The sequence below is a fragment of the Nocardiopsis sp. CNZ308 genome (assembly GCF_004217075.1).
The window spans coordinates 5916906-5971589 of the sequence record NZ_SHKJ01000001.1; the positions used below are offsets into that span (position 1 = coordinate 5916906).

55 protein-coding genes (1 of these 55 cut by a window edge) are annotated in these 54684 nt (G+C 74.3%); 30 read left to right on the forward strand and 25 right to left on the reverse strand.

Going from position 1 to position 54684, the window contains the following annotated elements:
• Positions 1-816: the 5' portion of a GNAT family N-acetyltransferase gene (locus EV372_RS25490; RefSeq protein WP_130398116.1), read on the reverse strand. Its footprint begins 102 nt before the window's first position; 816 of the gene's 918 nt are visible here — the first part of the coding sequence; its start codon is at positions 814-816; its stop codon lies beyond the left edge, outside the window.
• 137 nt (positions 817-953) lie between these two features.
• Between EV372_RS25490 and EV372_RS25495 the strand changes: the two genes are divergently transcribed.
• Entirely contained in the window at positions 954-1529 is a 576-nt protein-coding gene (locus EV372_RS25495; RefSeq protein ID WP_130398117.1) for a Uma2 family endonuclease, read from the forward strand.
• Between the two features lie 10 nt (positions 1530-1539).
• On the opposite strand, the gene EV372_RS25500 is transcribed toward EV372_RS25495, so the two are convergent.
• The 3 genes from EV372_RS25500 to EV372_RS25510 form a co-directional block, all read right to left on the reverse strand.
• On the reverse strand, positions 1540-2496 hold the full coding sequence (locus EV372_RS25500) for a helix-turn-helix transcriptional regulator (protein WP_013153130.1): 957 nt from the start codon (positions 2494-2496) through the stop codon (positions 1540-1542).
• Between the two features lie 85 nt (positions 2497-2581).
• Positions 2582-2983, reverse strand: a complete 402-nt coding sequence (locus tag EV372_RS25505; protein WP_130398118.1) for a RidA family protein — start codon at positions 2981-2983, stop codon at positions 2582-2584.
• A 164-nt stretch (positions 2984-3147) separates the two neighbouring features.
• Complete coding sequence (locus EV372_RS25510; protein ID WP_130398119.1) at positions 3148-3921, reverse strand: arginine deiminase family protein; 774 nt, start codon at positions 3919-3921, stop codon at positions 3148-3150.
• A gap of 135 nt (positions 3922-4056) precedes the next feature.
• On the opposite strand from EV372_RS25510, the gene EV372_RS25515 reads away from it, so the two are divergent.
• A complete protein-coding gene (locus EV372_RS25515) occupies positions 4057-5175 on the forward strand; it encodes an NAD(P)/FAD-dependent oxidoreductase (RefSeq protein WP_130398120.1) in 1119 nt (372 codons plus the stop codon).
• 118 nt (positions 5176-5293) lie between these two features.
• Positions 5294-5581: a YiaA/YiaB family inner membrane protein gene (locus tag EV372_RS25520; protein ID WP_130398121.1), complete on the forward strand. Its 288-nt coding sequence runs from the start codon at positions 5294-5296 to the stop codon at positions 5579-5581.
• Positions 5582-5642: 61 nt separating this feature from the next.
• Here EV372_RS25520 and bioB read toward each other — a convergent pair whose 3' ends face one another.
• The 3 genes from bioB to EV372_RS25535 form a co-directional block, all read right to left on the reverse strand.
• Positions 5643-6704 carry a biotin synthase BioB gene (gene bioB, locus EV372_RS25525; RefSeq protein ID WP_130398122.1) on the reverse strand — a complete coding sequence of 354 codons (1062 nt, stop codon included), beginning with the start codon at positions 6702-6704 and terminating at the stop codon, positions 5643-5645.
• Between the two features lie 254 nt (positions 6705-6958).
• Positions 6959-7876: a phosphotransferase gene (locus tag EV372_RS25530; RefSeq protein ID WP_130398123.1), complete on the reverse strand. Its 918-nt coding sequence runs from the start codon at positions 7874-7876 to the stop codon at positions 6959-6961.
• Between the two features lie 43 nt (positions 7877-7919).
• The gene (locus tag EV372_RS25535; protein WP_130398124.1) at positions 7920-8537 is read right to left on the reverse strand and encodes a TetR/AcrR family transcriptional regulator; all 618 of its coding nucleotides are present in this window, start codon (positions 8535-8537) and stop codon (positions 7920-7922) included.
• Between the two features lie 56 nt (positions 8538-8593).
• Here EV372_RS25535 and EV372_RS25540 point away from each other — a divergent pair, with 56 nt between their 5' ends.
• Both EV372_RS25540 and EV372_RS25545 read left to right on the forward strand, forming a co-directional pair.
• Entirely contained in the window at positions 8594-9493 is a 900-nt protein-coding gene (locus tag EV372_RS25540) for an oxidoreductase (RefSeq protein WP_130398125.1), read from the forward strand.
• A 61-nt stretch (positions 9494-9554) separates the two neighbouring features.
• Positions 9555-10061, forward strand: coding sequence for a nuclear transport factor 2 family protein (locus EV372_RS25545; RefSeq protein WP_130398126.1), 507 nt, complete (start codon positions 9555-9557; stop codon positions 10059-10061).
• A gap of 47 nt (positions 10062-10108) precedes the next feature.
• Here EV372_RS25545 and EV372_RS25550 read toward each other — a convergent pair whose 3' ends face one another.
• On the reverse strand, positions 10109-10720 hold the full coding sequence (locus EV372_RS25550; protein ID WP_130398127.1) for an HAD family hydrolase: 612 nt from the start codon (positions 10718-10720) through the stop codon (positions 10109-10111).
• A 194-nt stretch (positions 10721-10914) separates the two neighbouring features.
• Here EV372_RS25550 and EV372_RS25555 point away from each other — a divergent pair, with 194 nt between their 5' ends.
• Positions 10915-12342, forward strand: coding sequence for a sugar porter family MFS transporter (locus tag EV372_RS25555; protein ID WP_130398128.1), 1428 nt, complete (start codon positions 10915-10917; stop codon positions 12340-12342).
• A 4-nt stretch (positions 12343-12346) separates the two neighbouring features.
• Here the strand turns inward: EV372_RS25555 and EV372_RS25560 are convergent, their stop codons facing one another.
• On the reverse strand, positions 12347-12595 hold the full coding sequence (locus EV372_RS25560; RefSeq protein WP_130398129.1) for an SHOCT domain-containing protein: 249 nt from the start codon (positions 12593-12595) through the stop codon (positions 12347-12349).
• A gap of 153 nt (positions 12596-12748) precedes the next feature.
• Between EV372_RS25560 and pabB the strand changes: the two genes are divergently transcribed.
• The 4 genes from pabB to EV372_RS25580 all read left to right on the forward strand — a co-directional run bounded on the left by pabB (position 12749) and on the right by EV372_RS25580 (position 17156).
• Positions 12749-14812 (forward strand): aminodeoxychorismate synthase component I, encoded by a 2064-nt coding sequence (pabB, locus tag EV372_RS25565; protein ID WP_130398130.1) that lies wholly within the window; start codon positions 12749-12751, stop codon positions 14810-14812.
• Positions 14813-14876: 64 nt separating this feature from the next.
• Positions 14877-15494: a DUF4291 domain-containing protein gene (locus tag EV372_RS25570; RefSeq protein ID WP_130398131.1), complete on the forward strand. Its 618-nt coding sequence runs from the start codon at positions 14877-14879 to the stop codon at positions 15492-15494.
• Between the two features lie 57 nt (positions 15495-15551).
• On the forward strand, positions 15552-15944 hold the full coding sequence (locus EV372_RS25575; protein WP_130398132.1) for a nuclear transport factor 2 family protein: 393 nt from the start codon (positions 15552-15554) through the stop codon (positions 15942-15944).
• Between the two features lie 372 nt (positions 15945-16316).
• The gene (locus EV372_RS25580; protein WP_130398133.1) at positions 16317-17156 is read left to right on the forward strand and encodes a class I SAM-dependent methyltransferase; all 840 of its coding nucleotides are present in this window, start codon (positions 16317-16319) and stop codon (positions 17154-17156) included.
• Between the two features lie 172 nt (positions 17157-17328).
• Here EV372_RS25580 and EV372_RS25585 read toward each other — a convergent pair whose 3' ends face one another.
• Positions 17329-18240 carry a LysR family transcriptional regulator gene (locus EV372_RS25585; protein WP_130398134.1) on the reverse strand — a complete coding sequence of 304 codons (912 nt, stop codon included), beginning with the start codon at positions 18238-18240 and terminating at the stop codon, positions 17329-17331.
• Between the two features lie 96 nt (positions 18241-18336).
• On the opposite strand from EV372_RS25585, the gene EV372_RS25590 reads away from it, so the two are divergent.
• Positions 18337-18543, forward strand: coding sequence for a hypothetical protein (locus EV372_RS25590; protein WP_094802994.1), 207 nt, complete (start codon positions 18337-18339; stop codon positions 18541-18543).
• A gap of 115 nt (positions 18544-18658) precedes the next feature.
• Here the strand turns inward: EV372_RS25590 and EV372_RS25595 are convergent, their stop codons facing one another.
• A complete protein-coding gene (locus EV372_RS25595) occupies positions 18659-19465 on the reverse strand; it encodes a potassium channel family protein (protein ID WP_197044317.1) in 807 nt (268 codons plus the stop codon).
• A 125-nt stretch (positions 19466-19590) separates the two neighbouring features.
• Between EV372_RS25595 and EV372_RS25600 the strand changes: the two genes are divergently transcribed.
• Together EV372_RS25600 and EV372_RS25605 are read left to right on the forward strand one after the other, a co-directional pair.
• On the forward strand, positions 19591-20292 hold the full coding sequence (locus EV372_RS25600; RefSeq protein WP_130398135.1) for a metal-dependent transcriptional regulator: 702 nt from the start codon (positions 19591-19593) through the stop codon (positions 20290-20292).
• Positions 20293-20375: 83 nt separating this feature from the next.
• The gene (locus tag EV372_RS25605) at positions 20376-20981 is read left to right on the forward strand and encodes a Uma2 family endonuclease (RefSeq protein WP_130398136.1); all 606 of its coding nucleotides are present in this window, start codon (positions 20376-20378) and stop codon (positions 20979-20981) included.
• A gap of 67 nt (positions 20982-21048) precedes the next feature.
• Here the strand turns inward: EV372_RS25605 and EV372_RS25610 are convergent, their stop codons facing one another.
• Positions 21049-22659, reverse strand: a complete 1611-nt coding sequence (locus EV372_RS25610; protein ID WP_130398137.1) for an alkaline phosphatase D family protein — start codon at positions 22657-22659, stop codon at positions 21049-21051.
• 322 nt (positions 22660-22981) lie between these two features.
• Between EV372_RS25610 and EV372_RS25615 the strand changes: the two genes are divergently transcribed.
• Together EV372_RS25615 and EV372_RS25620 are read left to right on the forward strand one after the other, a co-directional pair.
• Entirely contained in the window at positions 22982-23611 is a 630-nt protein-coding gene (locus EV372_RS25615; RefSeq protein ID WP_130398138.1) for an NAD(P)H-binding protein, read from the forward strand.
• Positions 23612-23651: 40 nt separating this feature from the next.
• On the forward strand, positions 23652-24149 hold the full coding sequence (locus EV372_RS25620; RefSeq protein ID WP_130398139.1) for a MarR family winged helix-turn-helix transcriptional regulator: 498 nt from the start codon (positions 23652-23654) through the stop codon (positions 24147-24149).
• A gap of 117 nt (positions 24150-24266) precedes the next feature.
• On the opposite strand, the gene EV372_RS25625 is transcribed toward EV372_RS25620, so the two are convergent.
• Complete coding sequence (locus tag EV372_RS25625) at positions 24267-24449, reverse strand: hypothetical protein (RefSeq protein WP_130398140.1); 183 nt, start codon at positions 24447-24449, stop codon at positions 24267-24269.
• 107 nt (positions 24450-24556) lie between these two features.
• Here EV372_RS25625 and EV372_RS25630 point away from each other — a divergent pair, with 107 nt between their 5' ends.
• From EV372_RS25630 to EV372_RS25640, 3 genes are all read left to right on the forward strand, one after another.
• On the forward strand, positions 24557-25144 hold the full coding sequence (locus EV372_RS25630) for a TetR/AcrR family transcriptional regulator (protein WP_130398141.1): 588 nt from the start codon (positions 24557-24559) through the stop codon (positions 25142-25144).
• 239 nt (positions 25145-25383) lie between these two features.
• Complete coding sequence (locus EV372_RS25635) at positions 25384-26661, forward strand: MFS transporter (RefSeq protein WP_130398142.1); 1278 nt, start codon at positions 25384-25386, stop codon at positions 26659-26661.
• A gap of 284 nt (positions 26662-26945) precedes the next feature.
• On the forward strand, positions 26946-27737 hold the full coding sequence (locus EV372_RS25640) for an alpha/beta fold hydrolase (protein WP_130399117.1): 792 nt from the start codon (positions 26946-26948) through the stop codon (positions 27735-27737).
• Positions 27738-27792: 55 nt separating this feature from the next.
• Here the strand turns inward: EV372_RS25640 and EV372_RS25645 are convergent, their stop codons facing one another.
• A complete protein-coding gene (locus tag EV372_RS25645) occupies positions 27793-28665 on the reverse strand; it encodes an AraC family transcriptional regulator (RefSeq protein WP_130398143.1) in 873 nt (290 codons plus the stop codon).
• A gap of 276 nt (positions 28666-28941) precedes the next feature.
• Here EV372_RS25645 and EV372_RS25650 point away from each other — a divergent pair, with 276 nt between their 5' ends.
• Positions 28942-30090, forward strand: a complete 1149-nt coding sequence (locus EV372_RS25650) for a baeRF2 domain-containing protein (protein WP_130398144.1) — start codon at positions 28942-28944, stop codon at positions 30088-30090.
• A gap of 222 nt (positions 30091-30312) precedes the next feature.
• On the opposite strand, the gene EV372_RS25655 is transcribed toward EV372_RS25650, so the two are convergent.
• Positions 30313-31320: an exonuclease domain-containing protein gene (locus EV372_RS25655; protein ID WP_130398145.1), complete on the reverse strand. Its 1008-nt coding sequence runs from the start codon at positions 31318-31320 to the stop codon at positions 30313-30315.
• Between the two features lie 237 nt (positions 31321-31557).
• Between EV372_RS25655 and EV372_RS25660 the strand changes: the two genes are divergently transcribed.
• Genes EV372_RS25660 through EV372_RS25675 form a run of 4 tightly spaced genes read left to right on the forward strand, consistent with a single transcriptional unit; the run spans position 31558 to position 35270 of the window.
• The gene (locus tag EV372_RS25660) at positions 31558-32475 is read left to right on the forward strand and encodes an ABC transporter ATP-binding protein (RefSeq protein ID WP_130398146.1); all 918 of its coding nucleotides are present in this window, start codon (positions 31558-31560) and stop codon (positions 32473-32475) included.
• Positions 32472-33335 carry an ABC transporter permease gene (locus tag EV372_RS25665; RefSeq protein WP_130398147.1) on the forward strand — a complete coding sequence of 288 codons (864 nt, stop codon included), beginning with the start codon at positions 32472-32474 and terminating at the stop codon, positions 33333-33335. The genes EV372_RS25660 and EV372_RS25665 overlap by 4 nt, the downstream gene beginning before the upstream one ends.
• 44 nt (positions 33336-33379) lie before the next feature.
• The gene (locus EV372_RS25670) at positions 33380-34645 is read left to right on the forward strand and encodes a sensor histidine kinase (RefSeq protein WP_130398148.1); all 1266 of its coding nucleotides are present in this window, start codon (positions 33380-33382) and stop codon (positions 34643-34645) included.
• Positions 34626-35270 (forward strand): response regulator, encoded by a 645-nt coding sequence (locus EV372_RS25675; RefSeq protein WP_130398149.1) that lies wholly within the window; start codon positions 34626-34628, stop codon positions 35268-35270. Before EV372_RS25670 ends, EV372_RS25675 begins: the two co-directional genes overlap by 20 nt.
• Before the next feature lie 101 nt (positions 35271-35371).
• Here EV372_RS25675 and EV372_RS25680 read toward each other — a convergent pair whose 3' ends face one another.
• The 4 genes from EV372_RS25680 to EV372_RS25695 all read right to left on the reverse strand — a co-directional run bounded on the left by EV372_RS25680 (position 35372) and on the right by EV372_RS25695 (position 39553).
• Positions 35372-37066: a serine/threonine-protein kinase gene (locus EV372_RS25680; RefSeq protein WP_130398150.1), complete on the reverse strand. Its 1695-nt coding sequence runs from the start codon at positions 37064-37066 to the stop codon at positions 35372-35374.
• A gap of 195 nt (positions 37067-37261) precedes the next feature.
• Positions 37262-38548 (reverse strand): DUF6596 domain-containing protein, encoded by a 1287-nt coding sequence (locus EV372_RS25685; protein ID WP_130398151.1) that lies wholly within the window; start codon positions 38546-38548, stop codon positions 37262-37264.
• A 15-nt stretch (positions 38549-38563) separates the two neighbouring features.
• The gene (locus EV372_RS25690) at positions 38564-38983 is read right to left on the reverse strand and encodes a YciI family protein (RefSeq protein ID WP_130398152.1); all 420 of its coding nucleotides are present in this window, start codon (positions 38981-38983) and stop codon (positions 38564-38566) included.
• Positions 38984-39169: 186 nt separating this feature from the next.
• A complete protein-coding gene (locus EV372_RS25695) occupies positions 39170-39553 on the reverse strand; it encodes an SbtR family transcriptional regulator (protein WP_197044318.1) in 384 nt (127 codons plus the stop codon).
• A 33-nt stretch (positions 39554-39586) separates the two neighbouring features.
• Between EV372_RS25695 and EV372_RS25700 the strand changes: the two genes are divergently transcribed.
• Positions 39587-40129, forward strand: a complete 543-nt coding sequence (locus EV372_RS25700; RefSeq protein ID WP_197044319.1) for a Rossmann-fold NAD(P)-binding domain-containing protein — start codon at positions 39587-39589, stop codon at positions 40127-40129.
• 34 nt (positions 40130-40163) lie between these two features.
• Here EV372_RS25700 and EV372_RS25705 read toward each other — a convergent pair whose 3' ends face one another.
• Entirely contained in the window at positions 40164-41042 is an 879-nt protein-coding gene (locus tag EV372_RS25705) for an alpha/beta fold hydrolase (RefSeq protein ID WP_130398153.1), read from the reverse strand.
• 160 nt (positions 41043-41202) lie between these two features.
• Here EV372_RS25705 and EV372_RS25710 point away from each other — a divergent pair, with 160 nt between their 5' ends.
• The 4 genes from EV372_RS25710 (at position 41203) to EV372_RS25725 (ending at position 47398) form a co-directional block, all read left to right on the forward strand.
• A complete protein-coding gene (locus tag EV372_RS25710) occupies positions 41203-44640 on the forward strand; it encodes a BTAD domain-containing putative transcriptional regulator (RefSeq protein ID WP_130398154.1) in 3438 nt (1145 codons plus the stop codon).
• Positions 44641-44805: 165 nt separating this feature from the next.
• Positions 44806-45753 (forward strand): metal ABC transporter substrate-binding protein, encoded by a 948-nt coding sequence (locus EV372_RS25715; protein WP_130398155.1) that lies wholly within the window; start codon positions 44806-44808, stop codon positions 45751-45753.
• Positions 45750-46496 carry a metal ABC transporter ATP-binding protein gene (locus tag EV372_RS25720; protein WP_130398156.1) on the forward strand — a complete coding sequence of 249 codons (747 nt, stop codon included), beginning with the start codon at positions 45750-45752 and terminating at the stop codon, positions 46494-46496. The genes EV372_RS25715 and EV372_RS25720 overlap by 4 nt, the downstream gene beginning before the upstream one ends.
• On the forward strand, positions 46484-47398 hold the full coding sequence (locus EV372_RS25725; protein WP_130398157.1) for a metal ABC transporter permease: 915 nt from the start codon (positions 46484-46486) through the stop codon (positions 47396-47398). The genes EV372_RS25720 and EV372_RS25725 overlap by 13 nt, the downstream gene beginning before the upstream one ends.
• Positions 47399-47437: 39 nt before the next feature.
• Here the strand turns inward: EV372_RS25725 and EV372_RS25730 are convergent, their stop codons facing one another.
• Positions 47438-48394, reverse strand: coding sequence for an NAD(P)-dependent alcohol dehydrogenase (locus tag EV372_RS25730; protein WP_130398158.1), 957 nt, complete (start codon positions 48392-48394; stop codon positions 47438-47440).
• A gap of 104 nt (positions 48395-48498) precedes the next feature.
• Between EV372_RS25730 and EV372_RS25735 the strand changes: the two genes are divergently transcribed.
• The gene (locus EV372_RS25735) at positions 48499-49107 is read left to right on the forward strand and encodes a TetR/AcrR family transcriptional regulator (protein ID WP_130398159.1); all 609 of its coding nucleotides are present in this window, start codon (positions 48499-48501) and stop codon (positions 49105-49107) included.
• 189 nt (positions 49108-49296) lie between these two features.
• On the opposite strand, the gene EV372_RS25740 is transcribed toward EV372_RS25735, so the two are convergent.
• From EV372_RS25740 to EV372_RS25750, 3 genes are read right to left on the reverse strand one after another with little or no spacing between them, the layout of a single operon-like run.
• Entirely contained in the window at positions 49297-50850 is a 1554-nt protein-coding gene (locus tag EV372_RS25740; RefSeq protein WP_130398160.1) for a tripartite tricarboxylate transporter permease, read from the reverse strand.
• Positions 50851-51447: a tripartite tricarboxylate transporter TctB family protein gene (locus EV372_RS25745; RefSeq protein WP_130398161.1), complete on the reverse strand. Its 597-nt coding sequence runs from the start codon at positions 51445-51447 to the stop codon at positions 50851-50853.
• The gene (locus EV372_RS25750; RefSeq protein WP_130398162.1) at positions 51444-52436 is read right to left on the reverse strand and encodes a Bug family tripartite tricarboxylate transporter substrate binding protein; all 993 of its coding nucleotides are present in this window, start codon (positions 52434-52436) and stop codon (positions 51444-51446) included. The genes EV372_RS25745 and EV372_RS25750 overlap by 4 nt, the downstream gene beginning before the upstream one ends.
• A 434-nt stretch (positions 52437-52870) precedes the next feature.
• Here EV372_RS25750 and EV372_RS25755 point away from each other — a divergent pair, with 434 nt between their 5' ends.
• The gene (locus tag EV372_RS25755; RefSeq protein ID WP_130398163.1) at positions 52871-53614 is read left to right on the forward strand and encodes a metallophosphoesterase; all 744 of its coding nucleotides are present in this window, start codon (positions 52871-52873) and stop codon (positions 53612-53614) included.
• Between the two features lie 195 nt (positions 53615-53809).
• Here the strand turns inward: EV372_RS25755 and EV372_RS25760 are convergent, their stop codons facing one another.
• Positions 53810-54622, reverse strand: coding sequence for a thioesterase family protein (locus EV372_RS25760; RefSeq protein WP_130398164.1), 813 nt, complete (start codon positions 54620-54622; stop codon positions 53810-53812).
• Positions 54623-54684: the final 62 nt, after the last annotated feature.

A 54684-nucleotide genomic window follows, 5' to 3' on the forward strand; every position in this document is an offset into this window, starting at 1 on the left:
CTCCCGAGGGCGCCGCCGCGCGTGCAGGAGGCGTGCGGCGGTGGCCCGTGCCAGGGCGGGCACGCTCATGCGGACCACCATCAGCAGGGCGTCGCGGGGGCCGACCTCGTGGGCGAAGTAGTCGTCGAGCGCGAGGTGGCCGCTGCGGGGCCGGGTGCCGTAGATCCGACCGTCGAACACGCGGTAGGCGTTGCGGATCAGCAGCGTGTCGGGGTCCAGGTGGGGCCCGTCGCCCAGCCACTCGGCGGCCTCGCCCGCGACGCGCCGGACCCGAGCGGGGAGGGGCCGGAGCTCGTTGGGGAAGACGCGCGCGTCGCCCAGGCTCCGGCGCCACGCGGCGTAGACGGCCGGGTGGCGGGTGCGCAGGACGACGTAGGTGGTCCGCAGCGGGTGGGCGAGGACCTCGCGGGTCAGGAAGTGGATCATCAGGGCGGCGGACAGGCCCGAGCGGCGGTGGGCGGGGACCACGCCCGCCGCGTCCAGGTACACGGCGCGCCGGGAGGCGAAGCGGCGGCGGTGGTAGCCGCCCCAGCCGACGGGGGAGCCGTCGGGGCCCAGGATCAGCGCCAGGGAGGCGACCTGGTCGAAGAACCCGGCGTCGATCCGGGCGCGCCAGTAGGACGAGTGGTCGGCGCCGAAGGCCCGCGCGGCCAGGTCGCGCAGGACGCGGTGCAGGCGTTCCCGGCAGGGCGGGGCCAGGGTCGCGGGGGAGTCCCAGCGGGCGAGGCGGTAGCCGGGGCACAGGTCCCGGACGGTGGGCGGCGCGCTCAGGTCGCGCAGTTCGGGTCCGTGGTCGTGGATGGTCACCTGCACCACTACTTTCACTACTCTCCGGAAAGAAACGACTCCCTAAAGTAGTGGTTTCGGCGTGCGTTCGGGCGAACTCCGCCCGAACGAGAGGGGGTCGGGCTACGCTTGCCACACAGGTGTTCTCCCACGAGGGGTAGGCGGGTATGTGCGCACAACCGGTACCGGACTGGCTCTTCCCCCCGGACAGAGGCTTCAGAGCCGAGGATCTGGACGCTCTGCCCAACCTGCCCCCCCACACAGAACTGATCGACGGGAGCCTTGTCCTTGTGAGTCCCCAGATGGGCTTCCACAGCGTTGTGATGGACCTGCTCACCATCGGTCTACGCCACACGATTCCAACCCGCTACCGTGTGCGCCGTGAGATGACCGTGACGCTCGGACCGCGCCAGCGCCCCGAGCCGGACATCATGGTTGTGGCCACCGAGGCGGTGGACAACCGGCAGAGCACCTTCCTCCCGAATGCGGTGGCGCTTGCGGTCGAGGTGGTGTCGCAGGAGTCCATGGAGCGGGATCGGCACCGTAAGCCCCAGCTCTATGCCCAGGCGGGCATCCCCCACTTCTGGCGGGTAGAGAACAACGACAGCTCGCCCGTGGTGTACGTGTACGAGCTGGACCCGGCCAAGGCCTGTTATGTGCCCACCGGTATCCACCACGACCGGCTCAAGGTCGAGTTCCCCTACCCCGTGGACATCGACCTGACCGAGGTCCACCAGCTCTGAACGCGCGGGCTCAGCCCGAGGCCGCCGCGCGGCCGAACCTCTCCGACAGGCGCGACATGTGCCCGCGCAGTTCGGCGGGCTCCTCCACCTCCATCTCCACGTCGAGCATGCCCAGGTAGCAGGCCATGTGGAGCAGCGAGTCCCCGGAGCACACCAGAACGCACGAGCGCTCGTCCACCGGCTCGATCCGCCCGAAGCCCGCCGCCGTGCGCTCGGCCTCCTCCGCCGGGACGAACAGCCTGATCCGCGCCTGCACGGGCCACATGTGCACGTCGATGCGCTCCCGCAGGTAGGCGGCGACCCCCTGCTCGGGCGGGTCGCGCGGGGGCACCCGCGGCCCGGTCGGCGTGAGCGGGCGCATCCGGTCCACCCGGAAGGTGCGCCAGTCGTCGCGTTCGGTGTCCCAGGCCACCAGGTACCAGCGCCGCCCGCGCGAGACCAGCCGGTGGGGCTCCACCACCCGGCGCGAGGCGCTGCCGTCGTGGCGCTCGTAGTCGAAGCGCAGCCGCTCGCTGTCCCGGCAGGTGGCGGCCACCAGCGCCAGAACGTCGGCGTCCACCGTGGGCCCGTCGGAGGGCATGGGGACGGTGAAGGCGCCCAGGGCGTCCACCCGGCGCCGCAGCCGCGAGGGCAGCACCTGCAAGAGCTTGGCCAGGGCGCGCACCGAGGTCTCCTCGATCCCCGACACCCCGCCCTGGGCGGCGGTGCGCAGCCCGACCGCGACCGCCACGGCCTCGTCGTCGTCCAGCAGCAGGGGCGGCAGAGCCGCGCCCGCGCCGAGCTGGTAGCCGCCCCCGGTACCCATGGTGGCCTGGATGGGGTAGCCCAACTCGCGGAGGCGGTCCACGTCGCGGCGGACGGTGCGCGGACTCACCTGGAGGCGGTCGGCGAGTTCGCCGCCCGGCCAGTCCTTGCGGGTCTGGAGCAGGGACAGCAGGCGCAGCAGGCGCGCGGAGGTCGCTCTCATGAGCGCAGTGTGCCAGGAGTGGAGGACGGTTCCGGTCCTGCACCCGCCCTTGGTCGGACGGCCGGGATGTCCGGGGGCGGGGGTCTCAGCCGGTCACGGCGACCGCCTCCACCTCGACCAGCTGGTCGTCGTAGCCGAGCACGGCCACTCCGAGCAGGGTGCTGGGCGCGTCGTGCTCACCCATGTGCGAGCGGACCACCTCCCAGGCCGCCACCAGGTCCTCCTGGCGGCTGGAGGCGACGTAGACCGTGGTCTTGACGACGCCGGCCAGGTCGGCTCCGGCGTCGTTCAGGGCGGTGCGCAGGTTGCGCATGACCTGCTCGGCCTGGCCCGCGTAGTCGCCGACCGCGACGGTGCGGCCGTCCCCGTCGAGCGGGCAGGCGCCCGCGGTCCACACCACGCGCGCGGGCGCCTGGACCGTGGCGGCGTAGGCGTAGTCCACGGCCTCGGTCAGGGTCTGGCTGCGGATCAGTCGGACGGCGCTCATCGTTCTCCCGGGGGTTTCTTTCGGTCTCCGGCCACCCCTACCAACGACCGCGCGGGGGCCGCGGGTTCCGGTTCTGCCCACGGCAGAGGGCCCGCCTTCCCCGGCCTGAGGGAGGCGGGCCCCGGGCGGCGTGCCCTCCCGCGCCGATCCGCGCCGCCGACCTCTCAGGACCGGTCGGGGATCAGGACGCTCAGGCAGGTCACGCACGCCTCCAGCTTCTCGAACTCGGAGATGTCCACCGGCAGCACCCGCCACCGGTCGGCGCTCAGCTGGTGGATCGTCTCGTGCGCCGCGGCGCTGACCAGCACGTCGCGCCCGCCCAGGGGCAGCACGTGCGCGCCCCGCTCCTCGGCCGCACGGCGCACCGGAGGCAGCGCCTCGGCCTCCACCAGCTCGGGCAGGCCCACCAGCGTGCCGTCGGGCAGCGCGGTCACCGCCGACTTCAGGTGCGGCGCCGCGCCCGTACCCACGCGCACGACCTCCCGGCCCAGCGGTTTGAGCAGCTGTTCGAGCTGGGCGGCGCCCTCGGCGTCGGTGCGCCCGCCCACGCCCACGTAGACCGTCGGGCCCACCTGGAGCACGTCACCGCCGTCCAGGGTCCCGGGCGCCTCGATCCGCGCCACCCGCAGGCCGAGCCTGCGCACCTGCGCCTCGACCCCCTCCACCTCGCCGCGGCGCTCCCGCGTGCCGGGGCGGGTCAGGACCGCCAGGTCCCCGCACACCACCACGGTGTCCTCCACGAACACCGCGTCGGGGTGCTCGGGCGCCGGTGCGACCTCGCACACCCGCCACCCGGCCGACGCGACGGCCTCCTGGTAGATCGTGTACTGGCGCGCGGCCAGGACCGGGTCCACCTCCGTGCGGGGGGCGACGCCCCGTGCCAGGCCGGGGCCGGGGCGGCGCATCAGGGCGACCCCGTAGTAGGTGTATCCGTCCACGTACGCGTCCTCCAGGGGTGCGGTGCCGGGGTCTGGGAAGAGCACAACCTATCGCGCACCCGTACCCGTTTCCCGGACGCGGCACGCGGGTCGTTCGGCTTGTTCGCCGGTGCGGGCGCGGGCAGGGTGGTGGCCATGGACGTGATCATTGTCGGCGGCGGGATCGTGGGGACGAGCGCGGCGTTCCACCTGGCCAGGAAGGGCGTGTCCACCGCGCTGGTGGACGCCTCGCACCCCGGGCAGGCCACGGCCGCCGGGCTGGGGGTGGTCTTCCCCTGGCCGCTGCCGTGGGACGAGCCGCCGGTGTGGGACTTCAAGGCCCGCGCGGCCGAGCACTACCCGCGGCTGATGGCCGAGTTGACCGAGGACGGTCAGGCCACCGGTTACGAGGTGGTCGGGGGCCTGTCCGTGGACCGGGAGGGCGACGACGCCGGGTTCGACCTGCTGCGCAACCTGTCCGAGCGCCCGGAGTTCGCGACGATGGGCGCGGTGGAGCGCCTGCCCCCGGGCGGGCCGCGCGAGCGGTTCCCGCTGCTGCCCGAAGCCTACGGCGGGGTGTTCGTGGAGGGCATGGCCCGGCTGAACGGAGCGGCGGCGCGGGCCGCTCTGTTCAATGCCGCCGAGGAGCGGGGGCTGCGCTACTTCAAGGGGGAGTGCCGCCTGCTGTGGGACGGCCGCCGGGTGGGCGGTGTGCGGGTGGGGAGCCAGGCCCTGGAGGCGCCCGTGGTCGTGGTGGCCGCGGGCGCGTGGTCGGCCGGTCTGCTGGCGACCGCCGGTGTGGACCTGCCCGTGCACCCGGTGTGCGGGCAGGTGACGCACTTCGCGCTGCCGGGGCGCGACACCCGCGCCTGGCCGGTGGTGCGGTTCGGCGAGCGCGGGTACTTCGTGTCGGCCTTCGGTCCCGACCGGGTGGTCACCGGCGGCACGTGGGAACCGGAGGCCGGGTTCGACCGGCGGGTGACGGCGTCGGGTCTGCTGCACAACCTCTCCACCGCGGTCGAGGTGCTGCCCGGACTGGCGGACGCCACGGTGGTGGAGACGCGGGTGGGGCTGCGGCCGTGCACGCACGACGGACGGCAGCTGCTGGGAACCGTGGAGCGGCTGCCCGGTGTGGTGGTGGCGACCGGGCTGGGCGGCGAGGGGCTGACCTTCGGGCCCTTCCAGGGGCTGGTCGCGGCCCGGCTGGCCATGGGGGAGGACCCCGGGGTGGACCTGTCCCCCTTCCGGCCCGACCGGCCCATGGCCCCCGCCTGACCCCGCCCGCGGCGGGAGCGGCCCGGACCGGTCGGGCCCGTCCGGTCCGGCGGGGCCAGGCGGGGAGTTGAGTAGCGGTACTCAGGCGCGCGGTCGGGGGAGCCGACAGCATGGACGCATGAACCCCTACACCCCCCAGCCCCGGTCCACCCCGCAGTTCTTCCTCCAGTCCGTCCTGTCCTTCGGCTCGGCGTCGGTCGGAGTGGGCGCGGGGATCATCTACCTCCCCGTCGACCTGTGGATCCGGGCCTTCCTCGGCCTGGGTCTGCTCTACGTGATCACGTCCACGTTCACCCTGGCCAAGTGCGTGCGCGACCGGCAGGAGGACGCGCTGGCCGCCGAGGCCGCCCAGAACTACCAGCAGTTCCCCGTCTGGAACGGAGAGCAGCCCGCCCCGCGCTCCTGAGCGGAACGGGTCGGCGCGGCGCGCGGGGACGGAGCGCGCCGCGCCCCGGGCCGCGCCGGTGTCAGGCGTTGGGCGGAAGAGCGGTTCCGGCGCCCCTCCGGCGCGGCCTGAGCAGGTCGTGGCGCTCCCTGGGCAGAGTGGGCTCGCCCGCGCCCTGCACGGTGAAACCGGCGTCCTCGATCATCTCCAGGTCGGCCCGGCCCGCCTGTCCCTCGCTGGTGAGGTAGTCGCCCAGGAACACCGAGTTGGCGATGTGCAGCGCCAGCGGCTGGAGGGAGCGCAGGTGGATCTCGCGGCCGCCCGCCAGGCGCACCTCCACGTCGGGGAAGACGAACCGGGCGGCGGCCAGGACGCGCAGGCACCGCTGCGGGGTCAGCTCCCAGGTGCCCTCCAGCGGGGTGCCCTCGAAGGGCATGAGGAAGTTGACCGGCACCGAGTCCGGTTCCAGCTCGCGCAGCGCGAACAGGGCGTCGACCAGGTCGTCGTCGCTCTCGCGCATCCCCGCGATCAGCCCGGAGCAGGGGGACAGGCCCGCCTGCCTGGCCCGGGTCACGGTACCCACCCGGTCGGCGAACTCGTGGGTGGTGCAGATGTCGGCGTAGCGCTCCTCCGAGGTGTTGAGGTTGTGGTTGTAGGCGTCGGCCCCGGCCCGGCGCAGCCGGTCGGCCTGACCCTCGGAGAGCAGGCCCAGGCAGGCGCACACCTCAACGCCGGGGTGCTCGCTCTTGATGCCCTCGATGGCGGGGGCCAGCCGCTCCACGTCGCGGTCGGTGGGGCCGCGCCCGCTGGCCACCAGGCAGACCCGGGTGGCGCCCGCCCTCACCCCGTGGGAGGCGGCCTCGCGGGTCTGGTCGGTCCTGAGCCAGGTGTACCTGACGATCCCGGCGTCGGAGCCCAGGCGCTGGGAGCAGTAGGAGCAGTCCTCCGGGCACAGTCCGCTCTTGACGTTCACGAGGTAGTTGAGCTTGACGCGGCGCTCGAAGTAACGCCGCCGGACGCGGAAGGCCGCGGCGACCAGGTCCATCAGGTCGTCGTCGGAACTGCTCAGGACCCCGAGGAGTTCGGCGCGGGTGGGCGTCTCGCGGCGAAGGGCCTTCTCGGCCAGGGGAAGGAATGTGGTCACGGGGACGATCCTGGGGCTCCGGACGCGGACGGCGCAGCCGCCCAACCAGCCAAAAACGCGGCGGAAGTCTTGTGCGGGGCGGCCGTTTGCCCCCGCCCCTCTCCCGCCGGGGACTCCGCAAGGGGCTCCGGGCCGCCCGGTGGCCGCTGGCGCCGGTCTTCGTCGCCCGGGGCCGCCGTACGCGGGCCGGGGGCGGCGGGAACCGCTGAGGGGGTGAAGCGCTGGTCAGCGGCTCCCGCCGGGGCGCCCCCTGGTCACCGGTCGAGCGACGCGGTGAGGCGTCGCAACGAGGCGTGGGCGGGCGGGCCCCAGGTGGCCTTGCCTCCGGGGCGGCCGTGGACCCCGGCGTCCCCGATGTGGATACCGCTGAGGGCGCGCAGCACCGCCCAGCCGCGGGCGCGGCGCAGGGTCGCGGCGTCCGGGTCCGGCCGGTAGGCCGCGTGGAAGAGGTCGGCGGCGCCGTCCGGCAGCAGGATCCACGCGGCGGCGAGGTCGCAGGCCGGGTCACCGGCGAAGAGGTCGCCGAAGTCGATCACACCCGAGAGGTCGCCGCCCGTGGTCAGGACGTTGGCCGGGTGCAGGTCGCCGTGGAGCCACACCCTCGGGCCCGCCCACTCGGGCGCGGCGGCGGCGTCCTCCCAGACCGCGCGGACGGCGTCCGGGTCGCGGACCAGACCCCGTTCGACGGCCGAGGCGAGTCCTCGGGCGAAGTCCTCGGCGGTCTCGGCCAGCGGGTTCCCGCGGTCCCGGCCCGTCGGCGCGTCGTCCGGGGCGGGGCGGTGCAGGGCCGTCAGGAAGGCGGCCAGGGTGGCGGCGGCCTCCGCGGCGCGCGTCGCGGGGGCGCGGTCGGCGGGTTCGCCGGGCACCCAGGTGGTGACGAGCCAGGGCCGCGGGTACCGCGCGGAGGGCTCGGCGAGGCGCTGCGGGACGGGGACCGGCAGGGGGAGGAGCGGGGCGAGGGCGGGCAGCCAGGTATGTTCCTTGCGCAGCAGCGCGTCCGCGGACCGCGTCGCCCAGGGCAACCGGACGGCGAGGTCGTCGCCGAGCCGCCACACCTGGTTGTCCCAGCCGCGCGCTCCGAGCCTGAGGGGCAGGTCCGCCAGGTCGGGGTGCTGCTCGCGCAGCAGGTCCCGGACCAGGTCCTCCGTGATGTCCGTTCCGTGGGCTGTCATGAACGGCAACGATAGAGGGGCGGCGGGCTCGGTCGGCGGACGGCTACCGACCGCGGGGGCGGGCGCCCCGCAGGAACTGCTCGACCGCGGTCTCGACCAGCCCGTCGAGCCTGTCCGCGTCGATCATGTCGCCGTTGACCATCGTGGCCAGACCCTGCACGGTCGCGTACAGGATGATCCCGATGCGCTCGGGGTCGCCGTGTTCGAGCGCACCGCGTTCCTGGCCCTCCTCGATCAGCTCGCGGACCTGACCGAAGGCGGCCTCGGCCGCCTCGGCGAGCCGTGTGGCTCCCGGCCGGTGTTTGCCGGAGTTCATCAGTTCGAGCAGCGCGGCGTTCTCGGTGGCGAAACGGGCGAAGGCCAGCACGGCCCTGTGCACCCGCACGTCGAACGCGTCCCCGGCCTCCGCCAGTGCGGTGCGCAGCGCCTCGCCCAACCGGACGAACCCCGCCTCGGCCAGGGCGTCGAGGAGCGCCTGCCGGTCGGCGAAGTGCCGTCGCGGCGCGGCGTGGCTCACACCGACCTCCCTGGCCAGGTCACGGAGGGAGAGCTGGTCCGCTCCGTGCTCGCGCAGCTGGCGCGCGGCGGCGTCGAGGATCGCGCTGCGGAGGTTGCCGTGGTGGTAGGGGCGCTGCCCGGCGGGTGGGGTCACGTCCGCCATCCTAACACGCGATGTTTGCATTGACATCATTGTTTGCACTGACTACATTCGAGGTCATGCCACCCTTCTCCGTCGAAGACGTCCCTGCCATGACCGGCCGCACCGCCGTCGTCACCGGCGCGAACAGCGGGATCGGACGCGTCACCGCCCGCGTCCTCGCCGAACGCGGCGCCCGGGTCCTGCTCGCCGTCCGCGACCTCGACAGGGGCCGCGCCGCCGCCGCGACGATGACCGGTGACGTCGAGGTCCGCCGGCTCGATCTCGCCGACCTGTCCTCGATCCGGGCGTTCGCGCGGCGACTCACCGGGCCCGTGGACCTGCTCGTCAACAACGCCGGCCTGTCGCTTCCGCCGTTGTCCCGCACCGCCGACGGTTTCGAGTCGCAGTTCGGGACCAACCACCTCGGCCACTTCGCGCTCACGAACCTGCTGCTGCCGCGGATCCGGGGGAGGGTCGTCACGGTGGCCTCGCTCGCGCACCTGATCGGCTCGATCGACTTCGCCGACCTCAACTGGGAGCGCAAGCCCTACCGGGCCTATTCCGCCTACGGCCAGTCCAAACTCGCCAACCTCCTGTTCGCCTCGGAACTCCAGCGGCGCCTCGACGAGGCCGGTTCCCCGGTGACGTCGACGGCCGCCCACCCCGGAATCTCGGCCACGAACCTGATGAGGACCGAGGGACGCGGCCCGGGGCTGCGGGCGACCCAGGCACTGATCGGTCTGGTCACGCAGAGCGCGGAACAGGGCGCCCTGCCCACGCTCTACGCCGCCACGGCGGACGTCCCCGGCGGCAGCTACGCCGGCCCCCGCCGCCTGATGGGGCTCCGGGGCGCACCGAAGCTGGTCCCACGCGCGGCGAAGGCGCGCGACGTCGACGCCGCGCGCCGGCTGTGGCAGGCCTCCGAAGAACTCACCGGAGTGGCCTTTGCGCTGAGGACACCCCGCGCAGCGCCATGAAACCGACCGTTCACGAACTCCGCCGCCGTCGGCACCGACGCGGCCCAGAAAGGAACCTCCCTTGACGCGGACACACCACACGCGGCCCCGCGACGCCGAACTCAGGCGTCTGCTGGACCGAGCCGAGATCAGCGAGGTCCAGACCCGCTACGCCACCGGAACCGACTCCCGTGACTGGGAGCTGTTCCGCTCCTGCTTCACCGACGAGGTCGAGGTCGACTTCGGCGAGGGCTTCGGCCAACCGGCCACGCGCATGACGGCCGACGCGTGGGTCGCGGGTACCGCGCCGCGGATGGAGTCCTTCAAGGCCACGCAGCACATGCTCACGAACCACGTGATCACCTTCGACGGGGACGACCACGCCACGTGTGTGGCCTACGTGCGGGCGAGCCACCACCTGCCCAACAGCCTGGGCGACAGCGACCAGACGGTCTACGGGTACTACACGAACCGGTTCACCCGGACCCCGAGCGGTTGGCGCATCGCCAGCGTGAAGCTGACGCCCCTGTGGATGACCGGGAACTTCGGCGTCTTCCAGTCCGCCCTCGCCGCGGAGGACGCCGCCTGAGGCGGCGCTACCCGGGCCGAGCCCCCGGACCTCGCGGCGGACGGGGCTCAGCCCCTCGGAGCGGACTCCCAGCGCGCGAGGCCCTCGCGGAACCCGGCGGCGGCGGTGAACACGTGGCCGCCCATGCCCAGCGCCTCGGCGGCCCGGACGTTCTCCTCGCGGTCGTCGACGAAGAGGATCCGCCCGGGCTCCACGCCCAGGGCCTCCTGGCACCACCGGTAGGCGTCCGGTTCGGGCTTGGCGCGGCGGATGCGGCAGGAGAAGGCGCGCACGTGGAAGCGGTCGAGCCAGGGGTGGTGCGCCTCGTAGTGGGCGGCCAGCTCCTCGGGGATGTTGGACAGCAGCCCGATCCGCCGGCCGGAGGCCGCGAGCTCCCCGACCAGGGCGACCATGGTCTCGTCCACGGCGCTCCAGCTGGCGACGTCGGCCTCGACGAGCGCGGCGACGCGCTCCCCGTCGAAGCGCGTGCCCAGGTCCTCGCCCACGCCGCGCCAGTACTCGGCGGCGCTCACGTCCGCGCGGTCGTAGGGCTGGCGCCGCGCCCAGTACGCCTCCCAGAAGGCAGGGGCGGGCGCGCCCGCGACCCGGACCAACCGGTCCTTGCCCTCCTCGGACTGGTGGCGGGCCAGGACGCCGAACAGGTCGAAGAGCACGGTCAACAGGACACACCTTCCTCACGGCACCGTCGGGAACCCGTCCAGATCGTACGCGGTCGGGCGCCGCGTGACCGATACACGTTGCGGGCCAAACGATGGACATCTTTTGGCCCGTGGGCGTTTTGTCCGTGACCCCCGGCTTCCCGGCGTGTCCACTCTGGGGACGAGCACTGTGCGACGTGGAAGGGACACCAGACGTGAGCGGAGCCAGACAGGCCGGGGACGAGTCGGTTCCGGCGGGGGAGGGCAACATCGTCCACGTGACGATGATCGCCGCGGCCGCGGCGATGGGCGGCTTCCTCTTCGGTTATGACAGCGCGGTCATCAACGGAGCGGTACCCGCCATCCAGGAGTACTTCGGAGTGGGACCCGCCACGCTGGGCTTCACGGTCGCCGCCGCGCTCCTGGGCTGTGTGGTGGGCGCCGCGGTCGCGGGCGCCCTGGCCGACCGCCTCGGCCGCATCCGCACCATGCAGGTCGCCGGTGTGCTGTTCGCGGTCAGCGCCATCGGTTCGGCGCTGCCGTTCAGCGTGTGGGACCTGACCGCCTGGCGGATCCTGGGCGGTGTCGCCATCGGCCTGGCCTCGGTGATCGCCCCGACCTACATCGCCGAGGTGTCGCCCGCGGCCTACCGCGGCCGCCTGGCGTCGTTGCAGCAGCTGGCCATCGTGCTGGGCATCGCCGCCTCGCAGCTGGTCAACTACGGCATCGCCCAGATCGCCGACGGCACCGCGAGCGGCATGCTGGGGCCGATCCAGGCCTGGCAGTGGATGCTGGGCGTCGAGGTCCTGCCCGCCCTGGTCTACCTGGGGCTGAGCGTGCTCATCCCCGAGTCGCCCCGCTACCTGGTACGCGTGGGGCAGACCGACCGCGCCCGTCGGATCCTGGCCGACGTCGAGGGCGGCGGAACCGAGCGGGTGGACAAGCGCATCGGGGAGATCCGCGAGGCGCTGGGCTCGGAGGTCCGGACCAGGCTGAGCGACCTGACCGGCCGCTACGGTCTGCTGCCCATCGTATGGATCGGCATGGCCGTCTCGGCGTTCCAGCAGCTGGTCGGGATCAACGTCATCTTCTACTACTCCAGTTCGCTGTGGCAGTCGGTGGGGGTGGAGGAGTCGGCCTCGCTGCTGCTGAGCCTGTTCACCTCCATCGTGAACATCGCGGGTACGTTCGTGGCGATCCTGCTGGTGGACAGGGTCGGCCGCAAGCCGCTGCTGCTGGTGGGCTCGGCCGGGATGACGGTGGCGCTGGCGCTGGCCGCCTACGCCTTCAACCACGCGGTGGTGCGGGGCGACGAGGTGACGCTGTCGTTCGGCTGGGGCGCGGTGGCGCTGACCGCGGCCAGCCTGTTCGTGCTCTTCTTCGCGCTGTCGTGGGGCGTGGTCGTGTGGGTGCTGCTGGGGGAGATGTTCCCGCTGCGCATCCGCGCCGCGGCGATGGGCGTGGCCACCGCGACCCAGTGGCTCACCAACTGGCTCATCACCGTGAGCTTCCCGAGCCTGCGCGACTGGAGCCTGAGCGGCACGTACCTGATGTACGCGTTCTTCGCGCTGGTGTCGTTCTTCTTCGTCCTGAGGTTCGTGAAGGAGACCCGCGGCAAGACCCTGGAGGAGATGCGGGGCTGAGGGTTCAGCGCTCCAGGTCGATCTTGCGCTGGAGGAACTCCTCCCGGTCGATCTGGCCGCGCGCGTATCTGAGCCGCAGCTCCTCCTCCGCCGCGTCCACGGCCTGTGGCGCGGGCGCGGCGGAGGCCCGGCGACGCCCCGGCCGGTCGAGGTCGGCGCGGGCCGCGCCCGCCACGGACGCCACCGTGACGACGAAGAAGACGCCCAGCGCCACCATGATCATCATGACGACCGCGGCCATGACGTAGGTCATCGTCTGCTCCCCACTCCTTGGAAGAACCGCTCCCCTCCTTCCTGTGTACCCGCGTCGGGGGTGCTTCTCCAAGGGTTCCTCGCACCTGTGGACAACCGCTCCGCCCGGATCGCCGTAACCTGGACTGTCGCGATCCGGACGAAAAGGGTGGTTATGCGCGTCCTCCTCGTGGACAACCACGACTCCTACACGTACAACCTCTTCCAGCTCCTGGCGCGCGTCCTCGGCCGGACCCCGGAGGTGCTCACCCACGACGACCCCCGCTGGGACCGGCTCGACCCGGCGGACCTGGACGCCGTGGTCGTCTCACCGGGCCCGGGCCGCCCCCAGAACCCCCGCGACCTGGGCCGCGTCCCCGAGCTCCTGGCCCGCACCCGGCTGCCCGTCCTGGGGGTGTGCCTGGGCCACCAGGCCATCGCCCACCTGGCCGGGGCGGACGTGGTCTCGGCCCCCCAGCCCCGCCACGGCCACCTGTCCCGGGTCCGGCACACCGGCGCGGGCCTGTTCGCGGGCCTGCCCCAGGGCCTCACCGCCGTGCGCTACCACTCCCTGGCCGTTCCCGAGCCCCTGCCCGAGGCGCTGACGGCCACCGCATGGGCCGAGGACGGCGTGGTCATGGGCCTGGAGCACCGCACGCTGCCCCGCTGGGGCGTGCAGTTCCACCCCGAGTCGGTGGCCAGCGAGCACGGCGCGGAGCTGGTCGCGAACTTCCTTGACCTGGCCCGCCCGCACACCGCCCTGGCGGCCGCGCCCCCGGGTCCGCTCCCGGAACGGGACGCGGCCGCCCGGGGCGGGAAGGCCCCGACGGCGGTGCACGGAGAGCGCCCCGACGCCCCCGCGGCCACGGGGGCTCCGACCGTCCGCGTGCGCGAACTCCCCCTGGCCGTGGACACCGAGGCCGCCTTCGCCCGCCTGCACGGCGACGCCGAGTACGCGTTCTGGCTGGACAGCTCCCGCCCGGAGGGCCCCGCGCGCTTCTCCTTCCTCGGCGCCGCCACCGGCGAGGTGCTCACCTACCGCGTCGGCGGCCCCGTCACCGTGCGCGCCGCGGACGGCACCGAGCACCGCGAGCCCGGCAGCGTCTTCGACGCCCTCGACCGCCGCCTCCCTCCGCCCTCGCCCTCCGGCCTGCCCTTCGACTTCACCGGAGGGTACGTCGGCTACCTCGGCTACGAGCTCAAGGCCGACTGCGGCGGCGACAGCGCCCACACCTCGTCCGAACCCGACGCCGTGTGGCTGCGCTGCGACCGGTTCGTGGCCGTCGACCACCACCGCGACCGCACCTACGCGGTGTGCGCCGACGACCTCCCCGACGGCGACGCCTGGCTCGACGCGACCCTGGCCGCCCTCGCCGACCTGCCGCCGTTGCCCGCGCCCGCCCCCGCCGCCCCGGCCGCCGACCTGGCCCGCCTGCTGGAGCGCCCGCGCGAGGACTACGTCGCCGACGTCAAGGAGTGCCTGGCCGAGCTCACCGCCGGGGAGAGCTACGAGATCTGCCTGACCAACCGGGTCCGCCTGCCCCACGACGGGGGAGACCTGGACTCCTACCGCCGCCTGCGCGCCGCCAGCCCCGCGCCCTACGCCGCCCTGCTGCGCCTGGGGCCCATGAGCGTGCTCAGCGCCTCGCCCGAGCGCTTCCTGCGCGTGGACGGCGACCGCGCGGCCGAGAGCCGCCCCATCAAGGGCACCGCGCCGCGCCGCGCCGACCCGGCCGCCGACGCGCGCGCGGCCCGGGAGCTGCGCACCGGCGCCAAGACCCGCGCCGAGAACCTCATGATCGTCGACCTGCTCCGCAACGACCTGGGGCGGGTGTGCGAGGTCGGCAGCGTCGAGGTGCCCGCGTTCATGTACACCGAGTCCTACGCCACCGTGCACCAGCTGGTCTCCACCGTGCGGGGCGTGCTGCGTCCGCGGGTGTCGGCCGTGGAGGCGGTCCGCGCCTGCTTCCCCGGCGGGTCGATGACGGGCGCTCCCAAGGAACGCACCATGCGCGTCCTCGACCGCCTGGAGACCTCCGCGCGCGGGGTCTACTCCGGCGCGCTGGGCTACGTGTCCTCCTCCGGCGCGGCCGACCTCAGCATCGTCATCCGCACCGCCGTGCTCAGCGGCGGAGAGCTGACCATCGGCGCGGGCGGAGCGGTCGTGCTGGACTCCGATCCCGAGGAGGAGTACGAGGAGATGCTGCTCAAGGCCGACGTGCCCGCCCGCGCGCGCTGACCGCTCCCCGGCGGGGGCGGAAAACCGCTTGCCGCGCCCGGTTCCCGGGCACCACGCTGGGCCCATGGACGTCCCCAGGCACCAGATCCGCGCGCTCCACACCGACACCACGGTCACCGTCTACCAGGCCTACGCCCCCTCGCTCGGGCTGGCCGCCGCGCGTGGGGGACGCTTCCCCTCCGCCTGGAAGCGCGACCGCATGACCTGGATTAAGCCTTCCTTCTTGTGGGTGATGCATCGCTCTGGATGGGGGCTGAAGAGGGACCAGGAGACCGTGCTGGCGGTGGAGATCACCCGCGCGGGCTTCGCCTGGGCGCTGCGCAACGCGTGCCTGTCGCACCACGCGCCCGCCGTCCACCCCGACCGGGAGGCCTGGCGCGCGCGGCTGCGCGAGGCGCCGACCCGGGTGCAGTGGGACCCCGAGCGCGACCTGTACCTGACCCCGCTGGAACACCGCTCCCTGCAACTGGGGCTGGCGGGCGAGGCCGCGCGGCGCTACGCCGACGAGTGGATCGTCTCGATCACCGACGTCACCCCGCTCGCGCACCGGGTGCACACCCTGGTCCAGGAGGGGGACACCGCCGCGGCGACCCGGCTGCTGCCCGCAGAGCGCCCCTACCCGGTCGCGCCGGGGGAGCTGGACCACCTGCGCCCCGCCCGCGAACACGACGCCGCGGTGTGACCGCGCACCGCTTGGTCGGTGTCGCCGTGGTCGGACAGCCCAGAAGGGGGATCGGATATGTACGGAGCCGCAGACGGGGCGGGCGAGGCGGTCCAGCGGGTGATCGAGGGGGAGCTGCGGCTGCTGGAGCCCCACGTGCGCGCCTCGCGCAGGCTCGCCGGGGAGCTGCTGGACCCCGAGTTCACCGAGGTGGGCAGGTCGGGCAGGCGCTGGGACCGGGAGACGGTGCTGGCCGGGCTCTCCGCCGTGGACGGCCCGGACGCGATGGGGCCGCGACGGCGCCGGGTGAGGGTCACCGACATGGTGGGGCGGCTGCTCGCCCCGGACCTGGTGCACCTGACCTACGCCACCGAGGCCGACGGGGCGCGGGCCCTGCGCAGCTCCCTGTGGCGCCGGAACGCGGACGGCGCGTGGCGGCTGTACTACCACCAGGGCACGCCCGCACCCTGAACGCCGAGCGCGCGGCGCGGGACGCGCGCCCGGCCGCGTCGGCGGTCGGGGACCGTAGCCCTCAGCGGTGGGAGTCGACCAGCCGGGCCATACGCGCCGCGCGTCGACGCGGGCGAGCACGGGGGCGGCGTGGGCCGCCCGACGAGCCTGACCGAGGTGCTGAGGAGCTGACCTCCCGGGGCCGGAGCGCGCCTCCCGGAGGCGCTCGCCTCCGGGCCGGCGGGCGCCCGGAAAACCCCTGCGGGGCGGTCGCGCGGAGCTGTACCATCGGGCGGCGCGTCCGACGGCCGGGGGAACCCCGTCCCCGGCGGGCAGGACACCGGTGCGGGCGGGCGCACCACTTCCCGCGTACACGGAGCGAGGCGGCCAGGCATGAGCGAGTACGACAGGGCGATCGCCCAGAACCGCGCGAACTGGGACCAGCGCGCCGACGTCCACGCGCGGTCCGCGATGTACGACGTCGACGGGCTGATCGCGGATCCCTCCCGCCCCTCCCCGGTCGTGCGCAACGACCTCGCGGTGCTCGCGCCCCACCTGGAGAACGGCACGGTGGCGGGGAAGTCGCTGCTGCACCTGCAGTGCCACATCGGCACCGACACCGTCTGCTGGGCCCGGTTGGGCGCCGTGGACGTCCACGGCCTGGACCTGTCGCCGAACTCGCTGGCCCACGCCCGGCGCATCGCCGACGCCGTCGGCGCCGACGTCACCTGGGTCGAGGGCGACGCGCGCACCGCCTCCCAGGTCATCGACCGCACGTTCGAGGTGGTCGTGACCAGCGCCGGGACGATCGTGTGGCTGCCCGAGCTGCGCTCGTGGGCCCGGTCGATCCACGACCTGCTGGAACCGGGCGGGGTGTTCGCGATCCGCGACGACCACCCGATCCTGGGCGCCATGGACTTCGAACCGTGGCAGGTGAGCGGCGACTACCTCAGCGGCGGGGGCGCCAACGTCTACGAGGACGCGGCCACCTACACCGACGGACCCACGGACTCCATCACGCAGACCGTCAACCACGAGTGGCGCCACGACCTGGCGGAGGTGACGGGCGCGCTGCTGGGGGCCGGGCTGGTCGTCGAGGCGCTCGGGGAGCACCCGTTCATGGACTGGCCCGCCTTCTCCGGCCTGGTGGAGTGCCCGCAGGGGTGGCGGCTGCCCGAGGGCGCCCCCAGGATCCCGCTGAACTTCTCGGTGGTCGCGCGCCGCCCGGGGTGACTCCCCGCACGAGCCGCCCCGCCAACAGTAGGGACACGGGTCAGGAGGAGAGGACTCCTCAGACACTCAAGGTCGACTTCGCGTCAAGGCCTCCCTTGGACTGCGACCGGGGAGCCGCCCTGTGTCCTGAGAACGGGAATCTCCACCCCCGGGAGTCCGCTGGCTCCGGGGCTCAGGCGGTGGCCTCGGGTGCGATCCTCTCCAGGGCCCGCACGGCCGCCTTCACCGACGGGTGCCCGCGCGAACCCCTGCGGGTGCAGGTCACCAGCTTGCGCACCGGGGCGCGGGGCCCGTCCACGCGCACCCGGGTGACCGGCAGGGCGGGGGAGACGTGCACCAGTCGGGGCACCAGAGCCACCCCCAGGCCGTGCGCGACCAGGGTGGTCACCGAACTCCACGACCGCGCCTGGTGCGGTCCGTGGGGCGTGAAGCCCGCCGCGCCGCACGCCATCACGGCGTGCGCGCGACAGGTCGTGTCCGGCGGCGACAGCACCCAGGACTCGGTGGCCACCTCCTCCAGCGGCACGCTCGCGCGCCCGGCGAGGCGGTGACCGTCGGCCACCAGCAGGTCGAGCACGTCGTCCAGCAGCGGCGCCTGGTCGAAACGGGTGTCGGTGGGCGGCGGGGAGCCCGGCGCGACCTCGATGACGGTCAGGTCGATCTCACCCCGGAAGAGCAGGTCCGTGCACTCGCCGGGCTCGGCCTCCAGGAGCCGCACGTCCAGGCGCGGGTGGTCGGCGCGCAGGGCGGCGGCCATCGGCACGAGCAGGCACGCCAGCGCGGTGGGGAAGGCCGCCACCCGCAGGGTTCCGGAGGGCTCGGTGCCCAGCCCGAGCATCTCGATCTCGGCCTGCTCCCACTGCGCCTGGATGGCGTCGGCGTGCGCCAGCAGGCCGCGCGCGGCGGGGGTGAGCAGCACGCCCCGGCCGTTCGGCTCCAGGAGGGCCACGCCCAGCTCCCGTCCCAGCTGGCGGATCTGCTGGGAGGCGGCCGAGGGGGTGAAGTGCAGTGCCTCGGCCGCCGCGGTGACCGTGCCGTAGTGGGCGACGGCCCGCAGGATGCGCAGGCGTCGGAGGTCGATCATGAAGGTGATTCTTCACGGTTCCCTGCACAGAATCAACGTGGACTTCAACGGTCCCGTGGAGCGAAGCTGGTGGTGGAACCGAGGAGGAGGTACACGATGACCACTGTCTGCCCGCACTGCGGCTGGCCCGACGACCAGCCCTTCCGGGTCGTGTCCCGGCACACCACCGGCCGCGGGCTCACCGTGTGGGTGCGCTGCGCCTGCGGTTCGGTGCAGGTGCGCGAGGTCGGCGCGGCCGGGGCCCGCGTCCTCTCGCGCGGCCGTCCCGCCCCGGCTCCGGACGCCCGGGAGTACCGCGCCTGAGGTCGTCCGCAGGGCCCCGCGCGAGTGAGGGACCTCGTCGGGGGGAGGCGTTCCCTCCTTCCCGGCGGAGCGGTCGGGCGCCGCACGACGCGCCGGGCCCCGGCACGCCGCTCGCTCACGGGTCGGCCCGCCCGCTCTCCGACGGCGCGGACTCGGACGGCGCGGCGGCGCGCCCCAGCTCGGCCCTCAGCTCGCGGACCTGCTCGGTGAGTTCACGCAGCTGCCGCGCGGTGTCCTCGTCAAAGCTCCGCTCGCGCGTCTCCTTGCTGTCATCCACGCGCTGGACCAGCCACGTGGACAGCGTTCCGGTGATGACGCCGAGCAGACCGATGCCCATGACGAAGAGGAAGGCGGCGATCAGGCGGCCCGTGCCGGTGACCGGGTACAGGTCTCCGTAGCCGACGGTGGACACCGTCACCAGCGACCACCAGAACGCGTCGGCGAGTGTGGTGATGTTGGCGTCCGGGGCGCCCTGCTCCGCGCGCAGGACGCTCACCGAGGCCATGACGAGCATGACGACGGTGATGCCCGCGGTGTACAGCAGTACGTGCCCGCGCAGGGACACCGACATGTGCCGGTGCAGCAGGGACACGACGGTCAGTAGCCGGACCAGGTGCAGGGGGCGCAGCACCGGCAGCACCACGATCAGCAGGTCCAGCAGGTTCTCGCGTACGAAGGTCCACCGGTCCGGTGACAGGTACAGGCGTACGGCGTAGTCGACGGCGAAGACGACCCACACGACCGCGATGAGCACCCCGCACAGCTCCAGCAAGTGCGGGGGAAGATCGGGGTCCACGGCGGGCCAGGCGTAGGCGCCGATGAACACCAGGGCCGCGAACACCAGCGGCAGCTCGGTCGCGGACCTCCAGCGCTTCATGCGGTCCGGGGGTCGGGGGAAGGAGGATGTGCTGTGCTGTTCCACGCTCCGATTCGACCAAACCCCGTTCGCCCAGGCCACGCCCGGGTACCCTTCCGGCCGGCTCGGGCCGTCCACAGGGCCGATGCGCACATGGTGGCCGGTGAGTCGTCCGCGATACGGTTGGGGTCATGGACAACGCACCGACACGACCGTCCACGTCGGTTGAGGACTACGTGAAGGTCATCTACGACCTCCAGGAACGCGGCAACGGGCCGGTGACCATCTCCGGTATGGCCGAGCGCCTGTCGGTGTCCAATTCCTCGGTGTCGGGGATGCTGCGCAAACTCAGCGAACTGGGCCTGGTGGAACACCGGCGCTACGGCGCGGTCAACCTCACCGAGCCGGGCACCAAGGCGGCCCTGTCGGTGCTGCGCCGCCACCGCCTGCTGGAGACCTACCTGGTCGCCGAGCTGGGCTACTCCTGGGACGAGGTGCACGATGAGGCCGAGATCCTCGAACACGTGGTCTCGGACAAGTTCGTCGACCGCATCGCCCACCACCTGGGCGACCCCGTGGTCGATCCGCACGGCGACCCCATCCCCACCCGCGACGGCCACATCGTCGAGCGCGAGAGCCTGCTGCTGTCGGAGGCGGAGAAGGGCGTCAGCGGCGTGATCGTGCGCGTCAACGACACCGACCCCGATCTGCTGCGCTACCTGGCCGACATCGAGATCGGCATCGGGATGCGCGTGGAGGTGGCCGAGCGCCGCCCCTACGCCGGGTCGATGCAGATCACCGTGGGCGCCGACGAGGGAGCTCCCGAGCGCTCCCAGGCCCTGGGTCTGGTGGCCGCCGAGGCACTGTGGATCAGCCCCGACGACCAGGTGTAGGGATTTCCCGGAAACGCCGTCGCTACCCGAAGGACGTGGCTGCCGTGGGTGACGAGAACGATCCGACGACCGGAGGCAGCGACATGCCCGTTTCCCCTGTGGCCGAACGCCAGTCCTCCACCGGATCCCGGTACGAGCCGCTGACCCCGCCTCCGGAGGGATTCACCGCCGACGACCTGGACAGCATCCCGGATCTTCCGCCGCACACCGAACTCATCGACGGAAGCCTGGTACTGGTGACCCCTCAACGCAACTTCCACACGGTCGTGCTCTCGGTCCTGGACACACGTCTGTTCGAGCAGGCCCCCGACCGCCTGCGCGTGCGCAGGGAGATGACCCTCAAACTCGGTCCGCGGCAAAGGCCCGAACCCGACCTCATCCTGGTGCAGACCCAGGCGACCGGGGGGACGGAACAGACCTGGTTCGCACCCGAGGCTGTGGAGCTGGTGGTCGAGGTGGTCTCTCCCGAGTCGGAGCTGCGCGACCGTGAGCGCAAACCGCAGCTGTACGCCGAGGCCGGTATCCCCAACTTCTGGCTGATCGAGCAGGACCGCGGCGAAGCCGTGGTGTTCGCCCACGAACTCGCTCCCACCGGCGGATACGCCAGGCCCACAGTTCATCGCGGGCGCCTCAAGACCTCCCGGCCCTTCCCCATCGACATCGACCTGACCGAGGTCCAGCGCCGCTGAGCCGGGCGCCTCGGCCCGGTCCGGGCGCCGGGTGGCGCACACCCGCCGTCCGGACCCGCATCGGGGTTCACCCCTCCACGCGCACGCCCGCCACACCGTCCTCGATCACGAACCGCGCCCGGTCGCGGACGGGTGAGCCCGGTTCGCTCACGTGGTCCACGACGCGGTAGTCGGCCGTCCACTCGGTGGGCGTGACGACGTTGCGCACGTAGCCCCGCTTGCGGTTGACGAACCTGATGTGCGGGTTCTCCCGCAGCTGCGCCTCGTCGCCGGGGGCCTGTTCGGTGCCGTCGCCGCCGCTGGTGACGGACGTGCCCACCAGCTCGGTGGCCACCGTCGGCGACTCGGGGGAGCCGAAGTCGGCCTTGACGTCGCACACGTAGTTGGCGTGCACGTCCCCGGTGATCACCACCCCGTTGCGCGTGCGCGCCAGCTGGTCGCGGACCTCGTCGCGGTCCACGAGGTAGTTGTCCCAGGCGTCGTTGCTGAAGTCGGTCGCCCCGCCCTCGGCGAAGTCGCGCTGGGAGAAGAACACCTGCTGGGCGAGCACGTTCCAGCGGGCCCGCGACGAGGACAGCCCCTCCCGCAGCCACTCCTTCTGCCGAGCGCCGAGCAGGGTGCGCGAGGGATCGCCGCGCTCGGCGTCGGACACCTGCGGGTCGCGGTACTGGCGGGTGTCGAGCAGGTGCATGTCCACCAGGTCGCCGAAGGCCAGTCTGCGGTAGAGCTGCATGTCGGGGCCGACCGGCGTCTGGGCGAAGCGCAGCGGCATGTGCTCGTGGTAGGCCTTCAACGCCTGGGCGCGCCGGCGCAGGAACTCCTCGGCCGTGACGTCCTCGCCGTTGGAGCGGTCGTCGGCCCAGTTGTTCTCCACCTCGTGGTCGTCGAAGACCACCGCCCACGGGAAGGCGGCGTGCGCGGCCTGGAGGTTGGCGTCGCTCTTGTACTGGGCGTGCCGCACGCGGTACTCGGCCAGGGTGCGGACCTCCCGGTCGGGAAGGTGGCCCCGGCCCAGGCTCCCCTGCCCGCCCGTCTCGTAGATGTAGTCGCCCAGGAACGCGACCAGGTCCAGGTCCTCCTCGGCCAGGTGCGCGTGGGCGTTGTAGTGCCCGGCGGTGTAGCTCTGGCAGCTGGCGAACGCGAAGGAGAACCGGTCCGTGCGGATACCGGGGGGAGGGGCGGTCTTGGTGCGGCCGACCTGGCTGATCTCGCTGCCCACGCGGAACCGGTAGAAGTACTCGGTGCCGGGCCGCAGCCCCTGCGCCTCCACGTGCACCGAGTGGGCGGCGTCGGGGCCCGTCTCCACGGTCCCGGAGGCGGAGAGCAGACCGAAGCCCTCCTCCCGCGAGACCTGCCACTCGACCTCCACCCGCCGGTCGGGCATGCCGCCCAGTCCGTCCTCGGCGAAGGGGTTGGGGGCCAGGCGGGTCCAGAGCACGACGCTGCTGTGGAAGGGGTCGCCGGAGGCGACGCCCAGGGTGAAGGGCTCGCCGATGCCGCCCGACCGGGCGGGGGTGTCGGCGCGGACGGAGGCGTCGGCCCGCACGCCGGGGCTCCAGGAGGTGCCCAGCGCGACGGCGCCCAGGGTGGCCGCGCCGCCGACCAGGGCCTGGCGCCGTGTGGTGCTGCTGACGGTCGCGTCGGGGAGGGGGGCGGGGGTGCGAGGGGTTCCCGGCATGGGCGGTCTCCTGATCGGGTCGCGGGGGAGCCCGGCCCCCTGTCGGGCCGGGCGGGGGACCGTCGCTTCTATCCGGCCATGGCGGGCGGAACGTCCCAACCACCGGGTGGTGAACGTTGGACCCCTTAGCGTGACTAACAGGTGACAGCCTGTTGCGGCGCAGGTCAGGCCCGCAACACGCCGGAGGACCGGAAAACTCGTCGCGCCGCCCCCGGACGGCGGCCGTCCGCGCGCGGAAGACCGACCCCGAATGGACACTTCGGATGCCCGAAATATGATGGTGTTCCAGAAGGCTCTCCCCGTCACCCCCCGAGGAGTCGGCATGCGCATCACCGTCCTGGGCGCCACCGGAGGCACCGGGCGCCACGTCGTGGACCAGGCCCTGAACGCGGGACACCGTGTCACGGCCCTGGTCCGCGATCCGGCGCGGCTGCCCGTCGCCCACGAGCGGCTGGAGACGGTCCGGATGCCCGTCCCCGAACCCGACCGGCTGCGCTCCCTGCTCTCCGCGACGGACGCGGTGGTCTCGGCACTGGCCGCGAGCGCCAGGGGAGGCTTTCCCGCCACCACCTGGACCGGCGCGGTGCTGAGCGCGCTGGAGGGCGACCGCGCCACACGCCTGGCCGTGGTCAGCGCCTCACCCGTCGGCCCGAGGGAACCGGGTGGACCGCTGCCGCAGCGGCTGCTCATGCCGCTGATCGGCAGGCTCTTCCGCGACGCCTATCTCGACCTGGGGCGGATGGAGGCCGCCCTGGAGGCCAGCGGCGCCGCCTGGACCGTCCTACGCCCGCCCCAACTGACCGACACCCCGGCCACGGGGGAGTACCGCCTGGTCCTGGACCGCAACGTGCCCTCCGGCTACCGGATCTCGCGCGCGGACCTGGCGCACGCGCTGCTGCGGGTCCTGGACGATCCGGCCACCGTGCGCCGGGCCGTCGGCGTCGCCGACTGAGCCGCGAACGACCACGCCACACCCCCGGTAGCATCGGCGCATGGAGCAGGGGGCGGGCCGCGAAGAGGCCGACGACACGCGTGTGCCGGGCCGCGCGATGGTGGAGGGGGCACTGCGCTTCGTGCCCCTGATCGAGACCTACTACCGCCGGGCCCACGCCGAGATGCCCCCCGAACTGCGGCTGCTGTTCACCGACCACCACCTGACCGCCCGGCACGGCGCGGTGCTGTCCCAGCTCGTCCACGGCCAGGAACTCGGCATGGGCGAACTCTCCTCCCGCCTGGGGGTGGGCCCCTCCACCGTCAGCGAACTGGTCGGCGACCTGTCCCGGGTGGGGCTGGTGGTGCGCCGCGAGGACCCCGCCAACCGGCGGCGCGCCCTGGTGTCGCTGGCCGACGAGCACCGCGACCTGATGCGGGCGTTCGTGGCCAGCCGGGCCCGGACCCTGCTGCGGGCCTTCGACCGGCTCTCGCCGGAGCAGCGGGAGGGGTTCGCCGCCGGGCTGGAGGCCTGGGCCCACGAGCTGCACGGGACCTGACCCGCGCCCCTTCCGAAGGCGTCCGCTTCGACCGGGGGCTTTCGGCGCTCACGCGCGGTCGTACACGAGGCCGCGCACGCGCGCTCCTCCTCCCGGTCCCCGCGGGGCGGTCGGGGGTCAGCGGACGCCGCCCGGCTTGGGCAGCGGCCTGGCGCGCCGCACCGAACGGGGCTTGGGGCGCTCGTCGCGGTACCTGCGCCGGGGCTGGGAGCGGGGAGGGGCGAAGGGCGGGGTGATCTTCGGGCGGACCTCGGCGGACGGTGCGGCGGTCAGGTCCAGGCGGAGGGAATCGGCACGCATGGGGCTTCCTCTCAGTTCTACTCAACCTATAGTACTCTGTGTGGAGTGGTAAGAACATAGTACTACGCTCGAAGTGGTGTCAACTTCGTTCTGAGGAGAGAACCGACATGAGGCAGAATCCGGCACGCCGGGCGGCCCTGCTCGACGCGGCCATCGAGGTGCTCGCCCGCGAGGGCGCGCGGGGGCTGACCTTCCGGGCCGTGGACACCGAGGCGGCCGTCCCCAACGGCACGGCGTCCAACTACTTCAGCAACCGCGACGACCTGCTCACCCAGGTCGGCCACCGCTTCTACGAGCGGTTGGACCCCGACAGCAACGTGATCGCCGCGGCCCAGGCGGGACCGCGCGACCGCGACAGGGTCGCCGAGCTGATGCACGAGGTGGTGGGGCGCCTCACCGACTTCCCCTCGGGCTACCTGGCCCTGCTGGAACTGCGCCTGGAGGCCACCCGGCGGCCGGAGCTGCGCCAGCTGCTCACCGAACGCGTCCGCGCCGACATGGACGCCAACATCGCCTTCCACGTCGAGTCCGGCATGCCCGGCGACGCGACCACCGTCGTCCTGCTCCACCTGGCTCTGAACTGGCTCATCCTGGAGCGGCTCACCCTGCCCGAGCTCTTCTCCCAGGAGCGGTTCCACGACCTGGTGACCGACGTGGTCGAGCGCATCGTCCCCGGCCCCGGCCGCGCGGACTGACGGCTGCGCGCGCGGGGCCGCGGACACGGTCTCCCCGACCCGCACGGCGGCCCCGCGCCCGCGGCACGACGTCTGTGGCCGGGTTTGTCCACACCCCCTGTCGCGGCGGCTGGCGCGCCCCTATCCTGGAGGCATGTTCCAGCGACATTAAGTCCCCAGCCGGTCCTCGGTCCGAGCACGCGGTCCACCCCGGGCGGTCCCCGCCCCGGTGCCCGTCTCCGCTCGACCGAAAGACCTCCATGACCACTCTGTCCCCGCGTGCCCCCGGCACGCGTGCATCCCGTCTGACCCGGCCCCTGTACGCCTACGCGGCCCTGGGGGAGTTCGTCCTCCTCTACCCGCTGTACGCGCTGCTGTTCGACGAGACCGGCCTGACCGTCGCCCAGATCAGCTCCCTGTTCGTGATCTGGTCACTGTCCTCGGTCCTCGCGTCCGTCCCCGCCGGGGCCTGGGCCGACGTGGTGCCGAGGCGCTACCTGCTGGCCGCCGCGCCGCTCCTGGCCGCGTGCGCGTTCGTGCTGTGGCTGCTGTGGCCCGGCTACTGGACCTTCGCGCTCGGCTTCGTCCTGTGGGGCGCGGGCGGCGCGCTGTCCTCGGGCTCCCTCGAAGCCCTCGTCTACACCGAACTCGCCCGCCGCGACGCGTCCGACCGCTACGCCCGGGTCATGGGCGTGACCCGCGCCCTGGACGTGGCCGCCGTCGGCGCCGCCACTCTGCTGGCCATCCCCGTCATGGCCCATGGCGGCTACGCCGCGGTCGGCGCGGCCAGCGTCGCCGCCTGCGTGCTGTGCGCCATGGCGGCCCTGGCCCTGCCCGAGCACCGCGCCGCCGCGGGCGACCCCGCCTCCGCCGACGGCGCCGCGGTGGCCGGGGAGGCGGAGGAGGGGCCCTCCGGTTACCTGGACGCCCTGCGCGGCGGGCTGGCCGAGGCCCGCTCCAGCCGACGGGTGCGCGGCGCGATCGTGCTGGTGGTCGCGGTGACCGCGTTCTGGGAGGCACTGGACGAGTACGTCCCCCTACTCGTCGCCGAGTCCGGCGTCCCCGCCGCCACCGTTCCCGTGGCGGTCCTGGTGGTGTGGGCCTTCGTGCTCCTGGGCGGACTGCTGGCCGGGCCCGCCTCCCGGCTGCCCGTGCGGGCCCTGGCCGTCCTGGTGGGCCTGGCCGCACCCGCCATCGCCGCCGGAGCCCTGCTGGACGGCCCGGTGGGATGGGTACTGATCGGCGTGGGCTTCGGCCTGTGCCAGACCGCGGGCGTGGTCGCCGACGCCCGCCTTCAGGACCGCATCACCGGGCCGAGCCGGGCCACCGTCACCTCCCTGGCCGGACTGGGCACCGACGCCCTCACCACGGCCTCCTACCTGCTGTACGCGGGGGTGTTCGCGGTGACCGGGCACGCCCTGGCGTTCGCCCTGTTCGCGCTGCCCTACCTGGTGGCGGCGCTCTTCCTGGGCCGCGGTACCCCAGGAGCCCGTCCGACCCGCCGCTCCCCTGAGCGGAAGGGGGAGGCGCGACGGTGAACCTCGCCCGAACCCGGCCGCGTCCGGCCGCGTTTTCCCTGTAGCCGGACGCTCCGCGTCCGGCGCCGTGTGGCGGGCCCGCCCGCCACACGGCGCCGCGCCCGAGGACGGCGGGACGCGGTACCCGCGGGCCGTAGGTGTCGAGGGACCACCTACGGCCCGGCCGTGACCCGGCTCTGGGGCACCCTCGGTGGCCAGGGCCCTTGCGTGTCTGAATAGCATCGGTTCCTGTGGCACATCAGACGACGAACACGGCGAGCAGTGAAGGCCCGGGCATCGCCTCCGTGCGCGGGATCAACGTCACCTACACCGACCGCGGCGCCGGGTACCCCACCCTCCTGATCCACGGTCACCCCTTCGACCGCACCATGTGGGAACCCCAGGTCAGGGCCCTGGCGGGACGCGGTTACCGGGTGATCGCCCCCGACCTGCGCGGGTACGGGAGCAGCACCGTCGTCCCCGGGACCACGACCCTGGACACCTTCGCCCGCGATCTGGACGCGCTCCTGGACCACCTGGGCCTGGACGTGGTGAGCGTGGTGGGACTGTCGATGGGCGGCCAGATCGCCCTGGAGCTGTACCGGCTCTTCCCCGACCGCGTCGACTCGCTGACCCTGGCGGCCACCAACCCCAGCGCCGAGACCGAGCGGGGCCGGGCCGCCCGCGTGGCGCTGGCCGAGCGGCTGCGCGCCGAGGGCATGCGCGGCTACGGCGACGAGGTGCTCGTGGGCATGATGACCGCCGACAACGTGCGCGAGCTGCCCGCGGTGGCCGACCACGTGCGCACGATGATGTACGCGGCCCCGCCCGAGGGCGCGGCGGCCGCCCTGCTGGGCCGCGCCAGACGCCAGGACTACGCGCCCCTGTTGCGCCGGGTGTCCGCGCCGACCCTGTTGGTGGGGGGCCAGCACGACGTGTTCACCCCGCCCGACCTCACCGAGTCCATGCACGTGCTGGTGCCCGACTCGGTCGTGGAGATCGTCGAGGGCGCCGGGCACCTGCCCAACCTGGAGCGGCCCGAGCGGTTCAACGAGGTGCTGCGCCGCTTCCTGGACCGCTGCCGCACCCGCGTCTAGGAAGCGGCCGCCACGGCCGGTCCCGTCGGCGGCCACGCGCCCCCGCGGGGGCGCGTCAGACGCGCTCGACGGGCAGCCACAGCTCGGCCTCGGCGGTGGCGCCGTCCTCGGTGTAGGAGACCCGCAGGATCTCCGGCCCCTCGGTGGCCCGGTAGGCCGTGTTGGAGGGGAACCACTGGCCGAAGGCGTCCGCCCACATGTGCTGCAACCCCTCGGGGCACCGCGCCACGGGCACCGACTTGGGGAAGACCACCCAGGTACCGCTCGGCACCTCCAGCGTCTCCATGCCCTCCGCGCCCCGGGCGGAGGTCGCCGCGGCCTCGTAGTAGTCGATCAGGCTCCCCTCCCCCCGGTCGGGGGACAGGGCGGCGGTGACGCCCAGGACACCGCGCGGTTCCTGGTCGGAGAGCTCCGCGACGCGCGCCCGGACCTCCTGGTCCAGGCTCCTGACGAACTCCTCCATCGCGTGGTTGCGGCCCTCGTGGACGATCGGCACCCGTGCCCTGGGACCCACGAGGCGGAAGGCCTCCTTGTCCACGATCCGGTAACGCATGGTGGTACTCCCCTCGACGGTCAGGCGGAAGGACATCCTCGGCTGTGAGGCGAGCACCGCGCCGGTCCGGCGCGCCTCGCCCGGCCCCACACCGTGCATGGCGTGAAAGGCCCGGGCGAAGGCCTCGGCCGACCCGTAGCCGTGGCGCACCGCGATGTCGAGCAGGCTGTCGCCGCCCCCGAGCACCTCGGCCCCGGCGAGGGTGAGCCTGCGCCGCCGCACGTACTCCGACAGGGGCATCCCCGCCAGCGCCGAGAACAGGCGGCGCAGGTGGTGCTCGGAGGTGAGCGCGATCCGCGCCATCTCCGCCACGTCCACCGGCCTCCCGGCGTCCTCCTCGACCTTCTCCAGGGCCCGGTTGAGCCGGTCCAGCATGGTGCCCTCCTCTGCTGCCTCACCGACGCTAGCGGCGCGGGTCCCCTCCGCACCCGACAGTTGGCGACCCTCTTCTGTGAGATCGTCGTCCCTCTTCGCCCATGTCCGGCGGCCGACGGGGTAGGGGGCCCGTCCAAGGACAGGAAATCCTTGGGCAAGAAGCGCGTCTGTGCCGACGTGGCGTGCCCCGAAGCAAGCATCATGGGCCCGAGGATGGCCCGCAGACCGACCCCGAGAAGGAGGTGGGCGGGGCGGGGACACACGCCCCGCGGACACATGGACCTGGGTTTTCTGCGACCTCTGTACGAGAGCGACGCCCCGGTGGCCTCGGTGCACCTGGACACCAGCCGCGACAGGACCGACGCCGGCAAGGAACTCGAACTGCGCTGGCGCCACCTGCGGGACGAACTCTCCTCGCTGGGCACCGACAAGGCGACCCTGGACGTGCTGGAACAGGCGGTCAGGGACGGGTCCTCCCGGGCCTTCGGCAACCACGGCCACTCCCTGTTCGCCTCCGAGGGGCGCCTGCTCGGCGCGTACACGCTCTCCGAACCGCCCGCGCAGAGCCGCGCCCTGCGCATGCCGGTTCCCGACCCCCTTCCCGTGGTCGTGGACCGGGGGCGCTACCTGCCCTACGTCCTGGTGGCGCTGGACCGGGTCAACGCCAAGGTGTTCTCCTACACCGGCCAGCCCTCCAGCGGACCGGCCTCCGAGAAGGACTTCTCCGGTGCCGACCTGCGCAACATCGACCCGATGGGCCGGGGCGGTCCCGGTGTCCTGAGCGGGTACAACGGCCGCTTCGACGGCAAGCACTACCCCATGGAGACCTGGCGGGAGAACACCGCCCGGATCGCCCAGCAGGTGCGCGAGGCCGTCGCCGAGGTGGACGCCCGGATCATCTTCGTCGGCGGTGACGAGGAGGCCATCGCCTACCTGCGCGACAACCTGGGCGAGCGCAAGCTGAGCATCCCGATCAGGCTGGTGGCCGGCGGGCGGGGCGGCCCCGACGCCGAGGAGCGCCTGCACGCGGCCGCGGCGGAGGCGCTGCGCGACTTCGTCATCGACGGCCATGACGACATCATCGCCGACTACCACCAGAAACTCGCCAACGACCAGGCGGTGCGCGGTACCGAGCCCACCCTGCCGATGCTGTCGGAGGCGCGGGTGCGAACCCTGCTGCTGGGCGCCGACCGCGACGGCGAACCCGAGCTGTGGGGTTCACCGCGTGAGCCGGTGCTGGTGTCGAAGGACCCGGCGGACCTGGACGACCCCGACGCGGCGTTCCGGGCACCGGCCAGCGCGCTGATGCTGCGTTCGGCGATGGCCGCCGACGCCGGTTTCGGCGAGGTCCTCGACCACGGTCACACCAGCGCCGAGAACGGCGCCATCCTGCGCTTTCCCACGTCGCCGAACGAGAGGGTCTGACCGACCCCACGGGGCCGCCCGCGTCCGTTCCGGGGCGCGGGCGGCCCCGTGCGCGGCACCCGCCGGAGCCGTCGTCGTCCGAGCGGCCCACATCGCGGCCCCGTCACTGGGGCCGTCGTGCGCGGTCGCGGAGGAGGCCCTCCGATGCCGGTGGCCGGGCCGCGGGAGCCCGGCGGGGGCCGGTCCGCCCTCTCCGTCGCGGGAGCACGGGGCGCGCCCCGGTCAGGGGCGGGTGGTCATCCCCAGCAGGGCCAGCAGTTCGGCCTCGGTGACCAGGTCGATGCGCTGGCCGCGCTCGCGGTAGGTCTCGGCCCGCAGGTGCTTGGCGGTCTTGCCGGGGCCGCCGTGGCCCCCGAGGACGAGCACGTCGGTCTTCTTGGTGACGTTTTTGGCGGGCCGCCCGCCCGCCTCGGCCACGCGCCGCCACACCTCGGGCTTGTCCATGGACTCCAGGTCCCCGGAGACGCACACGGTGCGCCCGTACAGCGGCCCGGTGGGGTCGGCGTCGGGGGAGGGCTCGGGCAGCGGCGTCTGGGCGTCGCGCTGCCACCGGCCGAACCGGTCCTCGGGCGCGGCAGCCGCGGCGGACGCGGCGAACAGCGCGGGCTGGGCGGGCGCGGCGGCGGCCGGGACCGGGGCGGGTACCGCGCTCCCGGCCGAGGCCTCCATCCGGCGCAGGTCCGTCCGCGCGGCACGGGCCAGGTCGGCCAGCGACGGGGTGCCGTAGCGCTCCATGGCGGCGATCACGATGCGCGCGGCGGCCTCGGCGTCGGCGTCGGCGCGGTGGTGGTGCGTCACCCGGTGCCCGATGTGGGCGCACACGGTCGGCAGCTTGTGGTCGGGCAGCCCGCCCCAGGTGCGCCGGGACAGCGCCAGCGTGCACGCGTACTCCCACGCCGGGTGGGACAGCCCGGTGTGCCCGCAGGCCTGGCGCAGCACCCCCATGTCGAAGGCGGCGTTGTGCGCCACCAGGGGGCTGCCGTCGGCGAACTCCACGATGCGCGCGTGCGCCTGTTCCCAGGAGGGGGCGTCGGCGACGTCGGCCGCGGTGATGCCGTGCACGGCGATGTTGTGGCGGGAGAAGAAGTCCACCTGCCTCGGCGGCCGGATCAGCGTGGTGTACCGGTCCACGACCGCGCCGTCGCGCACCCGCACCAGGCCGACCGCGCACGCGCTGCCGCGGTCGTGGTTGGCGGTCTCGAAGTCGATCGCGGTCCAGGTCCGGGACACCGCGCACCTCCTGCAAACGGGGAACGGACCGAGGCTATCCGGGCCCGAACGCCTTCGGGGACGAAACGGCCGCACCGGCCCGGTGCCGACGGCGCGGCCCCGCCCCCGCCCTGAGGAAAACCCCACCCCCGCCCTGGCGCGCACCGCACCCGACCTGGCGGTACGCCCCATGGCCCGGCCGGGGTCCCCTTTCCTAGCGTGGTCACCGCCGCACGAACGACGAGACGAGGACCGCACATGATCACCCTGCGGGGACTGACCAAGCGCTACGGGGAGACACTCGCCGTGGACTCGCTGGACCTGGAGGTCCGCCCCGGCCGGGTGACCGGCTTCCTGGGGCCCAACGGCGCGGGCAAGACCACGACGATGCGGATGGTGCTGGGCCTGGACCGGCCCACCGCCGGACAGGCCCTGGTCGGGGGCCGCCCCTACCGGGAGCTGGACCGGCCCCTGTACCACGTTGGCGCCGTCCTGGACGCCCGCGCCGTGCACCCCGGACGCAGCGCCCGCTCCCACCTGCTGGGGCTGGCCCGCACCCACCGCATCCCCGACCGCCGCGTGGACGAGGTGCTGGAGACCGTGGGGCTGGCCGAGGTGGCGCGCAGGCGCGCGGGAGCCTTCTCCCTGGGCATGAGCCAGCGCCTGGGCATCGCCGCCGCCCTGCTGGGCGACCCGGCTCTGCTGCTGTTCGACGAACCCGTCAACGGCCTGGACCCCGACGGCGTGCGCTGGATCCGCGACATGATGCGCGCCCTGGCGGACGAGGGGCGCACCGTGTTCGTCTCCAGCCACCTGATGAGCGAGATGCAGCTGACCGCCGACCACCTGGTGGTGCTCGGCCGGGGACGGCTCATCACCGACGCGTCCCTGGCCGAGGTGCTGGGCGACAGCGCGTGGACGGCCGTGCTGGTGCGCGCGCCCCACCCCGAGGACCTGGTCACCGCTCTGGAGTCGGAGGGGGCCGGGGTGGAGCGCCCCGGTCCGGGCGAACTGGTGGTCACCGGCGTGCCCGTCGAACGGGTCGGGGAACTGGCCCACCGGGCGGGGGTGGCCCTGCACCGGCTGAGCACGCGCGACGCGTCCCTGGAGCAGGCCTACCGGGAGCTGACCGCCGACAGCGTGCAGTACACCACCGCGGACAGGAGCCGACCGTGACGACCTCCACCACGAACGGGGAGCCCCCGGTCCCCGCCGCCGACCGCGCCCCCGGCCCGGCCCGGGCCCTGTCCGACCTGGCCGCGGCCGCCTCGGCCGAGTGGGTCAAGCTCCGCTCGGTGCGCTCCACCTGGTGGTGCCTGGCCGCGGCCCTGCTGCTCATGGCCGTGGTGGCGCCGGGCGCGGCCGTCTCGACCGTCAGCAACATGCAGAACGGGAACCTGCCGGCCGCCGAGGTCCCGGCGTCGGAGATGGCGGTCTACGCCGCCATGTGGGCCGTGCAGTTCGCCGTCGTCGCCGTGGCGCTGCCGGTGATGACCTCCGAGTACTCCTCCCGTTCCATCCACCCCACCCTCCAGGCGGTCCCGGTACGGGTACGCGTGCTCGCGGCGAAGGCCCTGGCCGTGGCCGCCACCGTGTTCGCGGCGTCCCTGGTGACGGGGGCGGTCGGTACGCTTCTGGCGCACCTGGTGACGCGGCACCCCTACCTGGAGGGGTACGGCACCCTGGACCCGGGGCAGGCCGCCGTGGACGTGGTACGCATGGCCGTGTACCTGACCGCCGTGGCCGTGTCCACCGTGGGGGTCGGCGCCGCGCTGCGGTCGGCCGCCGCGGCGCTGACCACGGTGTTCATGCTGATTCTGGGCCTGCCGGTGATGTTGCTGATGGGCAGCGAGACGGGCGTCTACCTCGCCGGGCGCATGCCGTTCCTCGCCGGGATCTCGTTCGTGGACAGCGCCTTCGTGATCGGGCGGTTCGACCACGCGCTCACGCCCGCGGCGGGCGGCGCGGTGCTCGTGTGCTGGACCGCGGCGAGCCTGGCGGCGGGCGCCCTGGTGCTCCGGTTCCGGGACGCCTGAGGCGGCGGGTGCGGACGGTCGGAAGGGAAGAGGGGGAGGGGCGGATGGCCGAGTGGGCCGGGGACGGGGACGGTCCCCGCGCCTGGGCGCGGGCGGCGGCCGCGCCGCTGGCACGGGCCGGGCGCGAGCTGACGGGCACCCTGCTGGGGCTGTGCACCGCCGTGCTCACGCTGGTGTGGGTCCTCGCGGCGGCCGCGGCGCTGGTGTGCGCCCCGTTCCTGACCTCCCGGACCCGGCACCGGTTCCGCGGCGTGGTGACCCGGTGGGCGGTGCGCCTGGGCGACGCGGACCTGGCCCGCCTGGCCCGGTGGTCGGGAGGCGGCGTCGTCGGCCCGGGGGCCGAGGCCGCCCCGCGCGTGGCCTACCTGCTGCTGCGCCTTCCGGCGGCGCTGCTGTGCGGCTACCTGGCGCCCACGGCGCTGATGCTGGTGGTGGTCTTCGTCGGCGGGGCCGCGCTGGAGCTGTTCACCGGGGGCGGCACCCACGTGCCGGTGCTCATGCCCGGCGCGCGGATACACGTCTCCAGCATCAGCGTGGGCCTGCTCATGGGCCTGGCCGTCCTGGCGGCGACGTGGCTGGCGGCGGCGCTGGCCTCGGCCGCCGACCGCGCCCTGGCCCGCCGCCTGGTGGGCCCCAGCAGCGAGGACCTGCTGCACCGGCGCATCGACGAGCTGACCTCCACCCGGTCGGGCATCGTGCGGGCGGTGGACGAGGAGCGGCGGCGCATCGAACGCGACCTGCACGACGGGGTCCAGCAGCGCGTGGTGGCGCTGGCCATGCTGCTGGGGCGGGCCCAGCGCGGCCACGACCCCGAGCGCGCGGCGCGGCTGGTCCGCCAGGCGCACACCGAGACCCGGGTGCTGCTGGACGAGCTGCGGGAGGTGGCCTGGCGGGTCTACCCCACCGTGCTGGACACCCTGGGCCTGGAGGCGGCGCTGACCGAGGTGGCCGAACGCAGTCCGCTGCCGGTGCGGGTGCGCGCGCGCCTGTCGGCCCCGCCGCCCCGCGAACTGGCCACGGCGGTGTACTTCGTGGCGCGCGAGGCCATCACCAACGCCGTCAAGCACGCCGGGGCCGAGGTGGTGATCGTGCACCTGGACGACGCCGACGGCGTCCTGGACCTGCGGGTGCTCGACGACGGCCGCGGCGGCGCCGACCCCGCGGGCGGCGGACTGACCGGCCTGGCCAGGCGGGTGCGGGCCCTGGACGGCACACTGGCGGTACACAGTCCCCGGGGCGGTCCGACCACGGTACGCGCCGCGCTGCCCCTGACCACGATACGGAGCCCCCATGCGCCTGGTGATCGCTGACGACTCGGTCCTGCTCAGGGAGGGCCTGGTGCGGTTGTTGGAGGAGGAGGGCCACGAGGTGGCGGCGGCGGTCGGCGACGCCGACGCGCTGCTGGCCGCGGTCGCCGAGCACGCGCCCGACGCCGCCGTGGTGGACGTGCGGATGCCGCCCACCCACACCGACGAGGGGCTGCGGGCGGCGCTGCGCATCCGCGCCGAGCACGGGAGGGTCGCGGTGCTGGTGCTGTCGCAGTACGTGGAGCAGCGCTACGCCGCCGAACTGCTGGCCGGGGCCTCGGGCGGGGTGGGCTACCTGCTCAAGGACCGGGTGTCGGAGGTGGGGGAGTTCCTGGAGGCCCTGGAGCGGGTGCGCGCGGGCGGGGCGGCCTTCGACCCCGAGGTGGTGCGCCAGCTGCTGGCGCGCACCACCCACACCGACCCGCTGGCCCGGCTCACCCCCCGCGAGCGCGACGTCCTGGAGCACATGGCGCAGGGGCTGAGCAACGCCTCGATCGCCGAGCGGCTGTACGTGTCGCTGAGCGCGGTGGAGAAGCACGTCAACGCGATCTTCGACAAGCTGGACCTGGGGCACGCCTCCGGCTACAGCCGCCGGGTGCTGGCGGTGCTGCGCTACCTGGGCAGCTGAGCGCGGCCGCGGCGCCGCCCGCACCGCCTCCGCGCCACGGCGCCGGAGTCCGGGGAGCGGGGCGGGCGGATCGGACGGCGGTGGTTCGGGCCGGAGCGGGATCAGGCCGGGTCGAAGGACTCCATGGCGGCGGTGCGCTGGGCGCCCTGGTCGGCCCACGAGGCGTCGGTGGAGGCCCAGGCCAGCGCGTAGTACACCCCAGGCGCCACGGCGATGTTGCGGGTCAGCACGCGGCGCGTCTCGCCGGTCTCGTCCCGCCAGGTGAACTCCCACTCGGCGGCCGAGTGGAAGCCGGTGACGTCGGCGATCCGCACCCGCTCGTAGCCCGGTAGCCGCCCCGAGTCGTACACGCCCTGCTCCTGGTCCAGGACGTGCTGGTACTCGTCGTCGGTGGGGTGTTCGGCCATGTCGATCTGGAGGTAGTCGGCGTTGTCGGGGGACTCGAAGAAGACGCTGCTGCCGTCCACCCGGCGGATCCAGCCCTCGGGGACGCTCAGACCGAAGCCCTCGGGGTCCTCGGTCCAGGTCGTCCCGGGCACGGGGGCGCCGTCGGCGCCGCCCTCCTGGGGGGCGCCGGTCTCCTCGGGGGAGGCGGCGTCCCCCTCGTTCCCGCCCCCGGCCTGCTGCTCTCCGGGGCCGGGTTCGGAGGACTCCTCCGTGCCCGTCCCGGAGGCGGCGGCACCGGTGTCGGTCCCCCACGGGTCGAGCACCACCACCAGCGCCGCCACCGCCACCAGCGAGGCCAGGCCCAGGGTGAGCACCACCATCGGCCAGGACAGCCGTCCGCCCCGCCGCGGTTCCGGCGCCGTCGTGACCGTGGTCTGCGGCGGGACCGCCGCGGGGCCCCGGGGAACCGGTCCCGGGGTTGCGGGCGGGACCGGACCCGGGGTGACCGTGTGCGCGGGCGCGCTCAACGGCCGCGTCGGCACGGCCACGGCCGTGGCCGAGGGGGCCGTGAAGGCTCCGGCGGCGGTGCCCGCCTCCGCCTCCGCGGTCAGCAGCGCGCGGCAGCGATCGGCGTCGATCCGCCCGGCCGGGTCCTTCACCAGCAGGCCCCGCACCGCCTGGCCCAGCGGGCCCCGGCCCAGGACGTCGGGCGGCTCCTCGGAGGTGACGGCGTGCAATGTGGCGGGGATGCCCTCGCGGCGGAACGGGGAGGTGCCGGTGGCCGTGTGGTACAGGGTGGCGCCCAGCGACCACAGGTCGCTCGCCGGGGTCGCCGGGCTCATCGCCAGCCGCTCGGGGGCCAGGTAGGCGGGGGAGCCCATCACCCCGGCCGTCTGGGTGACGGAGGAGGTGTCGGCGATGGTGGCGATGCCGAAGTCGGTGAGCACTACCCGCCCGGCGTCGGTGACCATGACGTTCTCGGGTTTGACGTCGCGGTGGGTGATCCCCTGTCCGTGCGCGGTGCTCAGCGCGCTGAGCAGGTCGAGCCCCCACCGGGCGGTCACGCGGGCGTCGCGCGGTCCCTCCTGGCGGACCAGCGCGTGCAGGGAGCGCCCGCTGAGGAACTCCATGACGATCCACGGGCGCCCGTCGTCCTGGACGATGTCGTGCACGGTGACGATGTTGGGGTGGCCGCCCATCGCGGTGGCCTGCGCCTCGCGCCGGGCCCTGGCGGCCATCCGGTCGCGCTCGTGGTCGTCCAGGCCCGGGCCCAGGAGGATCTCCTTGACCGCGACGGTGCGGTTGAGCTCGGTGTCGTGGGCGCGCCAGACCCGGCCCATCCCGCCCCGGCCGATCTCGGCCAGCAGCTGGTAGCGGCCACGCAGTGCGCGGTGCGGCTCGGCCCCCATCGGACTCCCTTGCGGTGCGGGCCGTCGTGACCCCGTAGACGTCGAAAAGCCCGCAGGGACAGCGGTTCCCCATGCGAGCGGAGCGACCATAGTACTGAGGTGCGGCGGTGCTCCGACCTTGTGGGAACGCCGTCCCTGGTCAGCCCGCCGCGCCGGAGTCCCGGGGCCGGTGCGGGCCTCGGGGGTGGGGAACGGTCAGCCCAGGTCGGCGAGTTTGCGCTCCAGCACCTCCCGCTCGCGCTCGTTGCCGCACCGGCGCACGGCCAGCTCCAGTTCGGTGCGCGCCTCACCGGTACGCCCCAGGCGCACGAGCAGTTCCCCGCGCACGTTCGGCAGCAGGTGCGAGTCCGCCAGCGCCCCGGCCGCCGCCAGCGCGTCCACGATCCGCAGCGCCTCGGCCGGCCCCCGGGCCATGGAGACCGCCACCGCCCGGTTGAGGTCCACCACCGGGGAGGGCGCCAGACGGCCGAGCGCCTCGTAGAGCAGCACGATCCGCTCCCAGTCCGTCTCCCGCACCGAGGGGGCGAGCGCGTGGCACTCGGCGATCGCGGCCTGGAGGCCGTAGGCGCCCAGCCCCCGGCCGGTCCTCCCGGCACGGGCCAGGGCGGCCCGCCCCCGGCGGATCGCGGCGCGGTCCCAGCGGCGGCGGTCCTGGTGCTCCAGCAGCACCGGCCGCCCGTCCGCCCCGGTCCGGGCGGGGAAGCGCGCCGCGGTCAGCTCCAGCAGCGCCAGCAGGCCGTGGACCTCGGGCTGGTCGGGGACCAGACGGGCCAGCACCCGGGCCAGGCGCTGGGCCTCGCCCGCGAGGTCGAGCCGGAGCAGGTCTGCGCCGGAGCTGGCCGAGGAGCCCTCGGTGAAGATCAGGTAGACCACGTTGAGCACCGAGCCGAGCCGCTGGGACCGCTCCTGGGCCGGGGGCACCTCGAAGGGCACCCGGGCCGCCCCGAGGGTCCTCTTGGCCCGGGTGATCCTGGCCTGCACGGTCGCGGTCGGGACCAGGAACGCCCTGGCGATCTCGTCGCTGGTCAGACCGCCGACCACCCGCAGGGTGAGCGCCACCCTGGCCTCCCGCGACAGCACGGGGTGGCAGGCGGTGAACATCAGCGCGAGCACGTCGTCGTCGATCCGGTCCGGATCCCACAGCACGTCGTCGGCCTCCCGTGCGGGGTCGGCGGGCCCGCTGCCCGAGGCGGCCCCGCCCTCGCCCAGGTCACGGGCGAGGACGGCGTACCTGTCGTCCAGGGCGGAGCGGCGGCGGAACGCGTCGATCGCGCGGCGGCGGCCGACGGTGAGCAGCCACCCCGCCGGGTTGCGGGGCACGCCCTCGCGCGGCCAGGTCACCAGCGCCTCGGCCAGCGCCTCCTGGCCCAGGTCCTCGGCCAGGGCGAGGTCGCCGGTGTAGCGCGCGAGCGCGCCGACGATCCGCGCCGAGTCGATCCGCCAGACGGCGGCTACGGCCTCGCGGCCGGCGGGGTCAGCCATCTCCGGTCGGTCCGCTCAGAGCTGGCCGGTGGCCTCGCGCCAGGCCCGCTCCCTCTGGATCCACTCGTTGTCCTGCGGGAACTCGTCGATCGTGGTGACCCGGCGGATCTCGGTCTTGAAACCGGGGCCGGTCATCGGCGACCGCTTGGCCCACTCCACGGCCTCCTCCTTGGAGGCCACGTTGAGGATGTAGAACCCGCCGAACAGCTCCTTGGTCTCGCCGTAGGGACCGTCGGTGACCACGGGCGGCTCGGAGGAGTAGTCGACGACCACGCCCTCGGCGGCGTCGTCGAGGCCCTCCGCGGCGAGCAGCACCCCGGCGCGGATCAGCTCGTCGTTGTACCGGCCCATGGTCGCGAGCACCTCGTCGAAGTCGATCTCGCCCATCTTCGCGAAGGCCTCGTCGGTGGCGCGCATGATCAGCATGTACTTCATGGCTCTGTCTCCCCGGGTGTCGCGGGCCCCTTCCGGGCCCTTCCACCCCTAGGTCGAACGGGGGGTGCCGCGGATCGACACGTCCACCGGTCTTTTTCCGAGGAATTCTGACAGAGTCCGGATCCGCTGGTGGGGCGACACCCCGCTGGCCCGGGCCGACCGCCCTCCAGGGCCCTGGCGCCCAGCTCAGGGCGTGCCGGTGAGCCTGCCCATGACGTCGTACACCTGCCGCGGAGTCATCGGGGCGCCGGGAAGCGGTCCCCGGGCGGCGTCCGCGCGCAGCCCGTCGAGCACGAGGGCCAGTCCGCGGCGCCAGGCGTCGGGCGCGGCGCCCGCGGCCGCACGGGCGAGCAGGGCGTTGGTGCCGAAGACGACCAGGAGGTCCTCTCCGGTGAAGTCCGGGCGCAGGGCACCGGCCCGCCGCGCGCGCTCGACGATGCGCGTGGTGGCGTCCTGTGCCCTGGCGCAGACGGACATCAGGCGTTCGGCACGCGGATGGCACCCGCTGACCACGTCGGCGAGCGCGGGGTCGGTGACCTGGAGTTCGCAGACCCTCTCGACGTAGTACACGAACCCCTCCCAGGCCCCCTCGAAGGACAGGGCGTGCTCGGCTGCCTGGTCGAGGCCGTCCGTGGCCGCTTCGGCCGGATCGACGTGGTCGCGTACGGGCCGATCAGCGGCGAACAGGGATTCACCCCGGCCGCCGAGCTGGACGCGTCCGCCCTGGAGGGCCTGTTGCCGCTGCTGCTGCTCACCCCGGTCGAGGTGGTGCGGGCCGTGCTGCCGGAGTGGACCGAACGCGGCGACGGCGCCTTCCTGCTGGCCCAGGGCTACTCGGCGGCGCGACCGATGCCCGACCTCAGCGGTCTGGGCCCGGTGATGGCGGCCACCCGCAACTACCTGCACTCCCTCCACGCCGAACTGGCCGACAAGGGCGTCTACGCCGGCGCCCTGACCATCGCCTCCCTGATCGACCGCAGCGAGGTGTCCGCCGCGGCCCGGGCCGCCTTCGACGCGGCCGACGGCCCGCGGTTCCCGGTCGCCGACCCCGACGACCTCGCCGAGCACTACTGGGACATGTACACGGTCCGTGACCGCGCCGAGCGGTTCCACCCCGAGTCGCTGACTCCGCCGACCGCGGCGTAGCGCCCGCAGGCGCGTCGCCGCCCCGGGGCGGCGCCTACCGGGCCAGCAGGTCGCGCAGCGCCCCGACCACCTCGGCCGGGGCCTCCTCGGCCATGAAGTGGCCGCAGGTCACCGTGCTGTGGTGCAGGTCGGGGGCCCAGGCCCGCCACACCGCGGCGGCGTCGTAGCCCAGCGCCGCGCCCCAGTCCTGCTGGAGCACCGTCACCGGCATGGCCAGGCGCCGCCCGGCCGCGCGGTCGGCCTCGTCGTGTTCGACGTCGATCCCGGCCGAGGCCCGGTAGTCGGCCACGATCGAGGGCACGGCCTCGCGGGAGGCCCGCAGGTAGGCGGCGCGCACCTCGGCGGGGATCGCCTCGGGGTCGCGCGTCCAGATGTCCAGGAAGTGCCCGAAGAACGCGTCCGGGCTGGCGCCGATCAGCTGCTCGGGCAGGCCCGGGGGCTGGGCCATGAGGTACAGGTGGAAGCCCACCGCGGCCGAGGCCCCGCGCATGACCTCCCACATGTCCAGGGTCGGCAGCACGTCGAGCGAGGCCAGGTGGGTGACGGTACCGGGGTGGTCCAGCCCGGCGCGGATCGCGACCAGGGCGCCCCGGTCGTGGCCCGCCAGGGCGAAGCGCTCGTGGCCCAGGGCGCGGGCCAGGGCGACGACGTCGGCGGCCATGGTGCGCTTGGCGTAGGCGTGGCCGTCGGTGTCGGCGGGCTTGTCGCTGTCGCCGTAGCCGCGCAGGTCCGGGCAGATGACGGTGTGGTCGGCGGCCAGGTCGGCCGCGACGTGCCGCCACATCAGGTGGGTCTGGGGGAAGCCGTGCAGCAGCACGAGGGGGCTGCCCGAGCCGCCGACGGCGGCGTTGAGCGCCACGCCCTCGGCGACGGGCACGCGCTGGTAGTCGAATCCCGGGATCCTGGGTTCCATGGTGGTCTCCTCCGGTGGGTTGGAGTCGGGTCCCCGGCGGTCGCCGGGGAACTCGGTCGTCCACGAGCCTGCCGGGGGCCGATGAGCAGCCGATGAGCAGCGGTTGAGCGGGAGCGTCGGCGGCCCCGTCCGGTGCGGACGGCCGGATAGATTGGCTGTCATGGGGGGAGAGGCGACGCGGGCGGCGGTGTGCTTCCGCGTGCTGGGCCCTCTGGAGGCCGTCGGCCCGCACGGGCCGCTCGCCCTCAAGGGGCCGCGGCACCGCGCGGTGCTGGCCCGGCTCCTGGTCGCCGAGGGCCGTGCCGTGCCCGTGGACCGCCTCGTGGACGACCTGTGGGAGGCGCCCGCCGAGGGCTCCGTGGCGGCGGTGCGCACCTTCGTCTCCGCGCTGCGCCGGTCCCTGGAACCGGACCGGCCCGCGCGGCAACCCGCCCGGCTGCTGGTGACCGCGCCGCCGGGTTACGCGCTGCGGACCGGTCCCGACGCGGTCGACGCCCGGCGCTTCGCCGCGGCCGTGGCCCGCGGCGGCGCGCTGCTCACCGAGGACCGGCCCGGTGCGGCGCTGGACGGGCTGGAGGAGGCCCTCGGGTGGTGGCGGGGGCCCGCCTACGCCGAGTTCACCGCCTACCCCTGGGCGCGGGCCGAGGCCGACCGGCTGGAGGGGCTGCGGCTGCTGGCGGTGGAGCGGCACGCCGAGGCCCTCCTGGCGCTGGGCCGTGCGGGCGACGCCGTGCCCGCCCTGGAGGCGCACGCCCTGGCCCACCCCCTGCGCGAGAACGCCTGGCGGCAGTGGGCGCTGGCCCTGTACCGCTCGGGCCGCCAGGGTGACGCGCTGGCCGCGCTGCGCCGCGCCCGCCGGACCCTGGCGGACGAACTGGGGGTGGACCCCGGCCCCGAACTGCGGCGGTTGGAGGCCGACGTCCTGGCCCAGGCCCCCCACCTCATCCCGCGTGCCGCCACCGAGGTTCCGGCACGGGCGGAGAACGCGCCCGAACGCGCCCAGCGTCCCTTCGTGGGTCGGGCGCGGGAGCTGGAAGTGCTGGAGGGGGCCGCCGCCTCCGCCGCGCCGCACGCTCCGGCCCGGGTCGCCCTGGTCTCCGGCGACGCCGGGGCGGGCAAGACGGCCCTGGCCGAGGAACTCGCGCGGCGGCTGGCCGGGCGCGGGTGGACCACGGCCTGGGGGCGCGGCCCCGAGCACGAGGGGGTGCCCGCGGTCTGGCCCTGGGCGCAGATCGCCGCCGTGCTGGCGGCGTCGGTGAACACCGCGACCGATGGGGGCGCCACCGGCCCGGCGCAGGCCGCCGACCCCGGGGCCCCGCGCACCGACCCCACCGGCATCGGATCCGGCGCCCCGCGCATCGATACCGCCACGACCACGGGCACCGCGCTCCACGGGGGTACCACCGACCCCACCAGGTACGAGGCCACGGTGCCCGGAAGTACGACCGCGGACCCCGCTGCGGCCCGGTTCGGCGTCCTGCGCCGGGCCGCCCGCCTCCTCGCCTCGGCCGCGCGGCGCGGCCCCGTCCTGCTGGTCTTCGACGACCTGCACCGGGCGGCGGAGGAGACCCTGGAACTGTTCACCTTCCTGGCAGCCGAACCGCTCCCCGGACCCGTGCTGCTGGTGGGGACCCACCGGACCGGCGAGGTCCTCCCCGCGCTGACCGCGGCCCTAGCCCGGCTCGCCCCCGGCGAACCGGCCCGCGCCTACCTGGGCGGTCTGGCCGAGGAGGCGACCGGCGCGCTCGTCCGGGCCCTGGTCGGCCGCGACGTCGACGGGCGGGCGCTGCGCACCGTCCACCGGCGCAGCGGCGGCAACCCCTTCTTCGTCCGTGAGCTGGCCCGACTGCTGTCCGACGGGGACGGCGCCGCGCTCGACGCGGTCCCCGCCGGGGTGCGCGACGTCATCCGCCACCGCCTGGGCTCCCTGTCTCCCGGGGCCCGGGCCCTGCTGCGGCAGGCCTCCGTGATCGGCCGCGACATCGACCCCGACGTCCTGTCGGCCCTGTCCCCGGACGGGGACGCCCTGCTCGACGCCCTGGACGAGGCGCTGGAGGCGGGCTTCCTCACCGACCGCGCCGAACCGGACGAGCCCGACGGTGCCCCCGGCCTGCGCTTCGCGCACGTGCTGGTGCGCGACACCCTGTACCAGGACCTCTCCCGACCGCGCCGGGCGCACTGGCACACGGCGGTGGCCGAGGCCGTCGAGGCGCTGCGCCCCGACCGGGCCGACCTGCTCGCCCACCACTTCGGGCGGGCGGGAACCCGCGCCACCGCGACCCGGGCCGCCCACCACGCCCGCACCGCCGCCCTGCGGGCCGAGGAGCGCTTCGCCCCGCACGAGGCGGCCCGGCTGTGGCGGGAGGCCGTCGCCGCCCACGACCGCTCCGGCGAGGACCGGCCCCGCGAACGCCTGGAGGCGGTCATGGGCATGGTGCGGGCGCTGGCCGTCACCGGCCGCCTGGAGGAGGCCCGCCACCACCGCGCCCGGGCGGTCGCCGCGGCCGAGGAGTTGGGCGACGCGGAGCTGACGGCGCAGGTCATCACCGCCTTCGACGTGCCCGCCCTGTGGCCGCGCAACGACGACGAGGAGCTGGCCCGCCAGGTCGCCGGGGCCGCCGAGCGCACCCTGGCCGCCCTGCCTGAGGACCGCCCCGAGCAGCGCGTCCGCCTGCTGTGCGCCCTGGCCCTGGAACTGCGCGGCACCGCCACCGGCCGGGGGCCGGACGCGGCCCGCCGGGCCGAGGAGGCCGCCCGCGGGCTCGGCGACCCCGCCCTGCTGTGCCTGGCGCTCAACGCCCGCTTCATGCAGTCCTTCCAGGGCGCCGGGCGGGCCCCGCAGCGCGTGGAGATCGGCGCGGAACTGGTCGAGCTGGCCTCCCGGCACGGCCTGGTGACCTTCGAGGTGCTGGGCCGCCTCGTCCTGGTCCAGGCGCACTCCGCGCTCGCCGACTTCGGCGCCGCCGACGCCCACGCGGCCAGCGCCGACCGGCTGGGCTCGCGCTACGGGATTCCGCTGGTGGGGGTGTTCACCCGCTGGTACGAGGCGCTGCGCACGGCCGCGCGGGGGTCCGTCGAAGAGGCCGAGGCCGCCTACCGGGCCGCGAGCGTGCGGCTCGCCGACACCGGCATGCCCGGGGTGGAGCAGGGCATCCTGCCCCTGGCGCTGCTGTGCCTGCGCCTCCAGGGCGGCCGACCCGCGCCGGTGGACCCGCGCCAGGACTGGGGCCCCTACGCGCCCTGGGCCGACGCCCTGGCCTCGCCCGGGTCCGCGCCCCCGCCGCCCGACGCGCCGCCCGGCCTGCTCGGGGAGGCCCTGACCTGTCTGGCCGCCCGGGCCGCCACCGCCGTCGGCGACCGCCCCGCGATGGAGCGCGCCCACCGCCTGCTCTCACCCGCCGCCGGGGAGCTGGCCGGTGCGGGCAGCGGTCTGCTGACCCTGGGACCGGTCGCGCACCAGCTCGGCGACCTCGACCGCGCGCTCGGACGCCGCGAGCGGGCCGCGGAGCACTACCGGCTGGCCCTGAGCGTGGCCGCCCGGGCAGGGTCGCCGCACTGGACCGCCGCGGCCCGGGCGGCCCTGGACGACCTGGACTGAGCCGCGCGCCGTCCGGGTGGCGGGGGCTCCGGGGCCCGCCGCTTCCACGCCGTCGGCTCCATCGGTGCGGAGGGAGAGCGCCGTCCGGGGCGCGAGGCCCGGGCCGTGACCGCGACACGCCCGCCGCGATGTGTAGTTTGGCCGTGTTGTGGTAAAAAGTTAGGCGTGCCGAACTTTCAAGATGAGGCTTCTTCACATTCCTGGTCGGCGAAGCTCCCCGCCGCCTGCCTCGCCCTGGTCCTGGGCCTGAGCGCCTGCTCCTCCTCCGCCGGGCAGGAGCGCGACGACGGGCGGCTCCTGGTCCTCACCACGTTCACCGTCCTGGCGGACATGGCACGCAACGTCGCCGACGGGCGCGTGGAGGTCGCCTCGCTCACCCGGCCCGGAGCCGAGATCCACGGCTACGAACCCACCCCCGACGACCTCGTCCGCGGCCAGGACGCCGACCTGATCCTGGAGAACGGGCTCGGCCTGGAGGCGTGGTTCAGCCAGTTCACCGAACGCGTGCGGGCCCCCACCGCCGTGCTCAGCGACGGCGTCGAGACCATCCCCGTCTCCGCGGGGGAGTACGAGGGCCAGCCCAACCCCCACGCCTGGATGTCGCCCGACAACGCCCCCGTCTACGTCGACAACATCCGCGACGCCCTCACCGAACTCGACCCCGGGGGCGAGCGGGTCTACGCCGAGGCGGCCGAGGCCTACAAGGACGAGATCAGCGAGGTCGGCGACTACCTGGAGGACGAACTCGCCGGGGTCCCCGACAGCTCCCGCGCCCTGGTCACCTGCGAGGGCGCCTTCTCCTACCTGGCGCGCGACGCGGGGCTGACCGAGATGTACCTGTGGCCGGTCAACGCCGAGACCCAGGGCACCCCCCAGCAGACCGCCGCCGTCACCGAGTTCGTCCGCGACAACCAGGTGCCCGCCGTCTTCTGCGAGAGCACCGTCAACGACGGCTCCCAGCGCTCGGTGGCGCGCGAGACCGGCGCCGCCATGGGCCAAACCCTCTACGTCGACTCCCTGTCCGAGGAGGGCGGCCCCGTCCCCACCTACCTGGACCTGCTGCGCCACGACGCCGAGGCCATCGTGGCCGGGCTGCGGGGGGAGGAGCGGTGAACGCCGCCATCGAGGTCACCGACGCCACCGTCCGCTACGGCGAGGTCCTGGCACTGGACGGTGTGAGCCTGTCCGTCGCCCCCGGCCGCGTCTGCGGCCTGCTGGGCACCAACGGGTCGGGCAAGTCCACCCTGTTCAAGACCGTGCTGGGCCTCGTCCCCGCCGACGGGGGGCGGGTGCGGATCCTCGGGCACACCGGGGCCGCCGCCCGCCGCCGCGGGCTGGTGGGCTACGTGCCCCAGTCCGAACAGGTCGACTGGGCCTTCCCGGTCCGCGTGCGCGACGTGGTGATGATGGGCCGCTACGGACGCATGGGACGGCGGCGGCGCCCCCGCCCCGCCGACCGGGAGGCGGTCGAGCACGCCCTGGACCGCACCCACCTGGGCGACCTGGCCGACCGCCAGATCGGCGCGCTCTCCGGCGGCCAGCGCAAACGCGCCTTCGTGGCCCGCGCCATCGCCCAGGGCGCCGACGTGCTCCTGCTCGACGAGCCCTTCGCCGGGGTCGACAAGCGTTCGGAGGGGCGCATCACCGAACTGCTGCTGCAACTGCGCGGCGAGGGCCACACCCTGCTGGTGTCCACCCACGACCTGGCCCAGGTGCCCGCCCTGTGCGACGAGGCGGTGCTGCTCCAGCGCCGCGTCGTGGCGCACGGCGCCCCCGAGGAGGTCCTGCGCCCGGAGACCCTCATGGAGGCCTTCGGGGTCCACACCGACGAGGAGGGAACGGCATGGACGCGCTGACCGCGGTCGCGGAGTGGTTCACGGTGCCCCTGGGCTTCGACTTCGTCCGGCGCGCCCTGCTGGTCGGCGTGGTCGCCGGGGTGGCGTGCGCCGTCCTGTCGTGCTGGATGACGCTGGTGGGCTGGTCGCTGATGGGCGACGCCGTCTCCCACGCCGTCCTGCCCGGGGTGGTGCTGTCCTACCTGTTCGGGCTGCCCTTCGCCGTGGGCGCGCTGGTCTTCGGCGCCGGGTCGGTCGCCCTGATCGGGGTGGTCAACCGCACCTCCCGGGTCAAGGAGGACGCCGTCATCGGCGTGGTCTTCACGGCCATGTTCGCCCTGGGCCTGGTCCTGGTCTCGCGCGTGCCCAGCCAGACCGACCTGGGGCACATCCTGTTCGGCAACGTGCTGGGGGTGTCCGACACCGACATCTGGCAGGTGCTCGTCCTGGCCGGGGTGGTGCTGGCGGTGGTCTGGTACAAGCACCGCGACCTGACCCTGTACGCCTTCGACCCGGTCCACGCGCACGCGGTGGGCATCAACCCCCGCCTGCTGGAGACGCTGCTGCTGGGGCTGCTGTCGGTCACGGTGGTGGTGGCCCTCCAGGCGGTGGGGATCATCCTGGTCGTGGCCATGGTCATCGTCCCCGGGGCGACCGCCTACCTGCTCACCGACCGCTTCGAGCGGATGCTGGTCATCTCCGCGGCGGTGGCCGTGGCGGCGGCCGTGGCGGGGGTGTTCCTCAGCTTCCACCTGAACGTGTCCACCGGCGGGGCGATCGTGCTGGCCCAGTCGTCGGCCTTCACCCTGGCCTACCTGTTCTCGCCCCGCCAGGGCGTGCTGCGGCGGCGCCGCGCCGCGCGGGGGACCGGGACCCGCGCGGTCGGCCGCGGGCGGACCCGCCCCACGAGGGAGCCGTCCTAGGTCCACCGCCGCCGACGGGCGCGGCCCGCCGCGTCGCCGCTAGGGGCGCCGCACGTCGATGACGTACTTCCCGCGGACGCCGCCCGCCTCCAGCCTGCGGTGGGCCTCCGCGATGCCGGCCATCGGGAGGACCGTGTCGACCACGGGACGGATCGTCCCCTCCTCGGCGGCCCGGGTGAGCTCGGCGATGCGCTCCGCCGACGGATTGTTACTGAAGAGCTTGGTCCGGCCGGGCCGCACGGCGGCCCGGAGCCCGGTGCCGAGCAGGGACCTGAGGACGCGGTCCGGGTCGAAGGCGAGCGCGACCATGCGCCCGCGCCGGTGCAGCCGCGCCTGGTAGGCACCGAGGTCGGTGCCGACCAGGTCGACGATGACGTCGAAGCGGCCGAGGTCCCGCGGCCGGGTCGTGCGGTAGTCCAGGGCCTCGTCGGCGCCGAGTCCTCGGATCCAGTCGAGGTTGCGGGCCCCGGCGAGGGCGGTGACCTCGGCGCCGAGCGCCTTGCCCAGCTGCACCGCGACGTTGCCGACGCCTCCGGTGGCGCCGCGGACCAGGAGCCGTTCACCGGGCGCGAGGCGGGCCTTGTCCGTCAGCGCGGTCAGGGCGGTGGTACCCGCCCCCGGAAGGGCGGCGGCCTCCAGGAGACCGAGGTTCCCGGGCGCGTTGGCGAGCCGCCGCCCGGGAACGACGACGTGGTCGGCGACGGACCCGAAGACGAAGTGCGGCATGAGCCCCCACACCGCGTCCCCCGCCCGCCAGGCGCGCACTCCGGCGCCCACCGACGCGACGCGGCCCGTGAAGTCGACGCCCACGCCCCGGGGGAACCGGGCGCGGGCGACCCCGCGCATCCTGCCCGAGCGGAAGGCGAGCTCGGCCGCGTCCACGCTCGCGGCGTGCACCTCGACGAGCACCTCGCCCTCTCCCGGGCTCGGCGTGGGCACCTCGTCGACGCGCAGCACCTCGGGCGGGCCGAATCGGTCGTACCGCACAGCGCGCATGGTCGTTCTCCCCGGTCTCTCGACAAGAAAGTGGGGTGGCCCCCCACTTCGTTCCGCTAAGATAACCGGAGAGGCACCCCACTTAGCAAGCGCAGGAGGTCACGGTGGTCGAGAGCGCGGCGCAGAAGCCCTTGCGCGCGGACGCCCGGCGCAACTACGAACGCATCGTCGCCGTGGCCGAGGAGGTGTTCGCGGCGCACGGCGTCGACGCCTCACTGGAGGAGATCGCCCGCCGGGCCGGAGTGGGCTCGGCGACCCTGCACCGGCACTTCCCCTCCCGCCGCCGCCTGCTGGAGGCGGTCTTCCACGACCGCGTCGAAGCGCTCTGCGCGAGGGCGCGGGAGCACGCCCGCACCAGCGGGCCCGGCCCCGCGCTCTTCGCCTGGTTGCGGGACCTCCACGCCTACGCCGAGGCCAGCCGCGGACTGGCCGCCTCGCTGCTGCGGGACGGCCGCGACACCGACCTGCTGGAACGCGACGGCGGCTGCGCGGCGATGATCACCACCGCGGCCGGTGAACTCCTGGAGCCCTCCCGTCGGGCGCGGGCGGTGCGCCCCGATGTGCGCGCCGAGGACCTGGTCGCGCTCGTCAGCGCCATCTCGCTCGCCACGGAGGACCACCCCGACGACGCGCAGGCGGGCCGTCTGCTGGACATCGCGATCGCGGGCGTGCGCCCGCAGGAGCCGGCGGCCACGACCGGCGGGACTTCCTGAGGCCGGGGCCGGGCGCGGCCCCGACGCGGGGACGTCACACGGCCCGTTCGGAGGCGGTGTCCCCCGCCGGGCGCGCGGGTCCGGCGAGACAGCTGGTCAGCGGCCGGCCGGGCACGGGCCCGCGAAAAACGGCGCGGCGGCACGGGGGAGTGGGTCCGTGCCGCCGCGCCCGAGGGGGCCGGGCGGGAGTCAGCCGCGGCCCGCCTCCACCGGGGTGTGGTCCTTACGCGCGGCCCGCCGGGCGCGCAGTCGGCCGACCGCCACGACCAGGCCGATCGTCAGCAGCAGCCCGTAGATGCCCAGGGTGATCCCGCTGTCCACGAGCACCGACACCTCACCCTGCCCCACGGCCAGGGCGCGGCGCAGCTCCGTCTCGGCCACCGGGCCCAGGACGACCGCGATCAGCACCGGGGCCAGCGGAATGCCGAAGCGGCGCATCATCAGAGCCACCAGGCCCAGGATCAGCATCAGCCACAGATCCACCATGGACGACGCGGCCGCGTACACGCCCAGGGACGAGAACACCGCGATCCCGGCGTACATGTACGGCTTGGGGACCAGCAGCAGCTTGGCCCACAGCGGAGCGAAGGGCAGGTTGAGGATGAGCAGCATGACGCTGCCGATGAACAGGCTGGCCAGCAGCGCCCACACCAGGTCGCCGTCGCGCTCGAACAGCAGCGGACCGGGTTGCATCCCGTACTGCTGGAAGGCGGCCAGCATGATCGCGGCGGTCGCCGACGTGGGCAGGCCCAGACCCAGCAGGGTGCCCATCGCGGTTCCGGCGGTGGCGCTGGCGGCCGCCTCCGGCGCGGCCACGCCCTCGATCGCGCCCTCGCCGAACTCGTCCTCGCCCTTGCCGCGCCGGGCGCGCCGCGCGGCGAGCTTGCGCTCGGTGCCGTAGGCCAGGAAGGTCGGGATCTCCGATCCGCCCGCCGGGATGGACCCGAACGGCAGGCCGAACAGGGTTCCGCGCATCCAGGCCGGAAGCGTGCGCCGCAGGTCGCGTCGGCTCAGCCAGGGAGTGCCGGTGCGCCGCAGGCCACCGCGCGCCGCGTCGCCCGCGTGGGCGGTGGCGGCCACGTGCAGCACCTCGCCGATCGCCAGCAGCGCCACGGTCACCGTGATGATGCTGAAGCCCTCGAAGAGCTGGGGCACGCCCAGGGTGAAGCGCTCGGCGCCGCTGAGGCCGTCGATACCCACCATCGAGATGGCCAGGCCGATGCCCAGCGCGATCAGGCCGCGCACGGCCGAGTCCGAGACCACCGCGGAGGTGGCCACGAACGCGAAGACGGTGAGCGCGAAGTACTCGGCGGGACCGAACTGCAGCGCCAGCTGCACGATGACCGGTGAGAAGAACGCCACCAGCGCCGTGGACACGATCGCGCCGATGAACGCGCCGATCGCCGCCGTGGCCAGCGCCTGCGGAGCCCGCCCGCGCTTGGCCATCTTGTGGCCCTCGATGGCGGTGGCGATGGCCGAGGCCTGCCCCGGCGTGTTCATCAGGATGGCGGCGGTGGAGTCACCGAACAGCCCGCCGTAGTACACACCGGCGAACATGATGAACGCGCCGGTGGGGTCGAGGTGGAAGGTGACCGGCAGCAGCAGGGCGACGGCCATGGAGGAGCCCAGGCCGGGCACCACGCCCACGGCCGTGCCGAGCATGACGCCCAGCAGCGCCAGGAAGAGGTACTCGGGGCTCAGCGCGTTGGCGAACCCCGCCATGAGGTTGGTGAGAACGTCCATTTAGAAGATGCCCCCGAGGATTCCGGCCGGCAGGTTCAGGCCCAGACCGGCGACGAAGGCGAGCTGGATGACGGAGGAGAACACCAGCGACAGCACGGCGTCGAACAGGTACCGGCGGCTGCCCAGGGCGTAGGCCACGCCGAAGAACAGCAGCGCCGCGGACAGCAGCCAGCCCACCGGCTGGAGCAGCAGGATAAACACCGTCAGCGAGGCGACGACGATTCCCAGGCAGCGCCAGTCGATGCGCACGGGCCCCGCCTCACCGGCCGGGGCGCCCCCGTCGGTGTCGGCGGCGTCGGTGGTCTCACCGGTGGTCGGCGCCTCGGCGGTGCGGGCCGGGCGCAGGAGGACCTGCACGGCCAGGGCCACGCCCGTGACGCCCATGAAGATCGCGACCAGGGTCGGGAAGAAGCGCGGGCCGGGCGGTTCGGTGCCCGGCGGCACCGGCATGGCGGCGGTCTGCACGGCGATGAACCCGGCGATGCCCAGCACCAGGGCGGCGACCAGCAGTTCGGACCGGCCCCGCCACCAGGAGGGGCGGGGCGGCGGGGCGACGGGCTCCGTCGCCCGGGTGGGGGTGGTGGCGTCGGTACTCAAGACAGGCCCAGTTCCTCGGTGATGGTGGTGATGCGCTCGGTCTCCAGGGCGAGGAACTCCTCGAACTCCTCGCCGGTCTGGAAGGTGTCGTCCCAGCGGTTGCGCTCCAGCGTCTGCGCCCACTCGGGGGTGTCGTGCATCTCGGTGACGATCGCGGTCAGCTCGGCGCGCTCCTCCTCGGTGATGCCGGCCGGGGCCACGAACCCCCGCCAGTTGGGCAGGACCGCGTCGATGTCCTGCTCGGCCAGGGTGGGGACGTCGATGCCCTCGACGCGCTCGTGCGCGGAGACGCCCAGGGCGCGCACGTTGCCCGCCTCGATCTGGTCGCTGAACTCGTTGTAGCCGCTGATGCCCACGTCGACGCTGCCCGACAGCAGCGAGGTCAGCGCCTCACCGCCGCCGGAGAAGGCGATGTAGTTGACGTCCTGGGGGTCGACGTCCACGTCGGAGGCGATGAGTCCGGCCAGCAGGTGGTCGGTGCCGCCCAGGGAGCCGCCGCCGATCGCCATCCCGCCCGGGTCCTCGCGCCAGGCCTCGGCCAGGTCGTCCATGTCCTGGTACGGGGAGTCGTCGGGGACCACGACCACCTCGTAGTCGTCGGCCAGCCGGGCGATGGGGGTGACGTCCTGCAGGTCGTGCGAGGAGTTGTTGACGATGATGCTGCCGATCATGACCGTGCCGGTCACCATCAGCATGTTGGCCCGGCCCTCCTGGCGGACCGCCTGGGCCAGGCCGATGGTGCCACCCGCGCCGGGAACGTTGACCACCTGGTTGTTGGCGACGATCTCTCCCTCGCGGAAGGCGTTCTGCGCCTCGCGCCCCACCAGGTCCCAGCCGCCGCCGGGCGCGGCGGGCACGATCGTGGTCAGTCGGCTGCGTACGGCCTCGGCGCCGTCGCCGCCGGTCGACGAGGCGTTGACCGCCGCGGCGCCGATGACGACGGCCGCGGCGACCGCGCCGCCGACGCGCAGAATGCGCTGGATGCTCATGGGGTGGCTCTCTCCGTTGCTGCGGGTCCGCGGTGCGGGCGGGCGCTCGCGGGCCGACGGACCGCCCGAGGCGGGAACGTGGCGGCCGTTACACCGCTCCGTGGCGCCGGTCGCATCCGCACCGGTTTCGAGAGCATGACCCACGGTTTGCCGACCGGTAAATCTTCTGGTCGTTTTGAACACAGAGATTGTTGTGGTCGCCCGGGGCCGCGGCCGCCGATCGCGGGCGGACAACCACCCTGTCCCGCTCGCGATGCGCGCAATAGCCTCGTTTCACCCGACGGGAAACGGCCGGTCAACGGCCTGGGGCGGGTACGGGGCGGCAGCCGGGGGTTCCCGGCCGCACGGGTTCCGTGCGCCCTCCCAGCGGCGGAACCGGCAGGTCCGCGCGGTCCCGGAGGGCGCAACGCACCCGCGACCGACGAAGGACGGCCATGACGCTCCTGCTCGCCCACATCAGCGACCTGCACCTGGACGGGACCGACCGCACCACCGGGCGCGCCGCCCGGACCGCGGAGTACCTGCGCAGCCTGGCCCAGGCGCCGGACGCGCTCCTGGTCACCGGCGACATCGCCGACCACGCCACCGCCGAGGAGTACCGTGAGGCGGCCCGGCTGCTGGACCTGCCCTTCCCGGTGCTGGTCTGCCCCGGCAACCACGACGACCGCGAGCGGATGCGCGCGTCGCTGCTGGGCCGGGAGCCGTCCGACGCGCCGTTCAACCAGGTGCACGAGGTGGGCGGCGCGGCGGTGCTGACCTGTGACTCGACGGTTCCGGGCGAGGACGGCGGCCACCTGGACACGGCCACCCTGGTGTGGATCAACGAGACGCTGAGCGCCCTGCCCGACGACCGGCCCGCCCTGCTGGCCCTGCACCACCCGCCCGTGCGGGTCCACCACCCGCTCCCCGACTCCATGCGGCTGGACAACGCCGACGACCTGGCCGGGCTGCTGCGGGCCCACCCCCGGGTGGCGGGGATCCTGGTCGGGCACGCCCACACCGGCGGGGCGACCACCTTCGCCGGGCGGCCCCTGCTGCTGGCGCCCGGCGTGACGTGGACGCTGAGCATGCCCTGGGAGGGCGGGCCCGCGGCCAACCGCGACCAGCCCCCGGGTGTGGCCTTCCACATCCTGGACGAGGACCGGCGCCTGACCACGCACTTCCGCGCGGTGGTCTGACCCGGGCGCGGGGACGGCGGGGACCGGCGTCGCGACCGCCGGTCCCCGCCGGATCCGGCCCTGCGTGGCGTAAGCGGCGGAAGGGGAGCCTGGAAGAGACAGAGAAGATCCCCCGCGCGGCAACGCCTTACGCGCGGGGGCACCCGCCCAAGGGATCGCCCGGCGTGAACCGGCGGTCCCGGGCGGGAAAGGACGTCACAGGAGCATGGCCAGCTGGCGGCACTGGGCCACCAGGGTGCCCGTGCCGTCCCAGATCTCCATGTCCTCCTCGTGCAGGCCGCCGGAGACGTGCTTGGTGAACACCCGGCAGGCCAGCCACCCCGGGGCGGGCCTGGCGCGCACGTGCACGCTCAGCTCGACGGTGATCGTCGCGAACTCGCCGATCTCCAGAACCGCGGGCGGGGCGAAGTCCACCATCGAGGCCAGCGCGTGGGTGTCGGGTTCGCGCCCGTCGGCGAAGCGCATCCAGAACTCGGCGTGCGGGCGGCCGTCCTTCCTGCCGTCCAACCAGCCCGGACGCCCGGGGTAGCGGTACTCGACGCTGCGCGCGATGCCCAGGCCCTCGGGGTTGTCGAACTCGGGCGGAACCGGGCAGTCCTCGGGGGCGGGCAGGCGCGGGGGCTCGTCCAGGCTCAGGACACGGGCCGAGGGGTCGGGGGACAGGTCGCCGTAGGTGGCGGTGGCGCGCAGGATCTCCTTGCCGCCCTGCTCCAGGCGGACCTGGCCGGTGGCGGTGCGCCGCCCCTCGCGCACCACCTCGGTGCGCGCGGTGGCCGCGCCGGGGGCGGCGGGGCGCAGGAAGAACGCCGAGACGGCCAGGGGGTCGGGCTGGCTCAGGTTCTGGCGCAGCGCGTTGAGGGCGGCGCCCAGGACGTAGCCCCCGTTGGGGTGGGAGGTGAAGGTGGTCCAGGCTTCGGTGAGGGTGGCGGCGAACTCGCCGTCGGCCAGCTTCTCGACGCGGGTGTCCCGGTCGAACCGGAAGTCCTCGGTGGTGCGGTCAGGGCTCATGCCCCCAGATGTTACCGGCGAGTAAGGCCCGGTGGTGGACGCGGGGCGGCCCGGCCGGGAAA

Coding starts and splice junctions, on each gene's coding strand:
- EV372_RS25495 (WP_130398117.1), top strand. CDS start 954: ATGTGCGCACAACCGGTACCGGACTGGCTCTTCCCCCCGGACAGAGGC.
- EV372_RS25500 (WP_013153130.1), bottom strand. CDS start 2,496: ATGAGAGCGACCTCCGCGCGCCTGCTGCGCCTGCTGTCCCTGCTCCAG.
- EV372_RS25505 (WP_130398118.1), bottom strand. CDS start 2,983: ATGAGCGCCGTCCGACTGATCCGCAGCCAGACCCTGACCGAGGCCGTG.
- EV372_RS25515 (WP_130398120.1), top strand. CDS start 4,057: ATGGACGTGATCATTGTCGGCGGCGGGATCGTGGGGACGAGCGCGGCG.
- EV372_RS25520 (WP_130398121.1), top strand. CDS start 5,294: ATGAACCCCTACACCCCCCAGCCCCGGTCCACCCCGCAGTTCTTCCTC.
- EV372_RS25530 (WP_130398123.1), bottom strand. CDS start 7,876: ATGACAGCCCACGGAACGGACATCACGGAGGACCTGGTCCGGGACCTG.
- EV372_RS25535 (WP_130398124.1), bottom strand. CDS start 8,537: ATGGCGGACGTGACCCCACCCGCCGGGCAGCGCCCCTACCACCACGGC.
- EV372_RS25540 (WP_130398125.1), top strand. CDS start 8,594: ATGCCACCCTTCTCCGTCGAAGACGTCCCTGCCATGACCGGCCGCACC.
- EV372_RS25560 (WP_130398129.1), bottom strand. CDS start 12,595: ATGACCTACGTCATGGCCGCGGTCGTCATGATGATCATGGTGGCGCTG.
- pabB (WP_130398130.1), top strand. CDS start 12,749: ATGCGCGTCCTCCTCGTGGACAACCACGACTCCTACACGTACAACCTC.
- EV372_RS25570 (WP_130398131.1), top strand. CDS start 14,877: ATGGACGTCCCCAGGCACCAGATCCGCGCGCTCCACACCGACACCACG.
- EV372_RS25575 (WP_130398132.1), top strand. CDS start 15,552: ATGTACGGAGCCGCAGACGGGGCGGGCGAGGCGGTCCAGCGGGTGATC.
- EV372_RS25580 (WP_130398133.1), top strand. CDS start 16,317: ATGAGCGAGTACGACAGGGCGATCGCCCAGAACCGCGCGAACTGGGAC.
- EV372_RS25585 (WP_130398134.1), bottom strand. CDS start 18,240: ATGATCGACCTCCGACGCCTGCGCATCCTGCGGGCCGTCGCCCACTAC.
- EV372_RS25590 (WP_094802994.1), top strand. CDS start 18,337: ATGACCACTGTCTGCCCGCACTGCGGCTGGCCCGACGACCAGCCCTTC.
- EV372_RS25600 (WP_130398135.1), top strand. CDS start 19,591: ATGGACAACGCACCGACACGACCGTCCACGTCGGTTGAGGACTACGTG.
- EV372_RS25605 (WP_130398136.1), top strand. CDS start 20,376: ATGCCCGTTTCCCCTGTGGCCGAACGCCAGTCCTCCACCGGATCCCGG.
- EV372_RS25610 (WP_130398137.1), bottom strand. CDS start 22,659: ATGCCGGGAACCCCTCGCACCCCCGCCCCCCTCCCCGACGCGACCGTC.
- EV372_RS25615 (WP_130398138.1), top strand. CDS start 22,982: ATGCGCATCACCGTCCTGGGCGCCACCGGAGGCACCGGGCGCCACGTC.
- EV372_RS25620 (WP_130398139.1), top strand. CDS start 23,652: ATGGAGCAGGGGGCGGGCCGCGAAGAGGCCGACGACACGCGTGTGCCG.
- EV372_RS25625 (WP_130398140.1), bottom strand. CDS start 24,449: ATGCGTGCCGATTCCCTCCGCCTGGACCTGACCGCCGCACCGTCCGCC.
- EV372_RS25630 (WP_130398141.1), top strand. CDS start 24,557: ATGAGGCAGAATCCGGCACGCCGGGCGGCCCTGCTCGACGCGGCCATC.
- EV372_RS25635 (WP_130398142.1), top strand. CDS start 25,384: ATGACCACTCTGTCCCCGCGTGCCCCCGGCACGCGTGCATCCCGTCTG.
- EV372_RS25645 (WP_130398143.1), bottom strand. CDS start 28,665: ATGCTGGACCGGCTCAACCGGGCCCTGGAGAAGGTCGAGGAGGACGCC.
- EV372_RS25650 (WP_130398144.1), top strand. CDS start 28,942: ATGGACCTGGGTTTTCTGCGACCTCTGTACGAGAGCGACGCCCCGGTG.
- EV372_RS25660 (WP_130398146.1), top strand. CDS start 31,558: ATGATCACCCTGCGGGGACTGACCAAGCGCTACGGGGAGACACTCGCC.
- EV372_RS25670 (WP_130398148.1), top strand. CDS start 33,380: ATGGCCGAGTGGGCCGGGGACGGGGACGGTCCCCGCGCCTGGGCGCGG.
- EV372_RS25675 (WP_130398149.1), top strand. CDS start 34,626: ATGCGCCTGGTGATCGCTGACGACTCGGTCCTGCTCAGGGAGGGCCTG.
- EV372_RS25680 (WP_130398150.1), bottom strand. CDS start 37,066: ATGGGGGCCGAGCCGCACCGCGCACTGCGTGGCCGCTACCAGCTGCTG.
- EV372_RS25685 (WP_130398151.1), bottom strand. CDS start 38,548: ATGGCTGACCCCGCCGGCCGCGAGGCCGTAGCCGCCGTCTGGCGGATC.
- EV372_RS25690 (WP_130398152.1), bottom strand. CDS start 38,983: ATGAAGTACATGCTGATCATGCGCGCCACCGACGAGGCCTTCGCGAAG.
- EV372_RS25705 (WP_130398153.1), bottom strand. CDS start 41,042: ATGGAACCCAGGATCCCGGGATTCGACTACCAGCGCGTGCCCGTCGCC.
- EV372_RS25710 (WP_130398154.1), top strand. CDS start 41,203: ATGGGGGGAGAGGCGACGCGGGCGGCGGTGTGCTTCCGCGTGCTGGGC.
- EV372_RS25725 (WP_130398157.1), top strand. CDS start 46,484: ATGGACGCGCTGACCGCGGTCGCGGAGTGGTTCACGGTGCCCCTGGGC.
- EV372_RS25730 (WP_130398158.1), bottom strand. CDS start 48,394: ATGCGCGCTGTGCGGTACGACCGATTCGGCCCGCCCGAGGTGCTGCGC.
- EV372_RS25740 (WP_130398160.1), bottom strand. CDS start 50,850: ATGGACGTTCTCACCAACCTCATGGCGGGGTTCGCCAACGCGCTGAGC.
- EV372_RS25750 (WP_130398162.1), bottom strand. CDS start 52,436: ATGAGCATCCAGCGCATTCTGCGCGTCGGCGGCGCGGTCGCCGCGGCC.
- EV372_RS25755 (WP_130398163.1), top strand. CDS start 52,871: ATGACGCTCCTGCTCGCCCACATCAGCGACCTGCACCTGGACGGGACC.
- EV372_RS25760 (WP_130398164.1), bottom strand. CDS start 54,622: ATGAGCCCTGACCGCACCACCGAGGACTTCCGGTTCGACCGGGACACC.